This window comes from Microbacterium sp. CBA3102 (genome assembly GCF_007954505.1).
Taxonomy (GTDB): domain Bacteria; phylum Actinomycetota; class Actinomycetes; order Actinomycetales; family Microbacteriaceae; genus Microbacterium; species Microbacterium aurugineum.
In genome coordinates this window covers 500974-557601 of sequence record NZ_CP042412.1, presented here as the reverse complement: position 1 = coordinate 557601, position 56628 = coordinate 500974, and the positions used below count along the sequence as shown (strand labels likewise).

The following is a 56628-nucleotide window of genomic DNA, read 5'->3' as shown; positions in this document are numbered from 1 at the left end:
GTCCGCCGCAGACGACGCATGATCCGCAGGTCGTCGAGAGTGAAGCCCCCGGCCGGGAGCGCCGCGCGGATGCGCTCGTCGTCGAACGCCCGGGCCGGGCGGATGCCGATCGGCGCCTCGGGGGCGAACGGTGCGGCCTCGCTCACGCCCTCCGCGAGCATCCGTGCCTGAGCCTTCGCCACGAGCGGGACGACCATCGTCCACTCGGTCACCTGGGCCAGCGCCCGCACGATCCAGGTCGGCACCGGGAGGAACGCGGGACGGCGTCCGGCGACACGGGCGATGCGACGGATCGCCTCGCCGAGTGTGACCTCATCCGCACCCATGACCGCGATCGTCGGCTCCTCGATGCGGCCTTCGAGAGCGGCGACGAGGACGTCGACCGCGTCCTCCACGGGCACCGGTCGTGCCGTGCGTTCGCGGTAGCCGACGGTCCAGAAGAAGGGCAGTGTCCGCACCGCCTTGGTCACGTGGTCGACCATGTGATCGCCGGGGCCGTAGATCATCCCGGACTTGAGGATGGTGTGCGGTATGCCGGAGGCGCGGACGATCTCCTCCGCCTCCCACTTCGACTCGTGGTATCCGGAGCCGCAGTCGGGGCGTGCTCGGAGGAAGCTGACGAGGACGATGCGCTGCACGCCGGCGCGACGGGCTGCCTCCACCACGGCCCTCGTCCCGCCGACGTGCACGCGACGGAACGTCTGTCCGTCTATCTCGCGGTTGATCCCGGCGCAGTGCGCCACGGCGTCGCACCCCTCGAAGGCTCTACTCAGGGCCTCCACGTCGGTGATCTCGATGCCGTTCCGGCGGGAGATCACGACCGCGTCGTCGAGGCGGTCGGCGAGGTTTCTGCCGACGAATCCGGTGCCGCCCGTGATCGCTACCCGCATGGTGCTTCTCCTTTGCTAATTAGCTATGCGGCTAAAGAGTATCTAGCAAAGGTGCTATATTGCAACCATGGCAGACAGCGCGAGCGACATCTTCGCGGCGCTGGCGCACCCCACCCGGCGCCAGATCCTGCAGGATCTGAAAGAGGGGGAACTCGCGGCCGGCGAGATCGCGTCGCGCTTCTCCGCGAGCGGGCCGACCATCTCCCGTCACCTGAGCGTGCTCCGCCAGGCCGGACTCGTCACCGAGCGCCGCGACGCCAACCGCATCCTCTACTCGCTCGTCGGTGAACGGCTCGCGCTGTCCGTCGGCGACTTCCTCTCGACGGTGTGCCCCGAGCAGATCGTGCTGCGCGAGGTCCGCAAGCGTGGACGCGGCAGTTCTGAGCCCGTCGAGGCCTGATCCGCACCGGTGGGAGAATTGAGGGCATGACGCCTGACCTCTCCGCTGCAGAGCCGTCCGATCTCGCCGCCCGCGCGGCGCAGAAGCACGTGGTCGTGATCGGTGGCGGCATCGGCGGCCTCGTCGCGGCACGGGAGTGCGCCAAGGTCGGCATGCGCGTCACCCTGCTCGAGTCCGCGGACGAACCGGGGGGCGCGATCCGTCGCATCGAGCTGGACGGCGTCGTCGTCGATGCGGGGGCCGAGAGCTATGCCACCAGGGGCGGACACGTGCGCGCCTTCGTCGAGGAGCTCGGCCTCGCAGATCGCATCGTGGCTCCACAGGCGGGCGCCGCCTGGTTGGCCGGCATCCCCGGCGTGGGCGCGGCACCGCTCCCGGTCGGAGGGATCCTGGGGATCCCCGCGAACCCGTTCCAGGACGACGTGCGTCGGATCATCGGATGGTCGGGCGTCTGGCGCGCCTACCTCGATCGTGTCCGGCCGCCCCTCACGATCGGCCACCAGCTCAGTCTCGGCAAGCTGGTCGCCTCGCGTATGGGACCCAAGGTGCGCGACCGTCTCGTCGCGCCCGTCACGACCGGCGTCTACTCCGCGTCTCCCGACGACGTCGACATCGACGTGGCAGCTCCGGGTCTCAACGCAGCGCTCACCCGCGTCGGCTCCCTCTCCGGTGCGGTGCAGTCGCTCCGTGACGAGGCGGCCACGGCGAGGGCGGCGACGGCGAGCGCGGCGGACAAGGCGCCCGGAGCGGCGGTGGAAGGACTCTCCGGAGGCATGAGCGCCCTCGTCGACGCGCTCGCCGCCGATCTGGGACGCCTCGACGCCGACGTGCGGACGGGCGTGAGGGTGCGCAGCGTGCGCCGGGCCGGGGCGGCCTGGACGGTGGAGGTGGAGACTGCGCCCGTCGTCGACCTCCCCGCCGTCACCGACGACGAGGCCGCGGTCGTCACGGAGTTGCGTGCCGCCGCGGTGGAATCCGCTGCTCCGGTGGTCGAAGAGCTCGCCGCCGACGCCGTCATCATCGCGACGCCCGAGTCCACGGCGCGGGAACTCCTCTCCTCGGTGGTGCCCGATCTTCGGAAGACGGAGGCGGCGGCCTCGCCCGAGATCGAGATCGTCACCCTGATCCTCGACGCGCCCGCGTTGGATGCCACCCCGCGTGGCACCGGCGTACTCACGGTGCCGGGCAGCCACACGGCCAAGGCTCTGACGCACTCGACCGCGAAGTGGGGGTGGGTGCGTGAAGCGGCAGGAGGTCGCCATGTCGTCCGCGTGTCGTTCGGCGCGCAGGGCGAACCGGCCGCCACTGCAGAGCTGAGCGATGCCGATGCCGCGGACCTCGCTCGCAGGGAAGCCGCTGCTCTGCTCGGTGTCCCCCTCGCCCCCGCGGCCGTCCTCGCCTTCCATCGCGGCCGTTTCGTGCAGTCGCAGCCGGCGTCGATCATCGGATCCGGGGCCCGGCGTCGGGCCGCGCGGGCTGCGGTTCAGGCGGTTCCCGGCCTCGCTGCGGTCGGTGCCTGGCTCGCCGGAACAGGGCTCGCGCAGGTGATCCCGGATGCGCGGGACGAGGCGGACCGCTTGCGGCGCACCCTGTTGTGGGACTGAGACACCTCTCCGTGTCAACCCTCCGGCGCATAGATGCCGAAATCGGCATACGGGGTTACGCTGGGAACCTGCCGCCGGGCGCGAAGCCTGCGGTCGATCCAAGCCGGGCGAAGCTGGCCGGACAACCGGAACAAGGTGAGGAGACCCCATGAAGGGGAAGATCGGACTCGTCGTCGGACTCGGCGTGGGCTACGTCCTCGGCACCCGTGCCGGACGTGAGCGCTACGAACAGATCAAGACGCAGTGGCTGAAGGTGTGGAACCTCGATCCGGTGCAGGAGCAGGTCACCAAGGTCAAGGGCTTCGTCGGCGACAAGGCCGCTGCCGTGCCGGGAGCGCTCTGGACCGGCGTGGTGAAGGTCGCCAAGTCCGTCAGCGGCAACGGCACCCCGGGTCAGCGACTCGACTCCGCCATCGCCACCGGCCGCGAGGCGGCGGAAGACCTCGCCGAAGCCACCGAGGAAGCGGTCGAGGCCGCGAAGGCGACGGCGAGCACGCCCGCCAAGAAGCCCGCCGCCAAGAAGCCCGCGGCCAAGAAGCCCGCGGCGACCAAGTCCGCCCCCAAGAAGTCCGGCGCCTGACATGCCCCGCGGTTACCGTGATCGTGCCGACGACAGTCTGCTGACCCTGCTCGGGGATCTGCCGGAACTCGTCACGAATCTGGTCAAGGCCGAGATCGACGCCGCGAAGGCGTGGATCTCGCGGACCTCGAAGGACGCCGGTATCGGCTCCGTGTGGTTCCTCGTCGCGCTGTTCTTCCTGTTCTGGGCCGTGCCCGTGATCCTGGTCTTCGCGATCGCCGGACTCTCGTCGTGGTGGCCCGTGTGGCTCTCGGCGATCGCCGTGTTCGGCATCCTGATCCTGGCCGTGCTGCTGTTCGCGCTGCTCGGCATCCTGAAGTTCCGCAAGGTCCTCGCGCGCCAGAACCCGGCGCAGGCCGTCGCGGAAGACATCCGACTCGTGAAGGAGGCCGGCGATGACGAATTCTGAGTCGATGCCGCGCACCGCCGTCCCCGCCGGGATCGTCGACCCCGTCGCCTCCGCGCGCGCTGAGCTGAAGGCCGCGCTCGCCGCCATCGAGGTCAAGGGCAACCTGCCGCGCCGTCTCGAGAAGGCCTCCACGCGCGCCGCCGCCAAGGCCCGGGTGTTCGCCGATCGCAACCCGATCGGTGCGATCGCCGCTGCTGTCGGCGTCGCTGCGGCCGTGGGCGGTGCGGTCTGGGCGATCGCGCGCGTGATCTCCCGCTGACGCGCGGAGTTCCGAGAGGTCGGGACCGCTTCTGGGGTGATTAGCGGCTCCTGCACAAACGAGGCAGACTGGGGAGCATGATGTCCGAAGAGAGCGCTGAGAACCCGTCCGGCTTCACACTCTGGGCCGTCTGGCGACGGAATCCCGATGTTCCCGTGACGGAGAGCGAGTCGACGGAGCTCGAGACGATCGTCGCGTACATCGAGGACTCCGGGGTGACCGTTCGCGGCTTCTACGACGTCTCCGGACTCAAGGCTGACGCCGATCTCATGGTGTGGCTGCACGGCGACACCGCGGAAGAGCTGCAGAAGGCCCTTCGACGCCTGCGTCGCACCGAGCTCCTGCGTCCGCTCCTCCCGGTGTGGAACGTCATGGGCGTCCATCGCGATGCCGAGTTCAACCGCGCACACGTCCCCGGATTCCTGCGCGGTATCGAGCCCAAGGACTGGCTGTGCCTGTACCCCTTCGTGCGCACGCCCGAGTGGTACCTCGCTCCGGAGGAGGAGCGGCGCACGATGCTGGCCGACCACGGACGCCGGGGTGCGGCGTTCACCGGCGTCCTCGCCAACACGGTCGCGTCCTTCGCGCTCGGCGACTACGAGTGGCTGCTGCCGCTCGAGGCCGATGAGCTCACCGACCTGGTCGACCTCATGCGGGACCTGCGCTACACGGACGCGCGGATGTACGTGAAGGAGGAGGTGCCCTTCTACACGGGGCGCAGGCTCCGGTTCGACGAGATCGCGGACGTCCTCCAGTAAGCGCCATGAGCACCCCCATCCGTCTGGGAACCCGTCGCAGCGCGCTCGCGCAGGCGCAGTCGGGCCATGTCGCGACCGCGCTCGAGAAGCTCTCCGGTCGCCCTGTCGAACTCGTCCCGATCACCAGCGAGGGCGACACGAACCGTGCCTCCCTGTCCGAGATCGGTGGCCAGGGCATCTTCGCCACGCGATTGCGCGAGGCGCTGCTCGCGGGGGAGTGCGACTTCCTCGTCCACTCGCTCAAGGACCTGCCGACGGCAGTCCCCGAGGGGCTCGTGATCGCCGCGACGCCGAAACGAGAGGATCCGCGAGACGTGGTCCTCACCCGCGACGGCGTCCCGCTCCACGAGCTGCGTTCCGGCAGCACGGTCGGCACCGGTTCTCCGCGGCGCATCGCCCAGGTCCACCGGCGCGCGCCGCGTGCGGAGGTCGTCGACATCCGGGGGAACGTGGATTCACGTCTCGCGCGGGTCGTCTCGGGCGAGCTGGATGCCGTGATCCTCGCTGCGGCAGGGCTGTCGCGGCTCGATGCGAGGACTCCCCTCCAGCGCGAGGAGCTCGGGCTCGCCGAGTGGCCGACCGCTCCGGGGCAGGGTTCGCTCGCGGTGGAGACCCGTGCGGACGCGCCCCGGGAGCTGCTCGACGCCCTCGCCGGTCTCGATGACAGGGACACCCGGCTGGCCATCACGGTGGAGCGCGCGATCCTGCAAGGACTCGATGCGGGATGCCAGGCGCCGATGGCCGCGCACGCCGTCGTCGACGGCTCGTCGATCCGTGTCAGAACGGTGGTCTACGCGACGGACGGTGGGCGCCGGATCGGCCTCGACGTCACCGAAGACCTGAACGGGGAGTATATTCGTCGGAACGGCAGTGGCAATGGAGCGGATGCTGCCGATGGTGCAGACCCGATGCACGCAGCGCGCGAGCTCGGGTTCACTGTTGCCCGTCGGCTGCTCGATCAAGGGGCGGCCGGCCTCGTATCCCGAGAGCAATCCTCATGACCACTTCCGAAGAAATCAAGCAGGACCGACCGCTGGACGGCTGGCGCATTCTGGTGCCCCGTGGCGGGCCGTGGGGCGACAGCGTCGCCGCGAGCCTTCGGGCGCTGGGCGCCGTCCCCGTCGTGGCGCCGCTGATCAACTTCGCCCCGACCACCGACCAGGCGACGCTCGACACCGCGCTCGCGCAGCTCGCCGCCGGAGAGTTCGACTGGCTCACGATCACCAGTGCGACGACCGTGGACGTCCTCTTCGCCCATCGGGCGATCGTGCCGCGATCGACCAAGATCGCCGCGGTCGGTGAGACGACGGCCGCTGCTCTGCAGGCCGTCGGCTACGAGGTCGCGCTCGTCCCCGAGCAGGACAACTCCGCCGAAGGGATGGCGCGGCAGCTCATCGGACTCGAGAAGGAACCGCGCCGCATCCTCGCCCTGCGCAGCGAGATCGCCAAGCCGGTGCTCAGTCGTCTGCTCTCCGAGGCGGGGCACGATGTCCACGGTGTCGTCGCGTACCGGACGGTCGGCGTCCCGGTGACGGAGCGCATCCGCCGCGATGTCGAGAACGGCCGCATCAACGCGATCCTCGTCACCAGCGGCTCGGTCGCCCAGCAGGTGCGCGAGCAGTTCCCGGAGATCCCGGATGAGACGCTGCTCGCCGCGATCGGCCCACGGACGGCGAGGGATGCCCAGCTCGCAGGACTGCCCGTGTCGGTGGTCGCCGACCGGCAGACGATCGACGCACTGATCGACGCCGTCTCGCACTTCACCCTTCCGCACGCGGCCGACGAGTTCGCACCGTGAGCTACCCCGATGTTCGCCTGAGGCGGTTGCGCCGGTCTCGGGCCGTGCGCGACCTCGTGCGCGAGACCTCGCTGGAGCCGCGGCAGCTCGTGCTCCCGCTGTTCGTCCGCGAAGGACTCACCGAACCGGTGCAGATCGGCTCGATGCCCGGTGTCGCGCAGCACTCGATCGATTCCTTGCGTGCGGCGGCGGTGGAGGCGGCGGAGGCGGGTGTCGGCGGTGTGATGCTCTTCGGCGTCCCGGAGGTCCGCGACGCCCGCGGCTCCGGTGCCGACGACCCGCACGGCATCCTCAACCTCGCCACGGCGGCGCTCGCGGCCGAGGTCGGCGACGCACTCGTGGTCCAGACGGACCTCTGCCTCGACGAGTTCACCGACCACGGTCACTGCGGCGTGCTCGCGGCCGACGGCTCGGTCGACAACGACGCGACGCTGGAGCGGTACACCTCGATGGCGCTCGCACAGGCGCGGGCGGGGTCGCAGCTCCTCGGGCTCTCCGGCATGATGGACGGCCAGGTCGCGGTGATCCGCGCTGCCCTGGATGCCGAGGGCTTCACCGACACGCTTCTCCTCGCCTACGCCGCGAAGTACGCGAGCGCCTTCTACGGACCGTTCCGTGAAGCCGTCGACTCGCAGCTGCAGGGTGACCGGCGCACGTACCAGCTCGACCCCGGCAACCGCCGCGAGGGCGTGCGTGAGGCCGTCGTCGATGAGGCCGAGGGCGCCGACATCGTGATGGTGAAGCCGGCGATGGCGTTCCTCGACGTGCTGCGGGAGGTGCGTGACACCGTGAGCGTTCCGGTTTGGGCGTACCAGGTCTCCGGCGAGTACGCGATGATCGAGGCCGCCGGCGCGAACGGCTGGATCGACCGGCGGGCCGCCGTGCTCGAATCCCTGCTCTCGATCCGACGGGCGGGCGCGGATGCGGTGCTGACCTATTGGGCGACCGAGGCTGCGGGCTGGCTGCGCGACTGACGTCTTCGGAGACCGTGCACGACGGTTAGCCTGGAAGGGATGCCGGGACGGCTCCGTGCATCGCAAGGAGCTTTCATGACCGACCGCAATGACGACCTGTTCTCCGCTGCCAGGGCGGTGATCCCCGGCGGCGTGAACTCGCCGGTGCGCGCCTACGGTTCGGTCGGGGGGACACCGCGTTTCCTGGCGTCGGCCACGGGCGCCACGGTGACGGATGCGGCGGGGCGCGAGTACGTCGACCTGGTGGCCTCGTGGGGGCCCGCGCTCCTCGGACACGCGCACCCGGAAGTCGTCGCGGCGGTGCAGGAGGCCGCGACCCGCGGACTGTCGTTCGGTGCTCCGACCGAGGGCGAGGTGGAACTCGCGGCGTTGATCGCCGACCGGGTCCGCTTCGGTGAGATCCGCCCGATCGAGCGCGTTCGACTGGTGTCCACCGGGACCGAGGCCACGATGACAGCGATCCGTCTCGCGCGCGGAGCCACCGGCCGCGACTTGCTCGTGAAGTTCGCCGGGCACTATCACGGCCACTCGGACGGTCTTCTCGCAGAAGCGGGTTCCGGTGTCGCGACCCTGGCGCTCCCCGGATCGGCAGGGGTACCGGCTCCCATCGCTGCGCAGACGCTCGTGATCGGGTACAACGACCCCGAGGCGCTGGCCGCGGTGTTCGCCGAGCACGGACAGCGGATCGCGGCCGTGATCGTCGAGGCGTCGGCCGCGAACATGGGCGTCGTCCCGCCGTTGCCGGGATTCAACCGTCTGATCGCCGAGACCGCGCACGCGCACGGTGCGCTGATGATCCTCGACGAGGTGCTCACCGGGTTCCGCGTGCACCCCGCAGGCTTCTGGGGACTGCAGGCCTCGGAGGGCGAGGACTACCTGCCCGACATCGTCACCTTCGGCAAGGTCGTCGGCGGGGGGATGCCGCTGGCCGCGCTCGGTGGGCGGGCCGAGGTCATGGACCTGCTGGCTCCCTTGGGGCCGGTGTATCAGGCGGGGACGCTCTCGGGGAATCCGCTGTCGGTCGCGGCGGGCCTCGCGACGTTGCGGCTCGCGACGCCCGAGGTCTATGCAACCATCGATGCCGCCTCCGCTCGGCTCTCCGCGGCGCTGGACGCCGCGCTCACATCTGCCGGGGTCACTCACGCGGTCGCGCGGGCGGGCAACCTGTTCAGCGCCTCGTTCCGCGCTTCCGTGCCGCGGAACTACGCCGAGGCCCAGGCGCAGGAGTCGTTCCGCTATGCGCCGTTCTTCCACACGCTGCGGGAGCAGGGCGTGGCCCTGCCGCCGAGTGTCTTCGAGGCCTGGTTCCTGACCGCCGCGCACGGCGACGAGGAGCTCCGGCTCATCGAAGCGGCGCTGCCGGCTGCCGCGGAGGCCGCGGCGGCGGCTCGCCCGTAGCGCGCCGGGGAATGGTGTGACCCCACAAGGGATCGTTGCGTTCCTGTGAGCAACTTCCAGACAACTGGCAGGGCGGCGCTGGCAGACTAAGTGTCATGGTGACGTTGCTGCTGGACCAGACGCAACTCGAAGTCGTGCTCTCGCCGCTGGAACGAGCCGCGACATTCCACCGCGAGAACCTCCGGATCGTGCGCGACACCATCACCAAGGTCCAGCTGACCGACGACGCGTGGACCTGGCTGCGAGGGGTGCCGAATCCCGGCACGCACATCCCCGGCGTCCTGGCCGCCGGAAGCTGGAAGGCCGCGGGCAGCCTCGACTTCGTGCTCATCCGCCGCCGTCGCCCGAGCGTCGTCATCGACCTCGAGGGCGACGATCAGTACCGCCGCCTGATCCTCACGACCCGGCACGGCCTCGCGCTCACACAGGCGCTCCGACTCGACGTGTCCTCGGAGCCCGCGAACGTCGAGGAGATCGTCGCCACGGCGCCGACCCCCGTGACGAAGGGGAGCCGCCGACCGGTCATCCGCCCCCGGCCCGCCTGAGCACAGGGCGACCGACGCGCGAATCCGCGCCCCACGACAGGGAACGCCCTCCGCAGCCGTCAGGCTGGGAGGGCGTTCTGCTGCATGAGCGGGCGGGTCACCCGTGGTGGGTCTCGCCGTGATGGTTCTGGCCGTCGTGGTTCTCGCCGTCGTGATCCTGGCCGTCGGTGGCCTCGGCGTCGCCGGATTCCTCGAGGCTCGATTCCTCGGACTCGGACTCGGACTCGGCCAGCGGAACGGTGTCGATCACGCCGGTGGAGGCGACGCTCCAGTGGGCACCGTCCTGGACGGGGGCATCGTCGGTGGCCTCGGCGTCCTGCCCCAGCGGGTAGTCCTTCGGCTCGTCCTCGTAGTACGCGCGTGCGGCCGCGGCGAGCATCGAGCTGACGGCTGCCGACCGCGGATCGGCGTCCTCCTCGGTCTCGGCAGTGTCCTCGCCGCCGTCGACGTCCGCGGCGGTGTCGAGGTCGGCGAAGATCTCGACACCGGCGGGGGCATCATCCTCCGCTGCGTCGTCCTCGTGGGCGTCGGCGCCGTCCGTGCTGACGATCTGCTCGTCTCCGGCAGTATCGTCTCCGGCGGTGTCGTCTCCGGCGGTGTCGTCTCCGGCGGTGTCGTCCGCGACGGTGTCGTCTGTGGCGGTGCCGTCGTGCTCAGAGGTCTGTGCGGGAGTGTCCGTCTCGGGGTCGTCACTCGTCGTGAAGACCTCGGCGACGTCGTGCCGCGGCGATTCCCGGTCAGCCGTGGCCGCGGGGGAGGCGACGGGGGCTGCCGCGCCGAACAGGATCTCGTCGAATGACCGCGCCGGGGGCTCCTCGGCCTGGTCGGTCTCGTCGTCCCGGCTCGTGTCGCCGTGGTCCTCGTCGCCGTGACGATCTTCGGGGTCTTCGTGGGGGAGCGGTTCGTCCGCCTCGTATCCGGGTGCAGCGACGGGAGCGGCATCCACCGGCGTCTCGTCGTCCGCCTCGGGGGTGAACAGCTCGGAGACGCCATCGTTCGAATCCTCGTCGGCGGTCGCCGACGCGGAAGCCGCTGCGGCCAGGTCATCACCAACGGCTTCACCGGCGGGTGCGGCGGCGGCCTCGGCGGCCCAGGCCGCGGCGGCGGCTACCGGGATGGCGACCGTGGACTCGGCGTCAGCGGCGTCGGTGGCAGCGGCGTCGGGCGCGGCGGCGAGCACCGGCGCGTCGAGCGGCGGCGTGTTCGTGTCTGCGCGGGGCGCGAGTCGGCCGCCGCGCATGAGGTCGATGAAGACGTCTTCCAGGGTCGGACCGCGCTGCACGAGCGTGCTCAGGGCGATTCCGGCCTCCGCGGCGACAGCTCCGACGGTCCCGGCGTCGCCGCCGCGCACGGTCAGGCCGGAGCGCAGGACCTCGATGTCGAATCCTGCCGCGTCGAGCGCGACACGAAGCGCACCACGATCCGCGGCATCCACGATGACGGAGCCGCCTTGCGGGTCGGCGAGCGTCTCGATACCGCTCGCCAGCACCAACCGGCCCTTCGAGAGGACCAGGACGTTGTCGGCGACCTGCTCCACCTCGCTGAGGACGTGCGAGGACACGAGTACCGTGCGTCCTTCGTCGGCGAGGCGGCGCATCAGCAGTCGCATCCAGCGGATGCCCTCGGGGTCGAGCCCGTTGGCCGGCTCATCGAAGACGAGCGCACCCGGGTCGCCGAGAAGGGCGTGCGCGACGCTCAGCCTCTGACGCATGCCGAGCGAGAAGCCGCCGATCCGGGAGTCGCCTTCGGAGTCCAAGCCGACGAGGGACAGAACCTCTCCGACGCGGGCCAGCGGGATGCCGTTCGCCTTGGCGGCGATCGTCAGCTGACGTTCGGCGGTGCGCCGAGGACGATAGACGGTCTCTTCCAGGACGGCACCGATGGTGCGCAGCGGCTGGCGGAGCTCCGCGTAGGCCGTCCCGCCGATCGTGGCCGTTCCGGAGGTGGCGCGCACCTGACCGAGGAGGATTCGCAGGGTGGTGGTCTTGCCGGCTCCGTTCGGGCCGAGGAAGGCGGTGACGGCGCCGGGCTCGACGCGCGCGGAGAAGTCCGAGACGGCGGTCACCTCATTGAAGCGCTTCGTCACGTGCGTGAACTCCAGCACCTGTCCTTCAGGCATCCGTGACCTCTCGTCGCAGTGAACAGTTCCTCCCTATCCTGCCGGAAAAGCCTGTCGGATCCCGCATTTCGCGCGGATTCTCCGCCCTCGGCGAAGCGGTAACCTGGCACGCGTGACCGAATCCCAGGCTGCATCCCGTGTCCTCATCCGCACCGAAGGAGCACTCGGGCGGCTCACCCTCAATCGTCCGGAGGCGATCAACGCGCTCGACGAGGGGATGATCGAGACGCTCACCGAGGCGCTCGACGCCTGGCGCGACGACACCGACGTGCAGATCGTGCTGATCGACGGGGCGGGGGAACGTGGCATGTGCGCCGGCGGAGACGTGCGTGCGCTGCACGCGCAGATCGTCGCCGGGGAGTCCGAGCGCACCGCCGAGTTCTTCCGCGCGGAGTATGCGTTGAACGCGATGATAGCGGAGTATCCGAAGCCGGTCGTGGCGTTCGCCGACGGCATCACGATGGGCGGGGGGATCGGCCTGGCTGGTCATTCGGCGATCCGCATCGTCACGGAGCGGTCGAAGCTGGCGATGCCCGAGACCCGGATCGGGTTCACGCCCGATGTCGGCGGCACCTGGCTGCTCGGACGAGCGCCCGGCCGATTCGGGGAGTATTTCGGACTGACCGGCGCGACGATGAGCGGAGCGGATGCCGTCTACCTGGGGTTCGCCGACCACTTCGTGCCGTCCGATCGTCTGGACGCGCTGCGGGAGGCCCTGGCGTTCCGTGCGGATCCGACCGGCCCGAGCGAGATCGTCCTGCTCTTCGACGAGACGCCGGAGCCCACGCAGCTGCCCGCATCGAAGGCGTGGGTCGACGAAGCGTTCTCGGCCGCGACCGTGAGCGAGATCATCGACCGCTTGGAGGCGCAGGGCACCACGGAGGCCGCCGCCACGGCTGAGCTCTTGGCGGGCCTCGCCCCCACCGGCCTCACCGTCACGCTCGATGCCGTGCGCGAAGCGCGCGAGCTCCCGGGGTTGCGGGCTGCCCTCGAGGGCGAGTACCGGCGGGTGCTGTGGTTCGTCAACGAGCACCCGGACCTCGTCGAGGGTATCCGCGCGCAGCTCGTCGACAAGGACCGCAACCCGAAGTGGGACCCGCCGACGCTGGCCGAGCTCGCCCCGGATGCGGGTGCCCCGGCGCGGGGGTACGTGCCCCGGCCGCCGCTGTTCTGACGCTCCGGGGTGTGCGGGGCCGCCGGGAGTGTGCCCGCGTGCGGTGCACACCCGTCGGGAGCGTGCCCGCTTGTCGGACGGTTTCGGCCGTTTCCAGTCGGTTCGGCCCGGAACTCCCGACAGGCGGGCAGGGAGTCCCCGACAGGTGGGCCGGGCCGGAGCGGGATCGGGCTACTCCGGGGCGTCCTCTGGCGTCGTCCGCGACTGCCAGATCGTCCGCAGCACATCGACGATGTCGTCGAGCTCGGCGCCGAGGGGGTCGGCCTCGTCGACCAGGTCGCGGAGGCGGCGGATCACCGAGGCCGGGAGGACCCCGGCCGACTCGGAGACACGCGTGCCGGCGGCGGTGCGCGAAATCACCAGTCCGTCCGCCTCGAGCATCTTGTATGCGCGTGCGGCGGTGCCGGGAGCGACGCCCAGATCGCTCGCCGTCTGGCGGACGGTCGGCAGTCGTTCGCCGGCACCGAGCTGGCCCGAGACGATGAGGCCGCGCAACTGCCGGTAGATGTCGAGCGCAGGATTGGTCTCATCTGCCGCCGAGAGCTTCGGATTCGGGCTCATCACACGGCCTCGCTGTCGGCGGGGCTCTCGGCCTCGGTGCCCGTACGCGCGCCGTGATCGCGCGGGTACAGCTGCGCGATCACCAGGAAGAGGAGCACGAAGGCGGCGATCTCCAGCAACGGTGCCAGACCGCCTCCGACACCTGCGATCTCGCCGTATCGCCAGAATGCCGTGTAGGAGTCCGAGCCGCCGTCGCGCTGGACGGTCAGACCGACGACCGATCCGGCATCGGCGATGAACCGCCACGCCCCCGCAAGGGAGAGGAGGAGTGCCGACGTCGCCGTCCGGGTGATCGCCGTCGCGACATCGCGGCGTTCCCGCTGCTCTGCGGCCACCGTCTCCGGGCGCAGGAACGGGCGGACGGCGCTCGCGTGGAGCGCGGCCACAATGACTGCCAGGAGGACCGCGGTGCAGATCAGCACGGGGATGCCGTACGCCCAGCCGTAGAACCAGGGTCGGAGCGGGTCGATCGGCTCGTTGTTGATCTCGATCTCGAGGAAGACATAGGGACCCCCGTTGATGTTCGACGAAGCGAGACCGGCCAGGACCGTGGTCGCCGTGAGAGCAAGCACTGCGAGGGCGGCTCCCGCCGTTCCTGCGCGCGGACTGAAGGTCAGCCACGTGCGGCGGGGAACGGCGACCGGTCGTTCCGGGGGTGTGCTCCCGAGGGTCGCGACGATCGCGAGCAGGAGTCCGATGCCGACGGACGCCGTGAACACCGGCATCGCGTACCGCCACCAGGAGATGACGCCGTTGAGATCGAGCACGTATCCGGAGATCAGATTGTCGGCGAGGAAGACGACGACCACTCCGATCGCCGTCAGACCGATCGTGCGGTGCTCTCGCGAGTAGCGGGCGACGACGCCGCCGGCTGTGGCCGCCCCGAGCCGCATCCGGCTCTCCCTCTGCGCGCGCCTTCCGGGGAACACGCAGATGCCGCACGCGATGACCGCCGCGACGACCAGAGAGACCCACGGCATCGTGAAGAGCGCGCCGAGCATCTGCCAGCCATCCAGGCGCCACAGAGCGGAGGCGAGCGGGGAGGTGAAAAGGTCAGGCATGCGCAGTCCGTTCTCTTTGTACTGCATGTCTATCACAAGTTGTATCAGTGCGTAAATACAAGCTCGGACCGAACCGCTGATCGTACGGGAAACCGGTTCGCTGTCAGCGAAGGTCCGTCCAAAGGGGGATACGAATGTCCGCGGATCGTGGCACTCTGTCTTGTGGCCGGTTGTCGGTCGGCATCCGTCTGCCGAGAAACCCGCCGCTTCATCCTTCCTAGAAAGTCCGCCTGTGCTGGGAAAAATCCTCTTTCGCTATCTCTCTCGATACCGGTGGCTGTTGCTCGCGGTGCTGGTCTTCCAGCTCGCCAGCGTGGCAGCGACCCTCTACCTCCCGCGCCTGAACGCCGACATCATCGACAAGGGCGTCGCCCGCGGTGACACCGCCTACATCTGGGGCACCGGCCTGTTCATGCTCACGGTCTCGTTGGGGCAGATCATCGCCTCGGTCACCGCGACCTACTTCGCCGCGCGCGCCGCGATGGGTGCCGGACGCGACATCCGTTCCGACGTGTTCGGCAAGGTCAGCGGTTTCTCCGAGCGCGAGGTCTCCCAGTTCGGTGCCGGCTCGCTCATCACCCGCAACACGAACGACGTGCAGCAGGTGCAGATGCTCGCCATGATGGGCGCGACCATGCTCGTCACGGCGCCGCTGCTCGCGATCGGCGGCATCATCTTCGCCGTGCAGACCAATGTCGGCCTCAGCTGGCTCATCGCGGTCTCCGTGCCGCTGCTGCTGATCCTCGCCGCACTCGTGATCGGTCGCATGGTCCCGCTGTTCCGCAGCTACCAGGGCAAGCTCGACAACGTGAACCGCATCATGCGGGAGCAGCTCACCGGTGTCCGCGTCGTCCGTGCGTTCGTGCGCGAGGGCATCGAAGAGGAGCGCTTCCGCGGGGCCAACACCGACATCATGGTCGTCGGTCGCAAGGTCGGCTCGTTGTTCGTGCTGCTCTTCCCCCTGTTCATGCTCATCCTCAACGTCACCGTCGTCTCGGTCATCTGGTTCGGCGGCATCGAGGTGAACAACGGCACGGTGCAGGTCGGCACGCTGTTCGCCTTCATGCAGTACATCGGCCAGATCATGGGCGGCGTGATCATGGCGAGCTTCATGGCGATGATGATCCCTCGCGCGGCGGTCTCGGCCGAGCGCATCGGCGAGGTGCTCGACTCCGAATCCACGCTGATCCGTCCCGAGAACGGCGTCACCGAGTTCCCGGTACCGGGATCCCTGGCGTTCGACGACGTCGAGTTCACCTACCCCGGAGCCGATTCGCCGGTCCTCACCAGCATCAGTTTCGCGGCGCAGCCGGGCGAGACCGTTGCGATCGTCGGTTCGACCGGATCGGGCAAGACGACGCTCGTGTCGCTCATCCCGCGCCTCTTCGACGTCTCGGGCGGCGCGGTGCATGTCGGCGGCACAGACGTGCGCGAGGCCGACGTCGAGGCGCTGTGGGATAGCATCGGCCTGGTGCCGCAGCGTCCTTTCCTCTTCACCGGAACCGTCGCATCGAACCTGCGCTACGGGCGTGAAGATGCGACCGACGAAGAACTCTGGCATGCGCTCGACATCGCGCAGGGTCGCGACTTCGTCGAGGAGATGCCGGACGGACTCGATTCGCGGATCGCGCAGGGTGGTACGAACGTCTCGGGCGGTCAGCGCCAGCGTCTCGCGATCGCGCGTGCGATCGTGCACCAGCCGCAGATCCTCGTCTTCGACGACTCGTTCTCGGCGCTCGATCTGACCACCGATGCCCGGCTCCGCCAGGCGTTGTGGAGGGAGCTCCCGCATGTGACGAAGATCGTGGTCGCCCAGCGCATCTCCACCATCACGGACGCCGACCGCATCGTCGTCCTCGACGGCGGCACGATGGTGGGCGTCGGCACGCACGAGGAACTGCTCGAGACGAGCGAGACCTACCGCGAGATCGTCGAGTCGCAGCTGGGGGTGGACGCATGAGCGAGCAGAACAAGGAACAGGGCAAGCCCACGCGTAGCCGCCGTAAGGCCACGGCTCCCGTGGCCGAGGTCGAACTGACGGCGGAGGAGAAGTACGAGGCCGAGCTCGCGGAGCAGGCCCGACAGAACTCCGGCGACTGGGACAGCGTCGCGCCGGGCAAGGCCGACAACTTCGGGCCGAGCTTCGCGCGCATGATCGGGTTGCTGAAGCCCTCGGCACTCTGGTTCGTCTTCGTGTCGATCCTGGGTGCGCTGGGCGTCGTGCTGACGGTCGCCGCGCCCAAGGTGCTCGCCGAGGCGACGAACCTCGTCTACAAGGGGTTCATCTCCATCCAACTCGGGCAGCCGAACGGCGACTCCCCGGGGTTCCCGGCAGGAACATCGCAGGACGTCGTGGTCGAGGCGCTGCGAGGCGCGGGTCAGGACGACTTCGCGAATCAGGTCGGTGCGCTGGGTGACTTCACCGTCGGTCAGGGTGTCGACTTCGGCGCGCTGCGCCTGGTCATCGCCGCTGTCCTCGCCATCTATGTCGCCGCGGCGTTCCTCACCTGGATCCAGGGGTACGTCATCAACGTGATCATGGTGCGCACCATGTGGCGTCTGCGCGAGGCGGTCGAGGCGAAGATCAACCGTCTGCCCCTGTCGTACTTCGACAAGGTGCAGCGCGGTGAGCTGATCTCGCGCGTCACGAACGACATCGACAACATCACCCAGACGATGCAGCAATCGCTGTCCGGTGCGCTCACCTCCGTGCTCACCGTGATCGGCGTGCTCGTGATGATGTTCTCGATCTCCTGGCAGCTCGCGCTCGTCGCCCTCATCACGCTGCCGCTGATGGGTGTGATCTTCGGCATCATCGGTCCGCGCTCGCAGAAGGCCTTCGGCACGCAGTGGCGCAAGGTCGGACGGCTCAACGCCCGCGTCGAGGAGGCGTTCTCCGGCCACGCGCTGGTGAAGGTCTTCGGACGTGAGAAAGACGCGCTCGACAAGTTCCAGGCCGAGAACGAAGAGCTGTTCCAGGCCAGCTTCAAGGCGCAGTTCCTGTCCGGCATCATCATGCCGGCGATGATGTTCGTCGGAAACCTCAGCTACGTGGGCATCGCGGTGCTCGGTGGTCTGATGGTCGCGAACGGACAGCTCCGTCTCGGCGATGTGCAGGCGTTCATCCAGTACTCGCAGCAGTTCACGCAGCCGCTCTCCGAGCTCGGCGGCATGGCTGCGGTGGTCCAGTCGGGTACGGCGTCGGCGGAGCGCGTGTTCCAGCTCCTCGATGCGGACGAGCAGGAGGCGGACGATGCCGATGCTCCGGAGCTCGTCGAGGGCAAGGGCGTCATCGAGTTCGAGAACGTCGCATTCTCGTACACGCCGGATCGTCCGCTGATCAAAGACCTGTCGTTCCGGGTGGAGCCGGGGCAGACCGTCGCGATCGTGGGGCCGACCGGAGCGGGGAAGACGACTCTGGTCAACCTGATCATGCGCTTCTACGAGCTCAGCGGCGGACGCATCATGCTCGACGGTCAGGACATCGCCGAGGTGACCCGGGATGAGCTGCGGTCGCGCACCGGCATGGTGCTGCAGGATCCGTGGCTGTTCGCGGGGAGCATCCGCGAGAACATCCGCTACGGCCGCTCCGCCGCGACCGACGACGAGGTCCTCGCCGCGGCGAAGGCGACCTACGTCGACCGCTTCGTCCACGCCCTCCCCGAGGGCTACGACACGGTGCTCGACGAGGATGCCGCGAACGTCTCCGCGGGCGAGCGTCAGCTCATCACCATCGCGCGCGCGTTCGTCGCACAGCCGTCGATCCTCATCCTCGATGAGGCCACGTCGGCCGTCGACACCCGCACCGAGTTGTTGCTGCAGCACGCGATGGCCGCCCTTCGCAAGGGACGTACGTCCTTCGTGATCGCGCACCGTCTGTCGACCATTCGCGATGCCGACCTCATCCTCGTGATGGAGCACGGCGACATCGTGGAGAAGGGCACGCACGACGAGCTGATCGCCGCGCAGGGAGCCTACTGGCGCCTGTACCAGTCGCAGTTCGAGCAGGCGGCCACAGACATCGACGCCGAAGAGGCCCTCACCGGCTCGACGCCCGTCGTGGTCACCGGTGACGCGGACGAGGAGAGCGTGCACGCGGCTGCGGCCGTCGCCGGCGCGTCGGTGGGGGCGCAGGTTCCTGCCGCCGAGACGGCTGCTGCCCAGGCGCTTCTCGAGGAAGGGGCCGACGGCTCCGCCTCTCGCGACTGAGCGGCATCACGCAGACGCCCCATCGTGCTCACGCGGGATGGGGCGTCGTGCTGTACTCGGCCGAGCGAAGTGTCAGGACCCGTCGTCTGTGATCCCGAGCAGTTCCAGGGGGTGGGTCAGGCGCCACCACGGGCTCGGCCCTTCGACGTCATCGGCCAGGACCAGGGGAACCGTCACGGTGTTGAGCGGTCCGGCCGCGGTCAAGGTGCCCACGGTGGCGTCCTCGTCCCGCTTTTCGCCGAGATCGAAGGCCGTGGTCGCAGTGGCGACAGCACCGTTCCACAGCACGACATCGGCATCGGATTCGGTGACCACGTCGACCTTCTCGCCCCAGTCCGTCGTGACCTGTCCGACGACCGTGCCCTTCGCGACCGCTGCCTCCTGTGCGTCCAGGGCGGCCTCCGCCTCGGCGAACAGCGAACGGGTGAGAGCGAGGCGCTCGTCGTCGCCCGCCTGATTCAGCGCCGCCGCGAACAGGTGCACCGTGGTGTCCCCGATCGTCAGGTCTTTCGCCGTCAGCAGGTTCCAGCCGACCAGCGTGCCGGTCTTGATGCCGACGACGCCCGGATCGGCGAGCATCCCGTTGGTGTTGACGACCGTGCCCGCACCCGGGAGGTCCACTGACCGGGTGCCGACGATCTCCGCGAACACGGGGTTCTGCATGGCCAGCTCGCCGAGCTTGATCAGCGCCGCGGGGGTCGCCACATTGCGCTCGTCGAACCCGGAGGGGGTGACCACCGTGATGTCGGTGAGCGCACGATCGCGCAGCCACACCTCGGCGGCGGCCGCGAACTCCTGGTCCGAGCCCCAGATCTCGGAGGCCAGCCGGTCGATGTAGTTGTTCGCCGACCCGAGGAGTGTGCCCTGGAGCATCTGGTACTCGGTGAGGACGCCGTCGACGGGGACATCCAGTGCGGACTGATCGCTGCGCCGGTAGTTCCAGTAGTCCACGCTGTCGCGGTAGCTGAAGCCGAACTCCGGCCCCTGCTCGCCGAGGGCGAGGGGCATGCGGTCGAGCACCATCAAGCTGCTCACGACCTTGGTGATGCTCGCGATGCTCACCGGATCGGTGATCGACGCCGCGGTGGTGAGCCCGGCGATGCCGACGGACGCGCTGCCCTCACTCGGCCAGGTGATCGTCGCGGCGGGAGCGGGAACCGTGTCGAACTCGACGGACTGCGCCGTCGGCGGAACCTCGTGCAGCGGCCAGAGCAACGTCGTGCCCGCATAGCCGGCGACCAGCGCGGTGAGCGCGACGAGCGGCACCAGGATTCCCGGGCGAGCGATGGCCGGCCGCAGGCGAGCCCCACGGAGGAGCCCGCCGTCCTGTTCGGTTTCCGGGGTCTGCTCGAACGTCGCCGTGGCCGTGTGCGCACCGACGGCGGCGGCATCGACCCAGGTCAGTGCGGTCGCGCCTGTCGTGCCGTCGGCCCACTGCACGGCCGCGCCGTCGACGAGCGCCTCGGCCTCATCGGGCTCCTGTGCCTCCTCACCCTCGCCGCGTCGGCGGGGGTGGAAGGGCGGCTTCGTGAGTGGCGGAGTCGCAGGACCGTCCGCCGGCTCCGGGTCGAGCACGGGCTCTGGATCGGACGCCGGCGCGGGGTCGTCTGACGAAGCCGTGCCGCGACGTCGTGCGGGCGTCCGGTCGACCGTGAACAGCGCGCCGATCGCGGCGGCGTCGACCGGGACAGCGGAGACGACGGAGGGATCCGACGGGGGCGTGTCGCCGGCGAAGAGTCGATCGGCGGCGAAGGGTGCGGCGCTCTCCGATGCGGGGGCGGCGGGGTCCGACGCGATCGCCAGGTCGTCCACCGGCCCGGAGGGGGCGGCCGTACGCGAGCCGTCGTCGCTGACGACGCCCGTCGCCTCGTCGGCGGGATCTGAAGCGGTCACTCGTTTACGGTACCCAATCCCCGGCGTGTTCCGCGGCGCGAAGCCCTGTCGCCACGCCGGTGTCGCCACCGGGTAAGATCATCAGCACAACCACGGGAGTCCGGCGAGCCGGGCTGAGAGGGAGCGAATCGCGCTTCGACCGTCGAACCTGATCTGGGTCATGCCAGCGCAGGGAGGAGTTCAGATGAGTACGTCCACGTCCGCATCCGCGAAGCAGGCATCCGCCGCGAACGGTCTGCGACCCACGTCGATCTGGCGCTGGCGCGTCGTCGACATCGTCGTCGCCGCCGTCCTCGGCGTCGCGATCGGCCTCGTCTTCTGGGGCTGGAACACCATCGGGTACGCCTGGTTCGGCGCCGCTGACGCCCTGACGCCGGGTCTCGGCGGCATCGCCGTCGGCATCTGGCTGCTCGGCGGCGTCGTCGGCGGCCTCGTGATCCGCAAGCCGGGCGCCGCGCTGGTGGTCGAGCTGGTCGCGGCGATCGTGTCGATGCTGATCGGCAACGTGTGGGGCGTCTCGACCGTACTGTCCGGCATCGTGCAGGGCCTCGGTGCGGAGATCATCTTCGCGCTCTTCTTCTATCGTCGTTTCGGCATCGTGGTCGCCGCGCTCGCGGGTGTCGGCGCAGCGGTCGCCGCCTGGGTGTTCGAGCTGTTCTACGGCAGCTCGCCGAACATCCTGAAGTCGCTCGAGTTCAACACCATCTATCTGGTCAGCGTCGTCATCTCGGGCGCGATCCTCGCGGGCGTGGTCGGGTGGCTGCTCGTGCGCGCCCTCGCCGTCACCGGCGCACTCAACCGCTTCGCCGTCGGGCGAGAGCACGTGCGCGAGGTCTGAGCGTGAGCTTCGCCGCCCCGGCCCGCGTGCAGGCTGCGGGCTGGGGCTGGCGGTATGCCGGTCGAAAGCGCCCCGCCGTCGCCGACGTCTCGTTCACGATCGAACCGGGCGAGCGGGTGCTGCTTCTCGGCGCATCGGGCGCGGGCAAGTCGACTCTGCTCGCCGGTCTCGCCGGCGTCCTGGGCGGCGATGACGAGGGGGAGCGCACCGGTGCCCTGCGCATCGACGGCGCGTCCCCGGAATCGCGGCACGGTCGTGTGGGGCTCGTCCTCCAGGACCCCGATGCCGGAATCGTGCTGTCGAAAGTCGGCGATGATGTGGCGTTCGGCTGCGAGAATCTCGGTGTCGCGGCATCCGAGATCCCGGACCGAGTCGCGGAGGCTCTCGACGCCGTGGGCCTCGACGTCTCGCCGCAGCGTCCCACGAAGGCGCTCTCGGGCGGCCAGAAGCAGCGACTGGTGCTGGCCGGCGTGCTCGCGATGCGTCCGGGCCTGCTGCTGCTCGACGAGCCGACCGCGAACCTCGACCCCGAGGGCGTGCGCGAGGTGCGGGCGAGCGTCGAGCGGGCCGTGGTCTCCTCGGGTGCGACACTGATCGTCGTCGAGCATCGCACGCCGGTCTGGGTCGATCTGATGACGCGTGTGATCGTGCTGGCGGCCGACGGCGGGCTGCTCGCGGACGGACCGCCCGAGCACGTGTTCGCGGTCCACGGCGATGTGCTCGCCGATGCGGGGGTGTGGGTGCCCGAGCGGGGCATCGACCTGCCCGTGCTGGAGCGGGTGACGGCAGCCGATGCGCTCTCCGCCTCCGGGCTCGCGATTGCGAGGGAAGCGGGCGTCGTCGTGCAGGCGGGACTCGACCTGCACGTACCGCGGGCGAACGCGACCGTGATCACCGGGCCCAACGGGGCGGGCAAATCGACCCTTGCGCTCACGCTCGCCGGACTCATCCCCGAAGAGGCAGGAGAGGTGCGGTCGGCACCCGAGTTGGCGGGGCGCAAAGGCACCCGCCCGATCCGGTGGACGTCGCGCGAGTTGCTCACGCGCATCGGCATGGTCTTCCAGGAGCCGGAGCACCAGTTCCTCACCCAGACGCTGCGTGACGAGCTCGCTGTCGGGCCGCGCGCGCTCGGCTGGGACCGTGCGAGGACGGACGCCGTGGTCGACGATCTCCTCGAGCGACTCGGCCTCGCGCCACTCGCGCTGGCCAACCCGTTCACGCTCTCCGGCGGCCAGAAGCGGCGGCTGTCCGTCGCGACAGCGTTGGCGGGTGCACCGGAAGTGATCGTGCTCGACGAGCCGACGTTCGGTCAGGACCGGCGTGGATGGATCTCCCTCGTCGCGCTCCTGCAGGAGGAGATCACGCGTGGACGGTCGATCATCGCGGTGACGCACGACGATGCCGTGGTCCGACATCTGGGTGGTCATCGCATCGAGTTGGGGGCGGCAGCGTGACGGCGATCGAGACCGCACGGCCGGTATGGCTCGACGGGGTGAACCCGGTGACGAAGCTGGTGCTCGCCGTGTTGCTGTCGGTGCCGTTGTTCGCGTCCATCGACATCACGAGCGCGCTGGCCGCGATCGTCCTGCAGCTGCTGTGCCTGCCGCTGACCGGACTGCGTCCCTCGACGGTCCTGAGGAGGCTGCTCCCGATCATGATCTTCGCGCCGATCGCCGGCGTGAGCATGCTGCTGTACGCCGAACCGGCCGGACGGATCTACTGGACCTTCGGGTTCGCGACGATCAGCGAGGACTCCATCACCCTCGCGATCGCGGTGAGCCTGCGCGTGGTCGCGCTCGGGCTGCCCACGATCCTGCTCTTCGGCGGCACCGACCCGACCGAACTCGCCGATGCGCTGGCCCAGGTCGCCAAGCTCCCGAGTCGCTTCGTGCTGGGCATCCTGGCCGGTACGCGGATGCTGGGCCTGTTCCTGGATGACTGGCGCACCATGAGCCTGGCTCGTCGTGCGCGCGGTGTGGGGGACCGGGGCGTGCTCCGACGGTTCTTTTCCATGGCCTTCGTGCTGCTCGTGTTCGCCGTGAGGCGCGGCTCCAAACTGGCGCTCGCGATGGAAGCGCGCGGATTCGGCTCGGACATCCCCCGCACCTGGTCGCGTCCGTCGCGGCTGCACCCGAGAGATGCGGTGGCGCTGGTCGGCGGCATCGCGATCATGGCGCTCGCGCTCGCCGCTGCTGTCGTCGTGGGGACGTTCCGCTTCGTGTGGAGCTAGGGTCTGTCGCGAACCGGTCGATACGTCGGCGCGATCTCGCTACGGTGGGCGGCAAGGCCGCAAGGACGCCTCCACCGAAAGGTTCTCGCATGAGCAGTTCGCCCTCCTCCGACTACGAGCCGATGTTCACGCGCCCGGGGGAGGCGTCGGTCGCCCCGCGCCATCTGATCCCGCCCCAGGGTTCGCTCCCTGCCACGGCGAGGCAGATCGTCGAGGACGAGACGATCCTCGACGGCAACGCGCGCCTCAACCTGGCGACGTTCGTCAGCACGTGGATGGATGACGACGCCAAGCAGGTGTACACCTCGTCTTTCGACAAGAACATGATCGACAAGGACGAGTACCCGCAGACGGCGGCGATCGAGGACAACTGCTGGCACATGCTGGCGAACCTCTGGAACGCGCCGGACGCCTCGGGTGCCATCGGTACCTCGACGGTCGGTTCGTCCGAGGCGTGCATGCTGGGCGGCCTCGCCTTCAAGCGTCGCTGGCAGCAGGCGCGACGTGCCGCGGGAAAGGACACGTCGACGCCGAACCTGGTGATGTCGTCCGCCGTGCAGGTGTGCTGGGAGAAGTTCTGCAACTACTTCGACGTCGAGCCGCGCTACGTCCCCATCTCCGAGGAGCACAAGACGCTCGACGGTCACGACCTGGCGACGTACGTCGATGAGAACACGATCGGCGTCGTCGCGATCATGGGCGTCACCTATACCGGGATGTACGAGCCGGTGGCGGCGATCGCTGCGGCGCTCGACGAGATCCAGAGGGACACCGGGCTCGACATCCCCATCCACGTCGACGGTGCCTCCGGGGCGATGATCGCGCCGTTCCTGCAACCCGATCTCGTGTGGGATTTCCGTCTCGAGCGCGTGCACTCGATCAGTACGTCCGGCCACAAGTACGGTCTCGTGTACCCGGGTCTCGGATGGGTGGTCTGGCGCGAGGAGAAGTGGCTGCCGGAGGATCTCGTGTTCAAGGTCAGCTACCTCGGCGGCGAGATGCCCACATTCGCGCTGAACTTCTCGCGTCCGGGGGCGCAGGTGCTGTTGCAGTACTACCTGTTCCTCCGGCTGGGGTTCGAGGGCTACCGTGCCGTGCAGCAGGAGTCGCAGGACGTCGCGAAGTACCTGTCGGCCGGGATCGCGGGGCTCGACGCCTTCGAGCTCTGGAACGACGGCAGCGACATCCCGGTGTTCGCCTGGCGCCTCAAGGACGGCCATACGAAGAACTGGACGCTGTACCACCTGCAGGACCGGCTCCGGATGCGCGGATGGCTCGTGCCGGCGTACCCGATGCCCGCGGATCTCGAGCAGATCACGGTGCAGCGGATCGTCGTGCGCAACGGGCTGAGCATGGACCTGGCCGCCGACCTGCTGGATGCGATCACGGCGGAAGTCGCCCACCTCGACGCCCTCACCGCGCCGATGCCGTCCGATCACCCCGACTCGGCGTTCCACCACTAGGGGTGCTCAGGTCGCATTCCAGAGGTCGCGGTAGAAGGCGAGACGCTCGCGGTCGGGTTCGACTCCGTAGGCCTCGATCAGAGCGTCCTCCCACCCGGGGCCGAAGTTCCACTCGGTGCTCATGGAGGCGACGGCGATGTCGGCCCAGCGGTCGGCCACGCCCAGCAGAGCCAGGTCGACGTGCGCGAGCCAGCGGCCGTCGTCTCCCATCAGGGTGTTGGGGCAGCAGGCATCGCCGTGACTGACGACGAGGCGGTCGACAGCGGGCGCGGTCCGGAGGCTTTCCGGCACGACGATCCCGCGTCGTTCCGCGTTCGCGATGCGCGAAGGCACGCTCCACTCCCAGGGGCACTCCTGCACGGGGAGGGCTTCATGCATCGCCCGGAGCCCTTCGCCGACTGCCCGCACGGCGGTCGCGGGCTCTGCGACCCATCGCGGGTCCACGGCGCTGAGGCCGTCGAGGGCGGCAGTGATCATCCACTCGTGCGTGTCGTCCGCCCCGCTGTCGAGCACGGTCGGCACAGTGATCCAGCCCGACGCCCACCTCATCCGTTCGGCCTCGTCGCTCAACGTGAACTCGAGGTTCCGAGGCCCCCACTTGATGTAGAACGGCTCTGCGGTGCCGGTGGCGCGGAAGGTGAGTCCGCCGTAGTCGTTGCGCCAGACGCATTCGAGGTCGGCTCCCCGGGCGAGCAGGCGGACGTGTTCGGGGACGACGACGTCTTCGGCGGGGATCGACATCCATCCATCCTGCCCGACGGCGCGTGAGGAGTGATGTCGTAGGCTCGCTTTCGACGCCGTACCTCCGTTCGTGATGACACCAAGAACCACGTAGGCTGGGACCGCGTTCCATCACAGCAGTCGCACGACGACGTTCGAAGGAGAACATCAGATGCAGATCAGCGGACAGGGTGCACTCATCACCGGCGGAGCCTCGGGGCTCGGCCTGGCGACCGCACGTCGCCTCGTCGCCGCGGGCGCCCACGTCACGATCATCGACCTCGCTTCGTCGAAGGGCGCGGAGGTGGCCGACGAGATCGGCGGACTGTTCGTCGCCGCCGACGTCACGAGCGCCGAGGAGGTACAGGCGGCCGTCGCGGCCGCGCAGTCCGCCGCGCCGCTGCGTGTGGTGGTGAACTGTGCGGGCATCGCGCCGCCGGCCAAGGTGCTCGACCGCGAAGGCAACCCGGCCGTGCTCGCCGACTTCGAACGGGTGATCCGCATCAACCTCGTCGGCACGTTCAACGTCGTCTCGCAGGCATCCGCCGTGATCGCCAAGAACGAGCTCCACGACGACGAACGCGGCGTCATCGTCAACACCGCGAGCGTGGCCGCCTTCGACGGACAGATCGGCCAGCCCGCGTACTCGGCGTCGAAGGGCGGCGTGCACGCGATGACCCTTCCGATCGCGCGCGAGCTCGCGCGTCACGGCATCCGGGTCTGCACGATCGCGCCCGGCATCATGGAGACGCCGATGCTGATGGGGCTGCCGCAGGAGGCACAGGACTCCCTCGGCCAGCAGGTGCCGTTCCCCGCCCGCCTCGGCCGACCCGACGAATACGCCGCTCTCGTGGATCAGATCGTCGAGAACGGCTACCTCAACGGCGAGACCATCCGCCTCGACGGCGCGATCCGCATGGCCCCGCGCTGATCCCGCCCTCTGAACCGCGATCGAGAACCCAGGAGAATCCATGACACTGGCAGGCAAGACCATCCTGATGTCGGGCGGCAGCCGTGGCATCGGCCTCGCGATCGCGCTGCGGGCCGCCGCTGACGGCGCGAACATCGCGATGCTCGCGAAGACCGACACCCCGCATCCCAAGCTCGAGGGCACGATCCACACCGCCGCGGAGCAGATCCGTGCGGCCGGGGGCAATGCCCTGCCGATCGTGGGCGATGTCCGCGATGACGACGACATCACCGAGGTGGTCCTGAAGACGCAGGGCGAGTTCGGTGGCATCGACATCGTCATCAACAACGCCAGCGTCATCGACCTCTCGCGCTCGCTCGACCTGAACGCCAAGAAGTACGACCTGATGCAGGACGTCAACGTGCGCGGCACGTTCATGCTGTCCCGCGCGGCGGTGCCGATCCTGAAGGATGCCGAGAACCCGCACATCCTCTCGCTGTCGCCGCCCCTGAACCCCACGCCGAAGTGGCTCGGTGCGCACACCGGCTACACGCTCGCGAAGTTCGGCATGACGCTGGCCACGCTCGGCCTCGCGGCGGAGTTCGCGCGCGACGGGATCGCCGCCAACACGCTGTGGCCCCGCACCACCATCGCCACGGCCGCCGTGCAGAACCTCCTCGGCGGCGACAAGGTGATGGCCGCGAGCCGTACGCCCGCCATCTACGCCGACGCCGCCTACGCCGTGCTGCTCAAGCCCGCGGGCTCTTACACCGGGCAGTCGCTCATCGTCGAGGATGTGCTCGAAGGTGAGGGCGTGACCGATTTCTCCGGGTACGCCGCGATCCCCGGCACTCCCGACAGCGCGCTCTTCCCGGACATCTTCCTCGACTGACCCCCGCCTTCCCACCTCATTCGGGCAGGGCGCTTTGGCCTCGCCGATAGGGAGACCCGGGTCAGATCAGGAGGTAGGCCGCGCCGAGGATCGTGAGGATGATCACGAGGCGGTCGAACACGCGCTGGTTCAGGCGTCGCGCGACGCGCAGGCCGAGGAGCGCGCCGATCACCACGAGCGGCGCGAGGACGGCATCCATCAGCAGCACCGGAGTGGGGAACAAGCCGAGACCGGCGAGGAACGGCACCTTGAGCACGTTGATGATCGCGAAGAACCAGGCGGAGGTGCCGAGGAAGACCTGCACCGGAGTCCGGGTGGCCAGGAAGTACATCGACATCACGGGGCCGCCGGCGTTGGCGACCATCGTGGTGAAGCCACCGAGCGTGCCGTAGGCACCGGCGAGCACGATGCCGCCGGAGGAGGGCGGGACCGCTGCGTGCGCACGGTCTTGCCGCCATCGCCGCCAGAGGGTCACGCCGATCATCAGCAGCAGGATCACGCCGATCGCCCGGCGGACGATGCCGTCGCCGGCGAGCGCGAGGAACGCGAATCCGGCAAGGAGCCCGAGGACGACGGCCGGTGCGAGGCGCAGCAGCGTCGGCCAATGGGCGTGGCGGCGGTAGGCGATCAACGCGAACACGTCGCCGACCATCAGCAGGAGCAGCATCGCGGCCGTGGACGTGCGTGCGGGCAGGACGGCCGCGAACAGCGCGATCGCCAGGATGCTGCCGCCCGGGAGAGCCGTCTTGGAGATGCCGATCGTCACCGCGGCCACGGCGAGTGCGGCCCACGCCCAGGGGTCGAGCGCGATCACCGTTGCCGCCCGATCACCGTTCGAGCTCGGTACCCGCATCGCCGGCCGCGGCGGAGGCGAGTAGATCAGTGGTGGCGTCGGTCATCGTGTGTGGTGGGATCAGCCCCGCGCGGCGGAGAGTGCGGTGGTGAAGCGTGCGGCGCGCTGCTCGATGTCGGACCAGTCGGCTGCGGCGATCGATGCGCCGTTCGCGAGGTCTCCGCCCGCACCGACTGCGACAGCGCCGGCCGCGAACCACGCAGCGAGGTTGTCCGGATTCACGCCGCCGGTCGGCATCAGGGGGGCGGTGGGGAACGGGCCCCGCAACGCGCCGAGGTACGACGGGCCGCCCAGCGACGCCGGGAAGATCTTGACGACGTCGACGCCCAGCTCCAGCGCGCCCATGACCTCGGTGGGGGTCATCGCTCCGGTCATCACGACGCGGCCGGTGTCGAGCATCGACCGGGTGAGATGGGGGAGGGTGCCGGGGCTGACGAGGAACTCTGCGCCCGCATCAGCGGCCTGAGTGGCCTGAGCCGCGGTGGTCACCGTGCCGGCACCGATGTACGCGGCGTCGCCGTGACGCGCGACCAGTTCGCGGATCACCGCCGGCGCATCGGGTGTCGAGAAGGTGACTTCGATGCCGGTCACGCCACCGCGGATGATCGCCTCGGACGCCTCCAGGGCCAGCTCAGGGGAGGGGGCGCGGAGGACGGCGAGGATGCCGGTGCTGCGGGCGCGGTCGAGGCGGTCGGACATGAGGCTCCTTGCGGTGGGGGATCCTTCCATTCTCCCGGGCGTCCCCTGTAATGACAACTCGGCCAGAAGACGGACGTATGCGCCGGACTACTTCGCGACGAGCGTGGTCTCGAAGCGATACAGGTCTGGGCGGTAGCAGTGGTGGCCGAGCTCGATCGCAGCGCCTGACTGGTCGAACGAGATGCGCTCCATGGTCAGCAGCGGACCGCCCGCCTCGATCTCCAGCAGTTCTGGTTCATCGGCCTCTGCGCGGCGTGCGCCGATCTTCTGCTTGGCGACCCGGATGGCGATGCCTCGGGCGCGGAGGGCCTGATAGAGACCTCGGGACTCGAGTTGTTCGGCGGAGATGTCCGCGAACTCGCGAGGGAGGTAGTTCTCGAGAACGGCGACGGGAACGCCGTCGGTGCTCCGTCGGCGTCTCAGGTGGAGGACCTCCGCACCGGGGGGCAGGGCGAGTGCCGTCGCCACTTCCTCCGAAGCCGGGATCACCTCGTGCGTCAGCACCTGCGTGCCCGGTTCGTGGTGGGCGCTCTGCAGGTCTTCGAAGAGACTGGTGAGTTCGACCTGGCGGGTGACGGAACCCTGCACGACCTGGGTGCCGATGCCCCGTCGGCGCACGAGGAGTCCCTTGTCGACGAGTTCCTGGATCGCTCGTCGGATGGTGGGTCGGGAGAGGCCCAGCTGCTCGGCGATCGACACCTCGTTCTCGAGGCGGGCGCCGGCGGGGATCGCTCCGGATTGGATCGCGCTCTGCAGGCGCGTGGAGACCTGGAAGTAGAGCGGGACCGGACCCGTGCGGTCGATGTCCGCGAAGAGATCGTTCGGCCACGGGGTGACGAGATCGGCCATGGTCCTCCGCTTTCTGTGGGGAGTCATATTGTAGCGACAATCATACGATCCACCCCAGACCCGATTTTCCGGGAACTTCGAGCGGCGATGCGTGGCGAGGGGCGGCGCTGAGCAGCGAAAAGTCCTGAGGATGCTTAAAGTGCTATTGTGCTGACATGAAGGAGTCGGCGTGAGCTACGTGTGGGATCCGCACCTGTTCGTGGAGCTCGGTCTCCTCGCCTTGGCCTTCGTGCTCTCGGTGGCGGTCGGTGTCGAGCGCTCCCGGAAGCTCAAGAGCGCGGGGCTGCGCACCCACGTCCTCGTCGGGATCGGTTCCGCCATCTTCACCCTGATCTCGGCGTACGGATTCGAGGGGGTCCTCGGGCCTGACGTGGCCGTCGACCCCTCCCGCATCGCGGCGCAGGTCGTGTCCGGGATCGGGTTCCTCGGGGCCGGCGTGATCTTCGTGCGCAACAATGCCGTGTCGGGGCTGACGTCGGCGGCGACCATCTGGGTCGTGGCGGCGATCGGCATGGCCTGCGGTGCCAACATGCCTCTCCTGGCGATCGCCGGCACCGGGCTGCATCTGCTCACCGTCGGTCCGCTCTCCCGTGTGCGCGATCGTCTGCGCCCGGAGCCCGAGAGGCTACGTGTCACCGTCCAGTACGAGGCCGATCGGGGTGCTCTCCGTGAGGCGCTCGCGGCCGCCGAGCGACGCGGTCTGCCGGGCACCCTTCTCGGAGCGGCCCGGATCCACGGCGATTCCGACATGCGCGCGACTCTCGAGTTCGTCGAGGCCTCCCCCGACAAGCGCTCGGACCTGATCGACGCGATCGCGCGGCTCGATGGCGTGCGTTCGGTCGCCGTCCAGGGAGCCTCCGATGATGATTGATGCATATGTAATTACCTGCTAACATTTTTACTGGGCTTCGGTCCGACCGTTCAATGGAGAAAGGAAATCGAGTGATCCGTATCGCGAATGCGCCGGTGAGCTACGGGGTCTTCGAGCTCGCACGCCCGGACCTCGTCGCACTTCCCGAAGGCGAGGAACTTGCGCGCTGGATCAGCGAGGCCGGCTACCAGGGCATCGATCTCGGACCGGTCGGACTTCTCGGACGAGGCGCGGAGCTGACGGATCGCCTGCGGCGCCACGGCCTCGAACTCGCGGGCGGATGGGTGGACCTTCCGTTCGCCGGTGCCGACGACGACTTCGCCCGCGCGATGGCGAACCTCGATGACATCCTCGACGTGTTCGTCGCTGCGGCGGAGACCGGGCCGCCCCTTGCTCCTCTGCCCACGCTCGCCGACTCGGGCAGCGCGGCACGCAAGGCGCGTCCTGGTGGCGCTCCCGAACTCACGCTCCGTGGGGACGACTGGGCGCGGTTCGCCGATCGCGTCAACATCGCGACGGCGCGTGTCCGCGATCGCGGGCTCGAGCCGACCTTCCACCACCACGCGTGCACGTATGTCGAGACGCCCGAAGAGGTCGACGCGCTGCTGGCATCGACCGACGTCGGTCTCACCTTCGACTCCGGTCACCTCCTCATCGGGGGCGGCGACCCGCTGCCCGACTTCCGCCGGTGGCGTGACCGCATCAATCACCTGCACCTCAAGGACGCGCGCACGCGGATCCTGCACGAGGCGTTGCAGGCCGATGACCCGATGCGCTCGGTCTGGGAGAAGCGCGTCTTCGTCCCGCTGGGGCAGGGGGATCTCGCCGTCACCGAACTCGTGGACGAGATCATCGGCAGCGGATACAGCGGCTGGCTCATCGTCGAGCAGGACGTCGTGCCGCGCTCGACCGCTGAGGTCGAGCGGGCCAAGGCCGAGCAGGTCGCCAACCGTGACGCCTTGCGGGCGTGGTTCGCGTGAGCGTCACCCGCGTCGCCGTCATCGGGTTGGGGGCGATCAGCCAGAGCGTGCACCTGCCGATGCTGCGCAGGAACGCGGAGGACTTCGAGATCGCCGCACTCGTCGATCTCTCCGCCGAGCGCACCGCCGACATGGGAGCCCGCTACGGCGTCGCCGCGGACCGCCGGTTCTCGTCGGTCGATGCCCTCGTCGCTGCGAAGGACGACGGTGTGCTCGCGATCGACGCCGCCATCCTCGCCACCACCGGCTCCCACGCCGGCGACACGCTGCGGCTCGTGAAGGCCGGCATCCGTGTGCTCGCCGAGAAGCCCCTCGCCTACTCGATCGCCGAGCTCGACGCCCTTGCCGCCTACGCCGTGGACGCCGGGATCGACCTGCGTGACTGGGTGCGCGTCGGCTACATGAAGGAGTACGACCTCGCGTCGCAGCACGCGAAGCGCCTCCTCGCCGACGTCGACCTGCGTGCGATCAGCGTGCAGGTGATGCACCCGCTGGACGGCTCGCAACTGGAGTACGCCCGCCTCGCGGCGCGCACCCACGACGTCTCCGCGGAAGTCCTCGCCCCGCTGATCGCAGCGACGGGGACGATCGTGGACTCGGCCGTCGGCGCCGACCTCCCGACCGACCTGCGCACGCTCTACACGAACGTCGTGCTGGGTTCCATCGTCCACGACGTCGGACTGCTCCGTATGCTCGTCGGCGGTCTGGGCGATGTCGACTTCGCCCAGCACTGGGGTCCGAAGATGCCGGGATCGGTGCACCTGCGGGGCACGCTCGCTCGTGACGATACCCCGTGGACCCTCGATTGGCACTACATCGACGGTTACCCCGACTACCAGGAGACCGTCACCTTCCATCACGAGACCGGAACCGTCGAACTGCTCTTCGGTGTTCCGTACGTGACCAATCTCCCCACCGTCCTCCGCGTGACGGAGAGTCACCCGGAGCTCGGCATCCGCGTGAGCGAGTCGCGGTGGATGCAGCAAGAGGCTTTCGAGAACGAACTGTTCGCGCTGGCGGCACTGGTCCGCGGCGAGCGTCCCGACGGGGCGAGCGTCGAGGAATCGATGGCCGACGTGCGGGTCGGGCAGCGGATGATCCGCGCGCTCGCGCTCTCGAAGGGCGTCACGCTCGACCTGGGCGTCGAAGCCGCGCAGTAGTTCACCCACATCCGCGACCGAGCGCATCCGCTCGGCGTTCAGCGATACAGAAAGGTCAGAAATGGTCACGTACGGAAAGCGCCGCCTGCTTGCGGCGTTCGCCCTCACCACTGTCGGTGCGGTCGTCCTGGCTGGCTGCTCCGGTGGATCGGAGCCGGAGACCGAGGACGAATCCGGGCCGGTCACCCTCACCCTCACCACCAACTCCATCACCGGCGGCAAGAACAGTGCCGAAGCGGACTGGATCGCGGACTGGGTCATCCCCGAGTTCGAGAAGGCCATGGACGCGGAAGGCAAGGACGTCACCGTCGAGTTCCAGCCGCAGGGCGTCGACGATGAGGACTACAAGACCAAGATCGCCCTCGATCTGCAGTCCGGCAAGGGCGCCGACATCATCGGGATGGACGGCATCTGGGTCGGCGAGTTCGCCGAGGCCGGATACATCAAGCCGCTCTCCGACGTCGGCGGCAAGGCGGTCGACGACTGGGACGGCTGGGCGCAGATCCCCGACGCCGTGCAGAACGCCCTCTCGTTCGACGGCGACCGCTATGGCGTCCCGCAGGGCGCCGACGGTCGCGTGCTGTACTACAACAAGGACCTCTTCGCCCAGGCGGGGCTCGATGAGGACTGGGCTCCGGAGAGCTGGGACGACATCCTCGACGCGGCGCGCGACCTCAAGGACCTCGACGGCGTCACCCCGATCCAGCTGAACGCCGGTACGGCGATGGGCGAGGCGACGACGATGCAGGGTCTGCTTCCGATGCTGGTCGGCACCGGAGAGCAGGTGTACGAGGACGGCAAGTGGATCGGTGCCACCGACGGCATGGAGAAGACGCTCGACCTGTACGAGACGATCTACGTCGACGAGGGGCTCGGTGACCCGGTCCTCCAGCAGGAGGCGTCGGGACGCGACACCTCGTTCCAGCTCTTCGCCGAGGGCAAGATCGGCATCCTGCTCGAGGGCGACTACTTCTGGCGCTCCGTGATCAACCCCGCGGAGGGTGTGGGCACGGCGCCGATGGCCGATCGCGACACCACCGTCGGGTACGCCAAGATCCCGGCGATCGAGCCGGGCGACGGCATCAACGATCAGGACTACGTCTCGATGTCCGGGGGTACCGGGCGTGTGCTCAACCCCAACTCGAAGCACGCAGCGCTCGCCTGGGAGCTGCTCGCCTTCATGAACTCGCCGGAAGCCTACGAGGCGCGTGCCGCCGGCACGCTCTCGATCTCCCCGCGCAACGACGTGAACGAGAAGCTCCTGTCGTCCGACCCCATGCTGACGTTCGTCAGCGAAGAGGTCCTGCCGATCACCGCCTACCGTCCCGGCCTGGCCGCCTACCCGCAGGTGTCCGTGCTGCTCCAGCAGGCCACGCTCGACGTCGCCACCGGGACGTCGGTCGATGACGCCCTGAAGACCTACGTCCGTGGTCTCGAAGGCGTCGTGGGCCCGGACGCGATCTCCGAGTGACCATGACGCAAGCAACGATGCCGGCGGGGAGCGTCACCGCTCCCCGCCGGCGCCGCGCGGAGGATGTCGCCGGTCTCGGCCGGGCGAGGGCGACCCTGTTCGCGGCGCCCGGTCTGCTCCTGATCGGCCTGTTCCTCCTCTTCCCGGCGCTCTGGACCGTCTACCTCGGGATGACCAACTACCGGCTCACCGGCTTCGCCGCCGCCAACCCGGAGTTCGTCGGACTCGAGAACTTCTCCACGGCGCTCAACGACCCGCGGTTCTGGAACTCGCTGTGGCTGACGCTGGTGTTCGTGCTGGTGTCGGGGATCATCGGGCAGACCGTCCTCGGCTTCGCGCTCGCCTGGATGCTGCGCAACGTGCGGGCCGGCGTCAAGACCTTCGTCGAGACGCTCGTCCTCGCGGCCTGGGTGATCCCCGCATCGGTCGCCTCGTTCCTCTGGCTCGCGCTCCTCGACCGGCGCACGGGCACTCTGAACTCCCTTCTCGGGACAGAGGGGGCGGCCTGGCTCATCGAGCATCCGATGGAGTGCATCATCATCTTCAACATCTGGGTCGGGACGGCGTTCTCGATGCAGTTGTTCTCCTCGGCGATCAGCGCTGTCCCGCCGTCGCAGCTCGAGAGCGCCCGCATGGTCGGGGCCAACACGTGGCAGCAGCTGCGTGATGTGATCCTCCCCAACATCAAGGGGCACCTGCTGACCAATACGTTGCTGATCACGCTGTGGACCTTCAACACCTTCACCCCCTACCTGCTCACCGCGGGCGGGCCGAACGGTCAGACCGACATCCTGTCGGTGTACATCTACCAGACCGCCATCCCCGGCGGGCAGCTGGGACTCGGAGCGGCGATCTCGTTGATCATGCTCCTCATCAACCTCGTGATCGCGCTGATGTACACGCGCGTCTCGCGAGGGAAGAGCTCGAAGAAGAAGGTGCGCTCATGATGACCACCATCAAGACCGTCGTGCGCGACCGGTCGGTGACCCATTTCGTGTCGCGGATCCTCTTCACGATCGTGATCGTGCTCGTGTCCCTGTTCTTCGCGCTGCCGATGGTGTGGCTGGTCCTGGCTCCGTTCGACGCGACGCCGTCGCTGACGGTGTCGTGGCCGGACTGGACGCTCGACAACTTCGCCCGCCTGGCGGAGAACCCGTACGCCCTGAAGTCGATCCTCAACTCCTTGATCCTCGGCATCGGGACCATGGCGCTCGTGATCGTGCTCGGAGCCCTGGCCTCGTACGCGATGAGCCGGATCAGCATCCCGGGGCGCGACGGCATCCTCTACGGGCTGCTGCTCCTGTCGTCCATCGTGACGGGGACGGCCGCGATGGTCCCGACCTTCCAGCTCATCAATCAGCTGCAGCTGATCAACACCCACGTCGGCGTCATCCTCGTGCTGGCCGGCGGGATCCTCCCGACGGTCATCTTCATCCTCAAGGACTTCATGGATTCCATCCCGAAGTCGTACGAGGAGTCGGCACGGCTCTACGGTGCGGGTCCCTTCCGCATCCTCAAGGACGTCGTGGTGCCGATCGCCCGTCCGGGCCTCGCGTTCATCGCGATCTGGACGATCGTGCAGGTGTGGGGCAACTTCCTCGTGCCGTTCCTGCTTCTGCGCACGCCCGACATGCAGCCGGCCGCCGTGCTCATGTACACCTTCTACACCGAGAGCGGCCAGGCCGATCTCCGACTGATCTCGGCGTTCTCGCTGGTGTTCTCGGTGCCCGTCCTTCTCATCTACTTCTTTGTGAACCGTCGCTACGGTTTCCGCTTCCACGGAGGGATCAAGTCCTGATGGCCGCCATCATTGCAACCGAACTCGTCAAGGAGTACCCCGGCGGGGTGCGCGGCGTCGACAGCGTCGACGTCGAGATCGCGGACGGCGAGTTCTTCGCGCTGCTCGGTCCTTCCGGGTGTGGGAAGACCACGCTGCTGAGGTCGATCGCGGGCCTGGAGAGCATCACCTCCGGAAAGCTCACGATCGGTGAGAAGGACGTCACCAACGCCGAGCCGGGTGAGCGCGGCGTGGCGATGGTGTTCCAGGACTACGCGCTGTTCCCGCACATGGACGTCGGCGACAACATCGCCTACCCGCTCCGGATCCGCCGAGTGGGCAAGGGAGAGCGTCGCACCACCGCGGAATCCGTCGCGAACGGTCTGTCGCTCAACGGCCTGATCGAGCGCCGACCCGGTCAGCTCTCCGGTGGCCAGCAGCAGCGCGTGGCCCTCGCTCGCGCCGTCGCGACCAGGCCTGATGTACTGCTGTTGGACGAGCCGCTGTCGAACCTCGATGCGCGGCTGCGGCTCGAGGCGCGGACCTTCCTGAAGGAGTTGCAGCGCGACCTCGGTGTCACCACCGTGTTCGTGACGCACGACCAGGCGGAGGCTCTCGCTCTCGCGGATCGGATCGCCGTCATGAAGGCGGGGAAGCTCCAGCAGATCGGCTCGCCGCGGGAGATCTTCCACCGTCCGAACAACACCTTCGTCGCCGGGTTCATCGGCTCGGTGCCGATGAACCTCCTCGAGACGACGGTCGCGGCTGGTCATGTCCGCATCGGCGACGCGGATGTCCCGGTCCCGCCGGAAGCCGCCGCGGCGGTGCGGGATGGGCAGACCGTGAGCTGGGGCATCCGTCCCGAGTACCTGCGCTGGTCGGCCGAACCCGTCGCGGACGGAATCGCGGCGGAGGTCGTCGTGACCGAAACCCTCGGTGCGACGAGCCTCGTGCTCGTGAGCGCGGGGGAGCACAAGCTCCAGGTCGTCGTTCCCGAGGAACACGAGCCCGCCGCGGGCGACCGCGGCTGGATCGCCCCGCAGCTCAACCGCGCGCTGCTGTTCGACGCCGAGAGCACCGAGCGGATCGGCTGATGGGCACCGTCCGCACCACCCTCCATCTCACGCACGACATCCAGAACGCCGATCGCTACGTGCGGGTGCCGTTCGACGTGCCCTCGGGCACGGATTCGCTCGAGGTGCGCATCTCCTACGACACCGAGGCGGCCGTGATCGACCTCGGCTGCGAGGGCGCGGCAGGGTGGCGCGGATGGTCCGGCGGCGCGCGGACCACGTACGTGATCCGCACGGACGACGCCACCCCGGGGTACCTTCCCGGGCGCCCGGAAGAGGGCGAGTGGAACGTGATCCTCGGGGTGCACCGACTGAGCGCCGGTGGCGCCGACGTCATGGTCGAGATCCTCCTGCCCGCGGAATCGACGATCGACCACGGCCCGGTCGTCGCCCCCGTGGCGGGGGTGCCCCGCGGAAGCTCGAGGAACCTCCCCGCCTCCGCAGGTCTGCGGTGGTTCGCCGGCGACTTCCACGCGCACACCCTCCATTCGGACGGCCGCGAGAGCATCTCCGGCCTGGCGGCACTCGGGGTGAGCGCCGGACTCGACTTCCTGGCCGTCACCGACCACAACACCACGAGCCACCACGCGCATCTCCCCGGGATCGGGGAGCAGCATGCGATCACGCTGCTGCCCGGCCAGGAGGTGACCACGCACCGTGGTCATGCGAACGCCTTCGGGGACATCGGCTGGATCGACTTCCGCCGTCCCGCGCAGGAATGGGTCGACGAGGTCGAGCGCCGTGGCGGCGTCCTGAGCGTGAACCACCCGATCTCGGGGGACTGCTCGTGGCTGCACCCGCTCTCGCGCCTGCCGCGTGCCATCGAGCTCTGGCATTCGACGTGGTACCGCGAGCTCATCGCCACCTCGCCGCTCGCGTTCCACGAGCGCTGGGGCAAGGACGCCGTCCTCCTCGGCGGTGCCGACTTCCACATGCAGAGCCAGGGCATCGGGCCCGGTACGCCGACCACCTGGGTTGCCGCGGAAGACGCCTCGCCCGAGGCGATCCTCGCCGGAGTCGCTGCGGGGAGGACCGCGATCATGGGCGGGGTCACCGTGCGGGACGGACTCAGCGCACCCGACCTCTTCACCGCCCCGGTCCTCCTGCGCGTCGATGACGAACTGCTCGCCGTCGACGCCGACGGTCTGATCCTCGTCGACGGTGCCGGTGAGCGTCGCTCGGTGCACGGAGACCTCGCCTCTTTCACCGCCGATCGGGCCGCCGGCCCCTACTACCTGCTGCATCCCGACCGCAGCATCGCCGCCCTGTGCGCCTGACCGGCCGCACGCATCTTCCGCAGAGAATCAGGAGTCCCCGCCCGTGACCAGTGAGATCGTCGTCGTCCCCCACACCCACTGGGACCGCGAATGGTATGAGCCGCACGATGTCTTCCGCCTGCGCCTGGTGCACATGCTCGACCGGCTGATCGGGATCCTGGAGGCCGAGCCGGAGTACCGGTTCACGCTCGACGGACAGGCCGCGGCGATCGAGGACTACCTCGAGATGCGTCCGGAGATGCGGGACCGGGTCATGGCTCTGGTGCAGCGGGAGCAGCTGAGTGTGGGCCCGTTCCTCATCCTGCTCGACGAGTTCGGCTGCGACGGCGAGACCATCATCCGCAACCTCGAGCTCGGTCGCGCCGCGAGCGCGCGTCTGGGCCGCACCATGCCGGTCGGCTACCTCCCGGACATGTTCGGCCATGCGGCGCAGATGCCGCAGATCCTGGCCGGGTTCGGCATCCGTCACAGCGCGCTCTGGCGGGGTGTGCCCGCTGACGTCGCTGAGCACGCGTTCGCATGGGTCGCCCCGAACGGCGATGCCGTGCGCTGCGAGTACCTCTTCGACGGCTACGGCAACGGGCTCGACATGTTCGCTCTGCCGGGTCAGCTCCCCGCGCTCGCCCCCGACTACGCCGCCCGCACCGCGTCCTGGTACGGCGACGACCCGGTGCTCGCGATGCTGGGCACCGATCACTCCGCACCTCCCGAAGACCTCGCCGAGGTCATCCGGGACTACGACGCGACGGGCCGCGAACCGCACCTGTCGATCGCGACCCTCGACGGGCACCTCTCGCGCTATGCGACGGATGCCGCGGCGCTGGCCGTTCTTCCGCAGGTGCACGGCGAGATGCGCTCGCACGCCCGCGGCAACCTGCTGCCCGGGGTGTTCTCGATCCGCACGAACCTCAAGCGCGAGATGGCCCGTTCGGAGCAGGCGCTCACGGCCGCCGAACGACTCGACCTGATGTTCGGATCCCGCGACCACCGCTCCTTCTTCGACACCGCCTGGTACCGCCTGGTGGAGAGCACGGCGCACGACTCCGTGACCGGCTGTGGCGTCGACGCGACGGCTGAGCAGGTCGGGACCCGCATCCACACCGCGGGGCACATCGCCCGTGGGGTCATCGACACCGTCCTCCGTGACGTGTCGGCGGCAGTGTCGCCTGCGCAGCACCTCGTGTTCAACCCCTCGGGCTTCGCTCGGCGTGCGCAGGTGGAGGTCACTCTGCACGGGGTGGATGCGGCGGCGCTCCCGGCGGGCGTGCAACTGTTGGACCCGCTGCCCACCGTGCTCGGCGACGAGCGGATGCGCAGCGCCGATCTGCCCAAGATCCTCCGCCGCATCCACGGGCGTGAGCTCTTCGGGCAGCAGATCAACGGGTACGAGTGGGGCGAGCAGTCGCTCCGCTTCCAGGTGGCGGAGAGCCCTGAGGGTGTCTGGGACCTGGCGGCTTTCACCGTGGAACTGGAGGAGCGCGTGGCGGCGGATGCCGGCGGCGACGACCTCTGGCATGTCGAGACCATCGCCGATGCGCGCCACCGTGCGCTGCTGGCGGTGGACGTCGACGGTCTCGCGCTCGCCGCGGTGGCCGAGGCGACGGCGGCGGTTTCCGATGACCCGGTCACGGTGACCACCGGATCGCTCTCGAACGCCGCGCTCACCGTGACCGTGAACGCCGATGGCACCGTGCGCATCGACGGGGCGGACGGCTCCTCGATCGACGGCGCCCTCGCCCTCGTCGATGACGGCGACTGCGGCGACTCCTACAACTACGGCCCGGTCGATCCGGCCTCCGCGGTGAGGAGTGCGTCCTTGGTCGACGTCGCCGTGATCGAGGAGGGGCCGCTGCGCGGACGCCTCCGCATCCGTCGGGTCTACGACCTGCCGGTGGGGCTGACCGAAGACCGGACACGTTCGAGTGAAACCGTGCCGCTGGTGACCGAGACCACGATCGAACTGCGCGAGGGGGAGGGCTTCCTGCGTGTCGGCATCGACTACGTGAACACGGCCTCCGACCACCGGCTCCGGGTGCTCGTTCCCGTCGGGGGTGCGGAGCTCGACGCCTCTCGGAGCGCCGGACAGTACGCGACGACCGTCCGTGGTCGCGAGGCGGAGGGTGGCTGGGGCGAGTTCCCGTTGCCGACCTACCCGGCGTATCGCTTCGCCGCGGCGGGTTCGACCGCGGTTCTCGTGCAGAAGCTGTCGGAGTACGAACTCGTGTCGACTCCGGGCGCATCCGATGCCCTCGCGGTCACCCTGTCCCGCTCCGTCGGCATGATGAGCGTCAACGTGCATCCGCTGCGTGACGAGCCCGCCGGTTCCGAGATCCCCGTTCCCGGTGCGCAGTACCTCGGAGTGGCCGTGCACACGGACCTGGCGATCCTGGTCGGCGCGGATGATGCGACGGCCGTGCGCGCCGCCGACCTCTTCCGGCACGACCCGCTCGTGGTCCGCGGTTCGGGCGAGACCGACGGTCCGGTGCCCGAGGCAGCCTTCCCGGTCGAGCTCTCGGGCGACGTCGTGCTGGAGTCGGCGCGACGGGTCGGTGATGCCGCTGAGCTCCGATTCGTGAACTACCTGTCCGACGCACGCGACGTGGCGTTCTCGGCGCCGGGGTCCTGGACGCGGGTCGACCTGGCCGGTGAGGTTCAGGAGGCCGCGTTCGACGCGTCCTCCGCGCGCACGGACGCGGGCGCGATGCTCAGCATCCGACGATCGCTCTGAGCAGATCACCGCATTAGTGCTAATGTTAAGACAAATGCGCGAAGGAGTGGAGGGGTGATGTCGGAGGAACGATCGGTCGCGGAGATCCTGGCCATCGGGCGCCTGGGCGTCGACCTGTACCCGCTGCAGGACGGCGTCGGTCTCGGTGACGTCACCAGTTTCGGAAAGTACCTCGGTGGAAGTGCGGCCAACGTGGCCGTCGCCGCTGCTCGCTACGGGCACGACACCGCTCTGCTCTCCCGGGTGGGAGACGACCCCTTCGGGCGGTACCTTCGCGAGGAGCTGGAGCGTCTCGGGGTGCGGAGCGACTTCGTCGCGACCGATCCGAGCTACAAGACGCCGATCACGTTCTGCGAGATCTTCCCGCCGGACGACTTCCCCCTGTACTTCTATCGCGAGCCCACTGCTCCCGACCTGCAGATCCGCCCCGGCGACGTCGATGCGCAGACCGTGCGGGAAGCGACGCTCCTCTGGTTCACGGCGACAGGCCTGAGCGAGGAGCCGAGTAGACAGACCCACCTCGACCTCCTCGCGTCGCGGGGACGACGTGCGCACACCGTGTTCGACCTGGACTACCGACCGATGTTCTGGGAGGCGCCGGAGGCCGCGCGCACGCAGATCCAGCGTGCGCTCGAGTTCGCCACCGTCGCCGTCGGCAACCGCGAGGAGTGTGAGGTCGCGGTCGGCGAGACCGAACCGCAGCGTGCCGCGGACGCGCTCCTGGAGCGCGGCGTGGAACTGGCGATCGTCAAGCAGGGGCCGCGCGGTGTGCTCGCCAAGACGCGGTCGACGCAGGTGGAGATTCCGGCCACCCCGGTCGAGGTCGTCAACGGGCTCGGGGCCGGCGATGCGTTCGGTGGCGCGCTCTGCCACGGCCTGCTGGCGGGATGGGAACTGGAGAAGACGTTGATCTATGCGAACGCGGCGGGCGGCATCGTGGCCGGCCGCCGGGAATGTTCGACGGCGATGCCGACGGAGCGCGAGGTCGCCGAGGTCGTGAACGGAGATGCATGAGATGACAGCACTGACCGAGGACGACTTCCACCGGCTCCGGACGGTGCGTGCGGAGTCGCCGCGCGCGATCCGCGAGACGCTGGCCGGGCGACGTCGTCGCGAGATCATCCGCGGCGACGGGCGGCTGTTCATCATCGCGGCCGACCATCCTGCGCGCGGTGCGCTCGCCGTCGGCGGCTCGCCGTTCGCGATGGCCGACCGCTACGAGCTGCTCGACCGCCTTGCGATCGCCCTGCGGCACCCGGGCGTCGACGGCGTGCTGGGAACCCCCGACATCATCGACGACCTCGCCGTGCTCGGTCTGCTCGACGACAAGATCGTGGTCGGCTCGATGAACCGCGGTGGCCTGCGGGGGGCGAGCTTCGAGATGGACGACCGCTACACGGGGTACGACGTGCCGGCGATGGTGGACTCGGGAATCGACTTCGCCAAAGCGCTCCTGCGGGTGAACCTCGACGACGACGGGACGGCACCCACGCTGGCCTCGACGGCGGAAGCGGTCACGGCGGCCGCACGCGCGGATCTGCCGATCATGCTGGAGCCGTTCCTGAGTCGACGCGTGGACGGCCGGGTCGTCAACGATCTGAGTCCGGATGCCGTGATGCTGTCGATCGCCATCGCCAGCGGTCTGGGCGCGAGCAGCGCCAGCTCCTGGCTGAAGCTGCCGGTGGTCGAAGACATGGAGCGCGTGCTGGCGGCGACGACGTTGCCGGTGCTGCTCCTCGGCGGAGACGCGGGCGCCGACCCCGACGACACGTTCTCGTCCTGGGAGGATGCTCTCTCGCTGCCCGGAGTGCGCGGACTGACGGTCGGACGCACGCTCCTGTACTCCTCCGACATCGACGTCGCGTCCGCCATCGACGTCGCCGCCTCTCTGGTCCACCCCGGGCTCACCGCCTGAACGCCTCTTCCCGCCTGAACGCCACTTCGCCGAAGGATACGTATGACCCCCGCCTCCACCATCCCCACCATCGGACACTGGATCGACGGTGCCGCCCGTGCGTCGACCAGCGGCCGGACGGCTCCGGTGCACAACCCCGCGACCGGGACCGTGACCGGACACGTGGCTCTGGCCGACGACGCCGAGATCGCGGAAGCGATCGCATCCGCGCGGCGAGGGTTCGAGGTGTGGAGCGGCTACTCGATCGCGCGGCGTCAGGCGGTGATGTTCGCGTTCCGTGAGCTGCTGCACTCGCGCAAGGGTGAGCTGGCGGAGATCATCACGGCCGAGCACGGCAAGGTGCGTTCGGATGCGATGGGGGAGATCCTGCGCGGACAGGAGGTGGTGGAGCTGGCCACCGGGTTCCCGCACCTGATCAAGGGCGCATACTCGGAGAACGTCTCGACCGGCATCGATGTGTACTCGCTGAAGCAGCCGCTCGGGGTCGTCGGCATCATCTCCCCGTTCAACTTCCCGGCGATGGTGCCGATGTGGTTCTTCCCGATCGCGATCGCCGCGGGCAACGCGGTCGTCCTCAAGCCCAGTGAGAAGGATCCGTCGGCGGCCCTGTGGCTCGCTGCGCTCTGGGCCGAGGCGGGGCTTCCCGACGGCGTGTTCACGGTGTTGCAGGGCGACAAGCAGGCCGTCGACGGACTGCTGGAGAACCCGGATGTCGCGTCCATCTCGTTCGTGGGCTCGACGCCGATCGCCCAGTACATCTACGAGACCGCATCGCGCAACGGCAAGCGGGTCCAGGCGCTCGGCGGGGCGAAGAACCACATGCTGGTGCTGCCGGACGCCGATCTCGACCTCGTCGCCGACCAGGCGGTGAACGCCGGGTTCGGAGCGGCCGGCGAGCGGTGCATGGCGGTCTCCGTCGTGCTCGCGGTCGATCCGGTGGCGGATGAGCTGATCGAGCGGATCCGGGAGCGCATCGCCGCTCTCCGCATCGGCGACGGAGCGGGTGGGGTCGACGGCGAGCCCGACATGGGGCCGCTGATCACTGCCGAGCACCGGGCGAAGGTGTCCGGGTATGTCGACATCGCCGAGGCCGACGGAGCGCGGATCGTGGTCGACGGCCGGGGTCTGACGGTCGACGGGCGCGAGGACGGCTTCTGGTTCGGACCGACGCTCATCGACGAGATCCCGACCTCCTCGCGCGCCTACCAAGAGGAGATCTTCGGGCCGGTGCTGTCCGTGGTGCGGGTGCAGACCTTCCAGGAGGGAGTGGACCTGATCAATTCCGGTCGCTTCGGAAACGGGACGGCGATCTTCACGAACGACGGCGGTGCCGCACGTCGGTTCCAGCACGAGGTGCAGGTCGGGATGATCGGCATCAACGTGCCCATCCCCGTCCCCGTGGCTTACCACTCCTTCGGCGGGTGGAAGGCGTCGCTCTTCGGCGATGCGAAGGCGTACGGTGTCCATGGCTTCGACTTCTTCACCCGGGAGAAGGCGATCACCAGCCGCTGGCTCGACCCCGCGCTGCACGGCGGCATCGACCTCGGCTTCCCCCAGAACAACTGAGCTTCGGATCGGGCAGGAGGCGTCATGACCGAGCAGGGGCAATGGTTCCACCGCCGAGGGACGATCGGCCGCGACGGGTGGGAGAGCGTCGTCGACGCTGCGATCCCGGGATGGACGCACACCGGCATCCGCATCGGAGCGCTCGCCGCGGGGGAGAGCCTCGCCCTCGCCGAGGACGGGGTCGAGCGGATCATCGTGCCGCTCGCGGGTTCCTTCACGGTGCAGCACACCGAGCAGGGCGCGACCTCGGAGACGACGCTCGCCGGCCGCCGGTCGGTCTTCGACGGGCCCAGCGACGTGCTCTACCTGTCGTCCGCAGCCTCCGCGGTCATCACGGGAGTCGGTCGGGTGGCGGTGGCCTCCGCGCCCGCATCGGCCGTGCATCCGACCCGGCACATCCGCGCCGCCGAGATCCCGATCGAGCTCCGCGGAGCCGGCACCTCCAGCCGGCAGGTGCACAACTTCGGCACGCCGGAAGCGCTCGACGCCGAGCGCCTCATCGTCTGCGAGGTCATCACGCCCGCGGGGAACTGGTCGTCGTATCCGCCGCACAAGCACGATGAGCACGTGTCGGGACGGGAATCCCGGCTCGAGGAGATCTACTATTTCGAGGCGGCCCCCACGCGTGTCGGCGGCGATGCCGGTGCCGCCGAGGCCGCGTTCGGGATGTTCGCGACCTATTCCTCGGACGCGGGCGCCATCGACATCGCCGAGCGGGTGGGCACGGGTGATATCGCGCTGGTCCCGTTCGGATTCCACGGACCCGCTGTCGCCGCACCGGGCTACGACCTCTACTACCTGAACGTCATGGCCGGCCCCGATCCGGAGCGGGTGTGGCTGATCACCGACGACCCGGCGCACGCGTGGGTGCGCGACAACTGGAGCGGGCAGGACATCGATTCCCGGCTTCCCTACGGACATGGAGATCACTGATGCAGACGAAGCGGATGACGGTCGGCCAGGCCCTGGTCGAGTTCCTCTCGCGGCAATGGACCGTCGACGGCACCATCCGCGAGCGCACCGTGCCCGGTATGTTCGGGATCTTCGGCCACGGGAACGTCGCGGGTCTCGGTCAGGCGCTGCAGCAGTACAACCTCGAGCAGCCCGATCTGATGCCCTACCGCCAGGCCCGCAACGAACAGGCGATGGTGCACCAGGCGGTGGGCTTCGCACGGATGCACCGGCGCAGGGCCACGTTCGCGAGCGCGGCCTCCGTGGGGCCGGGCGCGACGAACATGCTCACCGGTGCGGCCCTCGCGACGACCAACCGGCTCCCGGCGCTGCTGTTGCCGAGTGACACCTTCGCCACCCGGGTCGCCGATCCCGTCCTGCAGCAGCTGGAGCGCCCCCACGACATCGGGCTCACGGTGAACGATGCGTTCCGCCCGCTCTCGGTGTTCTTCGACCGGGTGCAGCGCCCCGAGCAGCTCTTCTCGATCGCGCTCGCGGCGATGCGCGTGCTCACCGATCCGGCGGAGACGGGGGCGGTGACGATCGCCCTCCCCGAGGACGTGCAGGCCGAGGCTGTGGACGTCCCGCTCGAATTCCTCCAGGAGCGTGAGTGGCACATCCGCCGGCCGCTGCCCGAACGCGGACCGCTCGAGCGTGCCGTGGCCGCGATCCGCGGCGCGAAGCAGCCGCTCATCGTCGCCGGTGGGGGTGTGATCTATTCGGAAGCGGAGCAGGCACTCCGTGCGTTCGCCGAGGCCACCGGCATCCCGGTCGGCACCACGCAGGCGGGCGGTGGCGCATTGCCCTGGGACCACCCGCAGAATCTCGGCGGGATCGGTGCGACGGGAACCACCGCCGCGAACCGGATCGCCGCCGACGCCGATGTGATCATCGGTATCGGCACGCGCTACAGCGACTTCACCACCGCGTCGCGCACCGCCTTCCAGAACCCGGATGCGGTGTTCGTGAACGTCAACGTCGCCGCCCTCGACGCCTACAAGCACGGCTCGCAGCTCCCGCTCATCGCCGATGCCAGGGAAGCGCTGGTCGCGCTCACGGGCATGCTCGGGGACTTCCGGATCGCGACCGATCTGAGCGCGCGGATCGCCGACGAGAAGCGGCGATGGGATGCGGTGGTCGACCACGCTCTCGCGCCCACGGGCGGCGAACTGCCGGGGCAGCCCGAGATCATCGGCGCCGTGCGCGGGTCGGTGGCCGATGCGGACGTCATCGTGCAGGCGGCCGGCTCGCTCCCCGGAGATCTGCACAAGCTGTGGCGGGTGAGCGACCCGCTCGGCTACCACGTCGAGTACGCCTACTCCTGCATGGGGTATGAGATCGCGGGAGGCCTCGGCGTCAAACGGGGACTCCTCGCATCCGGTGACGAGCGGGACGTGATCGTCATGGTCGGCGACGGCTCGTACCTGATGTTGAGCTCCGAACTCGCGACGGCCGTGGCCGAGGGCATCAAGATCATCGTCGTGCTCGTCCAGAACCAGGGATACGCCTCGATCGGGCATCTCTCGGAGACGGTGGGCACGGAGCGCTTCGGCACGAAGTACCGGAGCTACGACGAGGAGACGCGGAGCTTCCAGCACGGTGACGTGCTCCCGGTCGACCTCGCGATGAACGCTCGCAGCTACGGCGTCGACGTCATCGAGATCGCACGGGGGTCTGCGGCGATCGATGATCTGCGCGCTGCGGTCGCCACGGCGAAGGCCTCGGAGCGGTCGACGCTCATCCACATCGACAGTGACCCGACGGTCTACGGTCCGGACGGGGAGGGATGGTGGGACGTGCCGGTGGCGGCGGTCTCGACCACGGACACCGCACAGCGGGCCCTCGACGAGTACGTGCAGCAGCGTGCTGCACAGCGTCCCCTGCTGGGCTGACGTCACGGAAGCACCGCACCCCAGGGCCTTCCCATCCGTCACCGCGTACCCTGGAGGTATGACGGAGAATCCCCGCACGCGCGAGACGCGCCCCCAGGCAGCGCCCGCGTCGTCCCGTTCGGGGGCGGTCCGCGAGACGCGCACGGCACAGGTGCGCCCCCGGACCGAGGGGTGGACGCAGCAGAAGGGTGCCGAGGGGCGCCCGCTGCTGCAGTTCGCGAGCCCCAAGCGCGGCAAGCCGCCGGTGCATCTGGCCGACCTCACGCCGGCCGAGCGCACCGAGAAGGTCAAGGAGCTCGGGCTCCCCGGCTTCCGCGCGAAGCAGCTGTCGACGCACTACTTCCGCCACTACACGTCCGACCCCGAGCAGATGACGGACCTCCCGGCGGATACCCGGGAGCAGCTCGTCGCCGGGATGCTGCCGTCGCTGCTCACCGAGGTGCGACGCCTCGAGACCGACCGCGGCGACACGATCAAGTTCCTGTGGCGTCTGCACGATGGCGCGCTGGTCGAGTCGGTGCTCATGCGCTACCCCGGCCGCATCACGCTGTGCGTGTCGAGCCAGGCCGGCTGCGGCATGAACTGCCCGTTCTGTGCGACCGGCCAGGCGGGGTTGACCCGCAACATGTCGACCGCCGAGATCATCGAGCAGATCGTTCGTGCCAACCGGCTGATCGCCGACGGCGGCCTCGGCGGCAAGAAGGCCGACGACCACAGCATGGAGCGCGTCTCGAACATCGTGTTCATGGGCATGGGTGAGCCGCTCGCGAACTACAAGCGCGTGATGGATGCGGTCCGCTCGATGGTGGCTCCGCAGCCCGACGGTCTGGGCATGAGCGCGCGCGGCATCACCGTGTCCACCGTGGGTCTCGTGCCGGCGATCAAGAAGCTCGCCGACGAGAACATCCCCGTGACCTTCGCGCTGTCGCTGCACGCCCCGGACGATCACCTCCGCGATGAGCTCATCCCGGTGAACTCCCGCTGGAAGGTCGATGAGGCCCTCGACGCCGCGTACGAGTACTACGCCAAGACCGGTCGTCGCGTCTCGATCGAGTACGCGCTCATCAAGGACATGAACGACCACGCGTGGCGCGCCGACCTGCTGGCGGAGAAGCTCAACCAGCGCGGACGCGGCTGGGTCCATGTGAACCCGATCCCGCTCAACCCGACGCCCGGCTCGGTCTGGACCTCGTCGGAGATCCCGGTGCAGAACGAGTTCGTCCGGCGACTCAATGACGCCGGCATCCCGACGACCCTCCGCGACACCCGCGGCAAGGAGATCGACGGCGCCTGCGGTCAGCTGGTCGCCACGACCGAGGATGAGGCCGCCTCCGCAGCGATGAGCTGAGGCGTCACGCCCGCTCGGCGACCGTCGAGCGTGCCGAGGTGTTCGGCGCGGTCGAGCCACCGTGCGATCGTCGCGGTGTCGGCGTCCTTGACGCCGAGCATGCGGTGGACGCGTACGGACCTCACGCCGCACAGGCGCAGGGTGTTGCGGGCCACCTGGGTCTGCGCGGGCAGCCCGGTGAACGGCACCGCGAACCACGGGGTGTCCGCGAGCAGGAGCAGTCGGCCGCGGCGTGCGGGCAGCAGCCCCTCGGGGAGGCCGAGCTTCGTGTAGCGGTACTCCTGCTGCGGAAGCAGGGCGCGGTCGAAGAAGCCCTTGAGCACCGCGGGGACCGAACCCCACCAGAGCGGCGTGGCGACGACGATCGTGTCGGCGTCGTGCAGTGCCTGTTTCGCGTCGACGAGGTCGGGCTCGAGGGTCATGCGCTCCCGGTAGCCGAAGCGCAGGTGGGGATCGAAGTCCAGGTCACGCAGTGCGAGCACCCGGGCGTCTCCGTGTCCGTCGGCGTACCGCTGGGCCAGGGAAGCGGTCAGGGAGCGGGCGTCGGGGTGGCCGTCGATCACGAGAGCAGGCATGTCAGGTTGCTATCTGGACAGTGTCAAGGTGGTGGACACTGTCAAGATAGGAGATGATGTTGCTCATGTCAAGTTCGAAGGACGGCTACCACCACGGCGATCTCGCCCGGGCGCTGGAGGATGCCGCCATGCAGCTGCTGGAGCGGATGCCTGCGGCGGAGATCAGCCTCCGCGAGGTCGCCCGGGCCGCGAACGTCAGCCACAACGCGCCGTATCACCACTTCTCCGACCGGCTCGGGCTGCTCAAGGTGCTCGCCGAGCGGAGCATGGCCGACCTCCTGACGCAGGTCCGCACCGACGCGGAGAGGGCGTCGACCCCGCGCGCGGCGCTCGCGGACGCCGGTTCCGCCTATATCCGCTTCGCTGTGGAACATCCGCACGCGTTCGATGCGGTGTACGACCCGACGGTCTGCGTCCCCGGATCCCCGACCGCGACCATGGCGCCGCTGATCGACGGGCTTGAGACAGTGCTCGCAGAGGGAGTCGCCGCGGCAGGCCTGGACCGGCCGACCGATGCCGTCGTGGTGTGGGGGCTGATCCATGGACTCGGCACGCTCGCCGCTGCGGGGCACTTCACCCTCGACGATGCCCTCGTGGCCTACGCGGCGGCGCTCGATCGGCTGCTCCCGTCCCCCTGACCCTGCTCCGGCCCCCTGACCCTGCTCCGGTCCCCCTGACCCCTGACTCTGCTCCGGTCGCGATATGGCAGGCAATCGCGGCTCGGAAGCTGACATATCGCGACGGGAACGTGGGATTCCGGAGGTTCCGAGGAATCTTCCACGCTATCCACAGGCGAGGTTTCGTAGATTATCGGGATGCCCTATTCCGCCCATCGACCGGGTCGCTACGACTCGCAGGGTCGGATCATCCTCGACAGCGAACCCGACGCCGTCACGGATGACCTCGACTTCCTGCGCGAGTTCGAGCCCACCGGCACCGAAGACGCCGCAGGCGACGCGTCGGTCGCAGCTTCCGCCGAGCAGACCCCGATCGCCGATGCGGTCGCTGCGGACGAGCCCGCCCCGGTGAAGACTCCGCGTGCGCCCCGTGTCCCGAAGGAGCGGAAGAAGCGCGTGCCGCGTGCTCCCGGTTCGCGCGCGCGGACCCTGGCGATCCTCGGCGGCGCGGAGGGCGAGATCCTCGACCGCGTCCCGGGCGAGACCCCCCGCTTCGTCCAGATGTTCTTCGTGCTCGCCGGCACCGCGCTCGTCTCGGCGATCTCGATGCTCTTCGCCCTCACCACCGGTGTGCAGGCGGCGCTGTGGCTGGCTGTACCCCTGGCTCTCGTGTGGGCGCTCATCATCTTCAACCTCGATCGGTTCCTGACCTCGACCATGAGCTCGACGAGGAGCGTCTGGCGGCTCATCGGCCTGGCGATCCCGCGAGTGATCATGGCGGCGATCATCGGTTTCGTGGTGGCGGAGCCGCTCGTGCTCCAGATCTTCCACAACGACATCGCCCGTGAGGTCGCGTCGACCAACATCACGCAGTCGCAGTCCGATCAGGAGGCCCTTGAGTCGGGGCCGGAGAAGATCGCGCTGGACGCGGCCTCCGCCAAGGTCGCCGAGCTCGAGAACCAGGCGGCGACCGGGATCGTGGCGGGAACGGACTCGTCGTCTGCGACGGAGTCGGCCGCACAGGCCACCGTCGACGACGTCACCGCGAAGATGACCGCGCAGCAGGAGGTCATCGACCAGGCGCGCGTGCTGTACCAGTGCGAGCTGACCGGCGAAGGCGCAGGCACGGTCCCCGGGTGCACCGGGGTCAACGGAGAGGGTGCGAGCTCGGATGCCGCGAAGGCACAGCTCGCCGAGGCCCAGCAGACGTACGACGCGCTCGCCGCCCAGCTGCGCACCGCCAACGAGGAGCTCGCTGCGGCCGGCACCGCCGCCAAGGAGAACACCTCCACGTCCGAGGCGCAGAACCGGGAGCAGGCCAAGTCGCAGCTGCCGACCGCCCGCGACACCTACGACCAGGCGCTCGCCGCGTACAACGCCCGGGCGGATGCCGTGGCGCAGGGCAATGCTGGAGCCGTCGGGCTGCTCAGCCAGATCAGCGGTCTGAACCGGTTGAGCGAGAAGGAGCCCACGATCCTGTGGGCGCACATCCTGATCGCGGCCCTGTTCTTCATGATCGAGCTGCTGCCGGTGCTGGTCAAGGTGCTCACGAGCTACGGTGACCCGAGCCTGTACGAGAAGGCGGCCGCGATCCGCAAACAGGTCGCTCTCGACAAGGTGACGGCGGAGGGCTTCCGCGACCGTGCCGACATCGTGACGGCTCAATCCCAGGAGGTGCAGGCGGAGGTCGGCTCCGGTGAGTCGCAGACGCGCGCGGAACGCCGCGAGGCGGCCGAGGCGCAGGAGCGGGAGAGGGCGGAGAAGCGCGCGCAGGCGCAGACGCTCGAGGAGCAGGAGCAGCTGGTTCGACCGACGATCGGCTGAGAGGTGCATCGCGGTTCGGCGAGACGGCATGAGCCTCCGGTCAGGCGAGTTGGGGAATCCGCTCCGGCACCCCTGGCTCCTGCTGTGGGGAGAGTTCGCCGATCCGGAGGCTTCCCCGTGTCGGGTCGTCGTGGACAGCGGCGGCGATCGAGCGGATCAACGCAACCGTGGACGGGGTGCGCGCCCAGCGCGCCCCGGTCATCAGCGCCTCGATGCGGGCGAGCGGATGCTGCAGTGCCACATCGTGCTGACGGGCATCGTCGCTGAGCCACTCCAGGAGCTGTGTGATGGTCCAATCGGGGTTGATTGGACCATTGCTTGAAGGACTGGTGGCGAGATTCCTGTTCATTGGTCCAGAATCGGATCTCATGAGCGCAGATGGCAGTGCCAATGGCCGGCCAATGGATCAGGTTTCGGCCCTTGCCGCAGAGCGAGCGGCATCTCTCGTGCATGCAGGTGACGTGTCGTCGGAAGCACTCTCGGCACGGCTCGGCCGTTGGACACAGGGAGACGGCACTCTCGCCGCCCGGCTCGCACGGGGCATCGAGGGCCTGATCGCGAGCGGCGAGCTGCGCCCCGGGGACCGGCTGCCCGCGGAGCGCGCGCTGGCAGCCGCAGGGTCCGTCTCGCGGGGCACGGTCGTCGCGGCATACACGGACCTCGCGGAACAGGGCCTGGTCGACCGGCGGCAGGGGAGCGGCACCCGTATCGCCGGGACAGTCGCAACCGCCGTGCCCGCCCAGCGGCCCGGGCGCGGGGAGGCGCTCTTCTCGGCGCTCCCCAATGCGATCGACCTGCTGCGCACCGTGCCGCAGATCTCCGATCTCGGAGTGCAGCTCATCCGCGACCACAAGCCGCGACTCGACCTCGCCCTGCTGCCCGAGACCGACCCTGCGGGCCTGCCCGCCCTGCGCGACCTCATCGCCGCGATGTACGCCGCGGAGGGCACGCCGACCACGCCGGAGCAGATCCTCGTCACGCACGGGGCGCAGCAGGCCATCAGCCTCGTCGTGAACGCGCTCGTGGGTCCCGGCGACATCGTGCTCGCAGAGGAGATCACCTGGCCTGGAGTCACGGATTCGGTCGGCCTCCGCGGCGGCACCGTGCATGGCATCGCGATGGGCGAGGACGGACTCGACGTCGACGCGCTCGAACAGGCGCTCGCCCGCCTGCGGCCCGTGCTCGTCGCGGTGAACCCGCACCATCAGAACCCCACCGGATCGCGTCTGCCGCCCGCCGCTCGGCATCGCGTCGCCGAGCTCGCCGCCCAGTACGGCGTACCCGTCATCGAAGACCGCGTGCTCGCCGGCATCTCCTTCGACGGGGTCGTGCCGCCGACGCTCGCGGCAGAACGCGCCGATGCCCCCATCATCGTGGTCGAGTCGGTGTCGAAGTGGGTATGGGCGGGGCTGCGGATCGGCTGGCTGCGCGCGGACCCGGTGCTCGTCCGTCGGCTCCGCGGCGCGCGCCAGCTCGCCGACCAGTCCACCAGCGTGCCGGGACAGCTGCTCGCACTCGATCTGATCGCGCGCGCCGATGACCTGCGTCGAGCCAACAGCCGCATCCACCAGGAGCGTCTGCGTCTGCTGCAGGCGCTGATGGCCGAGCACCTGCCGGAGTGGACGCCCGAGCCGCCGCGTGGTGGGCTGTCGCTGTGGGTGCGCCTGCCCGCAGGCTCGGCGGCGGCCCTCGTCCGCACCGCCGCCACCCACGGCGTCTCGATCGCCGGGAGCGCGGCCTTCGCGGTCGCGGCCTCGCCCGACGACCACATCCGCATCCCGTTCACTGCGCCCGACGACGTGCTCGCCGAGGGCGTCCGGCGTCTCGGAGCCGCCTGGCGCGAGTATCGGCAGACTCTCGGGATGTCCTCTTAGGCTGACCCGCATGACTCGGATTCAGCGCCGAACCCTGTGGATCTCGATCGTCGGCGTGCTCGCCGTCCTGGCCTACGCGGTGCTCGCTGCACTGCAGATCCTCGTGCTGAATCCGCTCGCCGCGGCTCCGGGGCTCACGATGAATGAGATCCGTTTCGCGATGGCGGAGGCGCGGGAGAACCTCGGCCAGGGTGCCGTGTTCTCCGTTCTCGGCATCGGCGTGGCGCTGGCCGTCGCGGTGGCCGTCGTCTCGGTCGTCCGGCGTGCGGATCCCGTGGTTCCTGCGATGACGTTCCTGGCGCTGCTCATGCTCGGCGCGGTCGGGTACTTCGTCGCGTCGTTCGGCGCGGGCATGGCCCTGGCCGACACGTTCGGGATCAGCGGAGCGGACTACTCGCCCTGGGCCCGACCGCTGTACGTCGTGAGCGCCCTCGCCGCCGTCGCGATCGTGGTCGGCGGCGCGATGGCGGTAATGAGATCCCGGCATCCGGCCCAGCCATAGTGGGCAGCCAGTAGCGTTGATCCATGGTCAACTATCGCTATCTCGGCAACAGCGGTCTCAAGGTCTCGGAGATCACCTACGGCAACTGGGTCACCCACGCCTCACAGGTCGGCGACGATGCCGCCGTCAAGACCGTGCATGCCGCCCTGGACGCGGGAATCACGACTTTCGACACCGCCGACACCTACGCCAACACGGCAGCGGAGGTCGTTCTCGGCAAGGCACTCGAGGGGCAGCGCCGCGAGGGGCTCGAGATCTTCACGAAGGTCTACTTCCCGACCGGTCCGAAGGGCCCGAACGACACCGGGTTGAGCCGCAAGCACATCTTCGAGTCGATCAACGGCTCGCTGCAGCGCCTCGGCACCGACTATGTCGACCTGTACCAGGCGCACCGCTTCGACCACGAGACTCCGCTGGAGGAGACGTTCCAGGCGTTCGCCGACGTCGTCCGTCAGGGCAAGGCCCTCTACATCGGCGTCTCGGAGTGGACGGCCGAGCAGTTGCGTGAAGGGCACGCACTCGCGAAGCAGCTGGGGATCCAGCTCATCTCCAATCAGCCGCAGTACTCGATGCTGTGGCGCGTCATCGAGGGCAAGGTCGTTCCGGCGTCCGAAGAGCTCGGGATGTCCCAGATCGTGTGGTCGCCGATGGCACAGGGCGTGCTCAGCGGCAAGTACCTGCCGGGGCAGCCGGTGCCCGAGGGCTCACGCGCGACCGACCCGCACAGCGGCGCCGACTTCATCAAGAGCTTCCTGCAGGACGACATCCTCACCGCGGTGCAGCGTCTGAAGCCGATCGCCGAGGAAGCCGGCCTGTCGATGCCGCAGCTCGCGATCGCGTGGGTGCTGCAGAACCCGAACGTCGCGGCTGCGCTGGTCGGAGCTTCCCGTCCGGAGCAGTTGGCGGAGACCGTCAAGGCCTCGGGTGTGAAGCTCGACGCCGACACGCTCGCCGCGATCGACACCGCGCTGGGCGACACGGTCAACCGCGACGCCGAGCACACCTACTCGGTGTCTCCGAAGTCCCGCCTGGTCTGACCACCCGCCCGCCTCGTCCGGTTGTCGCGTCCGGTCGTCGCGAAGGTCGACGCCCCCTCTGCCCGCCGAGGCCCCCTCTGAATCCTGCGAATCAGAGGGGGCCTCGGCGGTGGAAGGGGGTCTCGGCGAACGCGACGGGCGCGGCGAACGCGACGAACGCGACGGACGCGACGGGCGCGACGGGCGCGACGGGGCGCGACGGGGCGCGACGGGCGGGGGGGGGGGGGGGTTACTCCTTCACGGCGCCGGCGGTCAGGCCCTGCACGATCCAGCGGCTCGCGAGCGCGAACATCGCCATGGTCGGCAGGATCGTCAGCACCGCTGCGGCACTCATCGACCCCCAGTCGATGTTGAACGTCGAGATGAAGCCGTTCAACGCGGAGGGCACGGTGCGGTTCTCATCGGTGTTCATGAGCACGACCGACAGGAACAGCTCGTTCCAGCAGTTCACGAAGTTGAAGATGAACGCCGCGATGATGCCGGGGGTCATCACCGGGACGAGCACCCGGAACAGGGCTCCGAGGCGGGAGCATCCGTCGATCATGGCGGCCTCTTCGAGGGCATCGGGCACGTTCTCGAAGAAGCCCCTCAGCATGACCGTCGAGAACGGGATGCAGATCGCGATGTAGACGAGGATGAGTCCGGGCTTGGTGTCGACCAGCCCGAGGTCCGTCATCATCGAGTACAGCGGTCCCAGCGCGATGAAGGCCGGGATCATCTGCGTCAGCAGGAACGCGATCAGGATCGCGCCCTTGCCCCGGAACTCGAAACGGGCGAGCACATAGGCGCTGAGCAGGGCGATGAGTGTCGCCACCGCGCCGCCGACGACCGCGACCAGGGCCGAGTTGCCGAGGAACACCCCGAACGAGCTCTTCTCGAACAGGCTCGTGAAGTTGTCGAGCGAAGGCTCGCTCGGCCAGTACTCGATCGGGAACCTGTTGATCGTCCCGGGCGACTTGAACGCGGTCAGCGCGATCCAGTACAGCGGGAACAGCGTGATCACGAGCCAGAGCGCGAGACCCACGACGCGGATGACGCCGCCGACCGTGACGCGCGGCTTCGGACGCGGGGCGGATGCCGGGTCGGGCACGGTGATGCGGCGGG

The 56628-nt window shown here is 69.2% G+C and carries 52 protein-coding genes and 1 riboswitch (2 of these 53 cut by a window edge); of the genes, 40 read left to right on the top strand and 12 right to left on the bottom strand.

All coding sequences use genetic code 11. The features are described from left to right. On the bottom strand, window positions 1-890 hold the 5' portion of the coding sequence (locus tag FGL91_RS02795; protein WP_153243007.1) for an NAD(P)H-binding protein. The gene continues 22 nt to the left of window position 1, outside the view; the window shows 890 of its 912 coding nt (coding positions 1-890); the start codon lies at window positions 888-890; its stop codon lies off the left edge, out of view. Between the two features lie 67 nt (window positions 891-957). On the opposite strand from FGL91_RS02795, the gene FGL91_RS02790 reads away from it, so the two are divergent. From FGL91_RS02790 to FGL91_RS02740, 11 genes are all read left to right on the top strand, one after another. After that, entirely contained in the window at window positions 958-1290 is a 333-nt protein-coding gene (locus FGL91_RS02790) for a metalloregulator ArsR/SmtB family transcription factor (RefSeq protein WP_153243006.1), read from the top strand. Between the two features lie 26 nt (window positions 1291-1316). Then, window positions 1317-2894 carry a protoporphyrinogen/coproporphyrinogen oxidase gene (locus tag FGL91_RS02785; protein ID WP_153243005.1) on the top strand — a complete coding sequence of 526 codons (1578 nt, stop codon included), beginning with the start codon at window positions 1317-1319 and terminating at the stop codon, window positions 2892-2894. Window positions 2895-3042: 148 nt separating this feature from the next. Then, window positions 3043-3474, top strand: coding sequence for a hypothetical protein (locus FGL91_RS02780; RefSeq protein ID WP_047521004.1), 432 nt, complete (start codon window positions 3043-3045; stop codon window positions 3472-3474). Between the two features lies 1 nt (window position 3475). After that, complete coding sequence (locus FGL91_RS02775; protein ID WP_021198266.1) at window positions 3476-3883, top strand: phage holin family protein; 408 nt, start codon at window positions 3476-3478, stop codon at window positions 3881-3883. Continuing rightward, window positions 3870-4142, top strand: a complete 273-nt coding sequence (locus FGL91_RS02770) for a hypothetical protein (protein ID WP_047521001.1) — start codon at window positions 3870-3872, stop codon at window positions 4140-4142. The genes FGL91_RS02775 and FGL91_RS02770 overlap by 14 nt, the downstream gene beginning before the upstream one ends. Before the next feature lie 77 nt (window positions 4143-4219). After that, entirely contained in the window at window positions 4220-4900 is a 681-nt protein-coding gene (hemQ, locus tag FGL91_RS02765; RefSeq protein WP_047520999.1) for a hydrogen peroxide-dependent heme synthase, read from the top strand. A gap of 5 nt (window positions 4901-4905) precedes the next feature. Next, the gene (gene hemC / locus FGL91_RS02760) at window positions 4906-5901 is read left to right on the top strand and encodes a hydroxymethylbilane synthase (protein ID WP_153243004.1); all 996 of its coding nucleotides are present in this window, start codon (window positions 4906-4908) and stop codon (window positions 5899-5901) included. Next, window positions 5898-6698: a uroporphyrinogen-III synthase gene (locus FGL91_RS02755; RefSeq protein ID WP_047520995.1), complete on the top strand. Its 801-nt coding sequence runs from the start codon at window positions 5898-5900 to the stop codon at window positions 6696-6698. The genes hemC and FGL91_RS02755 overlap by 4 nt, the downstream gene beginning before the upstream one ends. Next, window positions 6695-7672, top strand: a complete 978-nt coding sequence (gene hemB / locus FGL91_RS02750) for a porphobilinogen synthase (protein WP_153243003.1) — start codon at window positions 6695-6697, stop codon at window positions 7670-7672. Before FGL91_RS02755 ends, hemB begins: the two co-directional genes overlap by 4 nt. Before the next feature lie 75 nt (window positions 7673-7747). After that, entirely contained in the window at window positions 7748-9070 is a 1323-nt protein-coding gene (gene hemL, locus FGL91_RS02745; protein WP_153243002.1) for a glutamate-1-semialdehyde 2,1-aminomutase, read from the top strand. Window positions 9071-9165: 95 nt separating this feature from the next. After that, the gene (locus FGL91_RS02740; protein ID WP_131493338.1) at window positions 9166-9615 is read left to right on the top strand and encodes a hypothetical protein; all 450 of its coding nucleotides are present in this window, start codon (window positions 9166-9168) and stop codon (window positions 9613-9615) included. 97 nt (window positions 9616-9712) lie between these two features. Here the strand turns inward: FGL91_RS02740 and FGL91_RS19000 are convergent, their stop codons facing one another. Further along, window positions 9713-11734 (bottom strand): ATP-binding cassette domain-containing protein, encoded by a 2022-nt coding sequence (locus FGL91_RS19000; protein WP_227991826.1) that lies wholly within the window; start codon window positions 11732-11734, stop codon window positions 9713-9715. A 112-nt stretch (window positions 11735-11846) separates the two neighbouring features. On the opposite strand from FGL91_RS19000, the gene FGL91_RS02730 reads away from it, so the two are divergent. After that, the gene (locus FGL91_RS02730; RefSeq protein ID WP_153243001.1) at window positions 11847-12908 is read left to right on the top strand and encodes an enoyl-CoA hydratase/isomerase family protein; all 1062 of its coding nucleotides are present in this window, start codon (window positions 11847-11849) and stop codon (window positions 12906-12908) included. A gap of 171 nt (window positions 12909-13079) precedes the next feature. Here the strand turns inward: FGL91_RS02730 and FGL91_RS02725 are convergent, their stop codons facing one another. Continuing rightward, on the bottom strand, window positions 13080-13469 hold the full coding sequence (locus FGL91_RS02725) for a GntR family transcriptional regulator (RefSeq protein ID WP_153243000.1): 390 nt from the start codon (window positions 13467-13469) through the stop codon (window positions 13080-13082). Next, entirely contained in the window at window positions 13469-14530 is a 1062-nt protein-coding gene (locus FGL91_RS02720; protein WP_153242999.1) for a hypothetical protein, read from the bottom strand. Before FGL91_RS02720 ends, FGL91_RS02725 begins: the two co-directional genes overlap by 1 nt. 232 nt (window positions 14531-14762) lie before the next feature. Between FGL91_RS02720 and FGL91_RS02715 the strand changes: the two genes are divergently transcribed. Further along, on the top strand, window positions 14763-16490 hold the full coding sequence (locus tag FGL91_RS02715) for an ABC transporter ATP-binding protein (RefSeq protein ID WP_153242998.1): 1728 nt from the start codon (window positions 14763-14765) through the stop codon (window positions 16488-16490). Continuing rightward, entirely contained in the window at window positions 16487-18739 is a 2253-nt protein-coding gene (locus FGL91_RS02710; protein WP_153242997.1) for an ABC transporter ATP-binding protein, read from the top strand. The genes FGL91_RS02715 and FGL91_RS02710 overlap by 4 nt, the downstream gene beginning before the upstream one ends. A gap of 72 nt (window positions 18740-18811) precedes the next feature. On the opposite strand, the gene FGL91_RS02705 is transcribed toward FGL91_RS02710, so the two are convergent. After that, the gene (locus tag FGL91_RS02705; protein WP_153242996.1) at window positions 18812-20632 is read right to left on the bottom strand and encodes a D-alanyl-D-alanine carboxypeptidase; all 1821 of its coding nucleotides are present in this window, start codon (window positions 20630-20632) and stop codon (window positions 18812-18814) included. A gap of 82 nt (window positions 20633-20714) precedes the next feature. Then, window positions 20715-20826, top strand: a riboswitch (TPP riboswitch). Here FGL91_RS02705 and FGL91_RS02700 point away from each other — a divergent pair. From FGL91_RS02700 to FGL91_RS02685, 4 genes are all read left to right on the top strand, one after another. Beyond that, entirely contained in the window at window positions 20817-21470 is a 654-nt protein-coding gene (locus FGL91_RS02700; protein WP_227991824.1) for an ECF transporter S component, read from the top strand. (Overlaps the previous riboswitch by 10 nt.) Further along, window positions 21467-22924 (top strand): ABC transporter ATP-binding protein, encoded by a 1458-nt coding sequence (locus FGL91_RS02695; RefSeq protein WP_372492661.1) that lies wholly within the window; start codon window positions 21467-21469, stop codon window positions 22922-22924. Before FGL91_RS02700 ends, FGL91_RS02695 begins: the two co-directional genes overlap by 4 nt. Further along, entirely contained in the window at window positions 22921-23700 is a 780-nt protein-coding gene (locus FGL91_RS02690; RefSeq protein ID WP_131493351.1) for an energy-coupling factor transporter transmembrane component T family protein, read from the top strand. The genes FGL91_RS02695 and FGL91_RS02690 overlap by 4 nt, the downstream gene beginning before the upstream one ends. Window positions 23701-23789: 89 nt before the next feature. Continuing rightward, window positions 23790-25163: a glutamate decarboxylase gene (locus tag FGL91_RS02685; protein ID WP_153242994.1), complete on the top strand. Its 1374-nt coding sequence runs from the start codon at window positions 23790-23792 to the stop codon at window positions 25161-25163. Window positions 25164-25169: 6 nt separating this feature from the next. Here FGL91_RS02685 and FGL91_RS02680 read toward each other — a convergent pair whose 3' ends face one another. Further along, window positions 25170-25904, bottom strand: a complete 735-nt coding sequence (locus FGL91_RS02680) for an aminoglycoside 3'-phosphotransferase (protein WP_153242993.1) — start codon at window positions 25902-25904, stop codon at window positions 25170-25172. A 151-nt stretch (window positions 25905-26055) separates the two neighbouring features. Between FGL91_RS02680 and FGL91_RS02675 the strand changes: the two genes are divergently transcribed. Next, window positions 26056-26814 carry an SDR family NAD(P)-dependent oxidoreductase gene (locus FGL91_RS02675; protein WP_153242992.1) on the top strand — a complete coding sequence of 253 codons (759 nt, stop codon included), beginning with the start codon at window positions 26056-26058 and terminating at the stop codon, window positions 26812-26814. A gap of 40 nt (window positions 26815-26854) precedes the next feature. Continuing rightward, the gene (locus tag FGL91_RS02670; protein ID WP_153242991.1) at window positions 26855-27685 is read left to right on the top strand and encodes an SDR family oxidoreductase; all 831 of its coding nucleotides are present in this window, start codon (window positions 26855-26857) and stop codon (window positions 27683-27685) included. Between the two features lie 61 nt (window positions 27686-27746). Here FGL91_RS02670 and FGL91_RS02665 read toward each other — a convergent pair whose 3' ends face one another. The 3 genes from FGL91_RS02665 to FGL91_RS02655 all read right to left on the bottom strand — a co-directional run bounded on the left by FGL91_RS02665 (window position 27747) and on the right by FGL91_RS02655 (window position 30086). Then, window positions 27747-28499, bottom strand: a complete 753-nt coding sequence (locus FGL91_RS02665) for a sulfite exporter TauE/SafE family protein (RefSeq protein WP_047521131.1) — start codon at window positions 28497-28499, stop codon at window positions 27747-27749. A gap of 99 nt (window positions 28500-28598) precedes the next feature. Further along, window positions 28599-29237 (bottom strand): bifunctional 4-hydroxy-2-oxoglutarate aldolase/2-dehydro-3-deoxy-phosphogluconate aldolase, encoded by a 639-nt coding sequence (locus tag FGL91_RS02660; RefSeq protein ID WP_134352349.1) that lies wholly within the window; start codon window positions 29235-29237, stop codon window positions 28599-28601. 87 nt (window positions 29238-29324) lie between these two features. After that, entirely contained in the window at window positions 29325-30086 is a 762-nt protein-coding gene (locus FGL91_RS02655) for a GntR family transcriptional regulator (RefSeq protein WP_131493363.1), read from the bottom strand. 169 nt (window positions 30087-30255) lie between these two features. Here FGL91_RS02655 and FGL91_RS02650 point away from each other — a divergent pair, with 169 nt between their 5' ends. From FGL91_RS02650 to rlmN, 15 genes are all read left to right on the top strand, one after another. Continuing rightward, window positions 30256-30957, top strand: coding sequence for an MgtC/SapB family protein (locus FGL91_RS02650; RefSeq protein ID WP_131493365.1), 702 nt, complete (start codon window positions 30256-30258; stop codon window positions 30955-30957). A 71-nt stretch (window positions 30958-31028) separates the two neighbouring features. Beyond that, window positions 31029-31937 carry a sugar phosphate isomerase/epimerase family protein gene (locus FGL91_RS02645; protein ID WP_227991822.1) on the top strand — a complete coding sequence of 303 codons (909 nt, stop codon included), beginning with the start codon at window positions 31029-31031 and terminating at the stop codon, window positions 31935-31937. Continuing rightward, complete coding sequence (locus FGL91_RS02640) at window positions 31934-33097, top strand: Gfo/Idh/MocA family protein (protein ID WP_194239296.1); 1164 nt, start codon at window positions 31934-31936, stop codon at window positions 33095-33097. The genes FGL91_RS02645 and FGL91_RS02640 overlap by 4 nt, the downstream gene beginning before the upstream one ends. Before the next feature lie 61 nt (window positions 33098-33158). Continuing rightward, window positions 33159-34568 carry a sugar ABC transporter substrate-binding protein gene (locus tag FGL91_RS02635; RefSeq protein WP_134352345.1) on the top strand — a complete coding sequence of 470 codons (1410 nt, stop codon included), beginning with the start codon at window positions 33159-33161 and terminating at the stop codon, window positions 34566-34568. A gap of 2 nt (window positions 34569-34570) precedes the next feature. Then, a complete protein-coding gene (locus FGL91_RS02630) occupies window positions 34571-35515 on the top strand; it encodes a carbohydrate ABC transporter permease (RefSeq protein ID WP_131493373.1) in 945 nt (314 codons plus the stop codon). Continuing rightward, window positions 35512-36366, top strand: a complete 855-nt coding sequence (locus FGL91_RS02625; RefSeq protein WP_205802363.1) for a carbohydrate ABC transporter permease — start codon at window positions 35512-35514, stop codon at window positions 36364-36366. The genes FGL91_RS02630 and FGL91_RS02625 overlap by 4 nt, the downstream gene beginning before the upstream one ends. Then, window positions 36366-37439 carry an ABC transporter ATP-binding protein gene (locus FGL91_RS02620; protein WP_153242988.1) on the top strand — a complete coding sequence of 358 codons (1074 nt, stop codon included), beginning with the start codon at window positions 36366-36368 and terminating at the stop codon, window positions 37437-37439. Before FGL91_RS02625 ends, FGL91_RS02620 begins: the two co-directional genes overlap by 1 nt. After that, a complete protein-coding gene (locus FGL91_RS02615; protein WP_153242987.1) occupies window positions 37439-38695 on the top strand; it encodes a CehA/McbA family metallohydrolase in 1257 nt (418 codons plus the stop codon). The genes FGL91_RS02620 and FGL91_RS02615 overlap by 1 nt, the downstream gene beginning before the upstream one ends. Before the next feature lie 43 nt (window positions 38696-38738). After that, window positions 38739-41423, top strand: coding sequence for an alpha-mannosidase (locus FGL91_RS02610; protein ID WP_194239295.1), 2685 nt, complete (start codon window positions 38739-38741; stop codon window positions 41421-41423). Between the two features lie 57 nt (window positions 41424-41480). Next, entirely contained in the window at window positions 41481-42437 is a 957-nt protein-coding gene (gene iolC, locus FGL91_RS02605) for a 5-dehydro-2-deoxygluconokinase (protein WP_153242985.1), read from the top strand. Between the two features lies 1 nt (window position 42438). Further along, complete coding sequence (locus FGL91_RS02600; protein ID WP_131493381.1) at window positions 42439-43338, top strand: deoxyribose-phosphate aldolase; 900 nt, start codon at window positions 42439-42441, stop codon at window positions 43336-43338. Between the two features lie 42 nt (window positions 43339-43380). Further along, window positions 43381-44904 carry a CoA-acylating methylmalonate-semialdehyde dehydrogenase gene (locus FGL91_RS02595; RefSeq protein ID WP_153242984.1) on the top strand — a complete coding sequence of 508 codons (1524 nt, stop codon included), beginning with the start codon at window positions 43381-43383 and terminating at the stop codon, window positions 44902-44904. A gap of 24 nt (window positions 44905-44928) precedes the next feature. Next, a complete protein-coding gene (gene iolB / locus FGL91_RS02590) occupies window positions 44929-45837 on the top strand; it encodes a 5-deoxy-glucuronate isomerase (protein WP_153242983.1) in 909 nt (302 codons plus the stop codon). Next, window positions 45837-47747, top strand: a complete 1911-nt coding sequence (gene iolD, locus FGL91_RS02585; RefSeq protein WP_227991815.1) for a 3D-(3,5/4)-trihydroxycyclohexane-1,2-dione acylhydrolase (decyclizing) — start codon at window positions 45837-45839, stop codon at window positions 47745-47747. Before iolB ends, iolD begins: the two co-directional genes overlap by 1 nt. Window positions 47748-47805: 58 nt before the next feature. Next, window positions 47806-49095 (top strand): 23S rRNA (adenine(2503)-C(2))-methyltransferase RlmN, encoded by a 1290-nt coding sequence (gene rlmN / locus FGL91_RS02580; RefSeq protein WP_194239294.1) that lies wholly within the window; start codon window positions 47806-47808, stop codon window positions 49093-49095. Here rlmN and FGL91_RS02575 read toward each other — a convergent pair. Further along, window positions 49044-49670, bottom strand: a complete 627-nt coding sequence (locus FGL91_RS02575) for an NAD(P)H-dependent oxidoreductase (protein WP_153242982.1) — start codon at window positions 49668-49670, stop codon at window positions 49044-49046. The genes rlmN and FGL91_RS02575 overlap by 52 nt on opposite strands. A 65-nt stretch (window positions 49671-49735) precedes the next feature. Between FGL91_RS02575 and FGL91_RS02570 the strand changes: the two genes are divergently transcribed. Both FGL91_RS02570 and FGL91_RS02565 read left to right on the top strand, forming a co-directional pair. Next, a complete protein-coding gene (locus FGL91_RS02570) occupies window positions 49736-50308 on the top strand; it encodes a TetR/AcrR family transcriptional regulator (RefSeq protein ID WP_153242981.1) in 573 nt (190 codons plus the stop codon). Between the two features lie 177 nt (window positions 50309-50485). Then, window positions 50486-52111 carry a DUF4407 domain-containing protein gene (locus tag FGL91_RS02565; protein ID WP_153242980.1) on the top strand — a complete coding sequence of 542 codons (1626 nt, stop codon included), beginning with the start codon at window positions 50486-50488 and terminating at the stop codon, window positions 52109-52111. Window positions 52112-52151: 40 nt separating this feature from the next. On the opposite strand, the gene FGL91_RS02560 is transcribed toward FGL91_RS02565, so the two are convergent. Continuing rightward, on the bottom strand, window positions 52152-52460 hold the full coding sequence (locus FGL91_RS02560; protein ID WP_153242979.1) for a hypothetical protein: 309 nt from the start codon (window positions 52458-52460) through the stop codon (window positions 52152-52154). 112 nt (window positions 52461-52572) lie between these two features. Here FGL91_RS02560 and FGL91_RS02555 point away from each other — a divergent pair, with 112 nt between their 5' ends. From FGL91_RS02555 to FGL91_RS02545, 3 genes are read left to right on the top strand one after another with little or no spacing between them, the layout of a single operon-like run. Beyond that, complete coding sequence (locus tag FGL91_RS02555) at window positions 52573-53985, top strand: PLP-dependent aminotransferase family protein (protein WP_227991814.1); 1413 nt, start codon at window positions 52573-52575, stop codon at window positions 53983-53985. Between the two features lie 10 nt (window positions 53986-53995). Next, window positions 53996-54487, top strand: coding sequence for a hypothetical protein (locus FGL91_RS02550; protein ID WP_153242978.1), 492 nt, complete (start codon window positions 53996-53998; stop codon window positions 54485-54487). 23 nt (window positions 54488-54510) lie between these two features. Then, window positions 54511-55524, top strand: a complete 1014-nt coding sequence (locus FGL91_RS02545; protein ID WP_153242977.1) for an aldo/keto reductase family protein — start codon at window positions 54511-54513, stop codon at window positions 55522-55524. Between the two features lie 229 nt (window positions 55525-55753). On the opposite strand, the gene FGL91_RS02540 is transcribed toward FGL91_RS02545, so the two are convergent. Beyond that, window positions 55754-56628: the 3' portion of a carbohydrate ABC transporter permease gene (locus FGL91_RS02540; protein ID WP_197055632.1), read on the bottom strand. It continues 46 nt past the right edge of the window; 875 of the gene's 921 nt are visible here — the last part of the coding sequence; its start codon lies beyond the right edge, outside the window; its stop codon occupies window positions 55754-55756.

Excerpts from the sequence above, each read along its gene's own strand:
- rlmN (WP_194239294.1), top strand. The coding sequence starts at position 47,806 with ATGACGGAGAATCCCCGCACGCGCGAGACGCGCCCCCAGGCAGCGCCC.
- hemQ (WP_047520999.1), top strand. The coding sequence starts at position 4,220 with ATGATGTCCGAAGAGAGCGCTGAGAACCCGTCCGGCTTCACACTCTGG.
- FGL91_RS02600 (WP_131493381.1), top strand. The coding sequence starts at position 42,439 with ATGACAGCACTGACCGAGGACGACTTCCACCGGCTCCGGACGGTGCGT.
- FGL91_RS02545 (WP_153242977.1), top strand. The coding sequence starts at position 54,511 with ATGGTCAACTATCGCTATCTCGGCAACAGCGGTCTCAAGGTCTCGGAG.
- FGL91_RS02550 (WP_153242978.1), top strand. The coding sequence starts at position 53,996 with ATGACTCGGATTCAGCGCCGAACCCTGTGGATCTCGATCGTCGGCGTG.
- FGL91_RS02725 (WP_153243000.1), bottom strand. The coding sequence starts at position 13,469 with ATGAGCCCGAATCCGAAGCTCTCGGCGGCAGATGAGACCAATCCTGCG.
- FGL91_RS02720 (WP_153242999.1), bottom strand. The coding sequence starts at position 14,530 with ATGCCTGACCTTTTCACCTCCCCGCTCGCCTCCGCTCTGTGGCGCCTG.
- iolB (WP_153242983.1), top strand. The coding sequence starts at position 44,929 with ATGACCGAGCAGGGGCAATGGTTCCACCGCCGAGGGACGATCGGCCGC.
- FGL91_RS19000 (WP_227991826.1), bottom strand. The coding sequence starts at position 11,734 with ATGCCTGAAGGACAGGTGCTGGAGTTCACGCACGTGACGAAGCGCTTC.
- FGL91_RS02670 (WP_153242991.1), top strand. The coding sequence starts at position 26,855 with ATGACACTGGCAGGCAAGACCATCCTGATGTCGGGCGGCAGCCGTGGC.
- FGL91_RS02575 (WP_153242982.1), bottom strand. The coding sequence starts at position 49,670 with ATGCCTGCTCTCGTGATCGACGGCCACCCCGACGCCCGCTCCCTGACC.
- iolC (WP_153242985.1), top strand. The coding sequence starts at position 41,481 with ATGTCGGAGGAACGATCGGTCGCGGAGATCCTGGCCATCGGGCGCCTG.
- FGL91_RS02615 (WP_153242987.1), top strand. The coding sequence starts at position 37,439 with ATGGGCACCGTCCGCACCACCCTCCATCTCACGCACGACATCCAGAAC.
- FGL91_RS02685 (WP_153242994.1), top strand. The coding sequence starts at position 23,790 with ATGAGCAGTTCGCCCTCCTCCGACTACGAGCCGATGTTCACGCGCCCG.
- FGL91_RS02785 (WP_153243005.1), top strand. The coding sequence starts at position 1,317 with ATGACGCCTGACCTCTCCGCTGCAGAGCCGTCCGATCTCGCCGCCCGC.
- FGL91_RS02710 (WP_153242997.1), top strand. The coding sequence starts at position 16,487 with ATGAGCGAGCAGAACAAGGAACAGGGCAAGCCCACGCGTAGCCGCCGT.
- FGL91_RS02770 (WP_047521001.1), top strand. The coding sequence starts at position 3,870 with ATGACGAATTCTGAGTCGATGCCGCGCACCGCCGTCCCCGCCGGGATC.
- FGL91_RS02775 (WP_021198266.1), top strand. The coding sequence starts at position 3,476 with ATGCCCCGCGGTTACCGTGATCGTGCCGACGACAGTCTGCTGACCCTG.
- FGL91_RS02565 (WP_153242980.1), top strand. The coding sequence starts at position 50,486 with ATGCCCTATTCCGCCCATCGACCGGGTCGCTACGACTCGCAGGGTCGG.
- FGL91_RS02740 (WP_131493338.1), top strand. The coding sequence starts at position 9,166 with ATGGTGACGTTGCTGCTGGACCAGACGCAACTCGAAGTCGTGCTCTCG.
- FGL91_RS02630 (WP_131493373.1), top strand. The coding sequence starts at position 34,571 with ATGACGCAAGCAACGATGCCGGCGGGGAGCGTCACCGCTCCCCGCCGG.
- FGL91_RS02780 (WP_047521004.1), top strand. The coding sequence starts at position 3,043 with ATGAAGGGGAAGATCGGACTCGTCGTCGGACTCGGCGTGGGCTACGTC.
- FGL91_RS02620 (WP_153242988.1), top strand. The coding sequence starts at position 36,366 with ATGGCCGCCATCATTGCAACCGAACTCGTCAAGGAGTACCCCGGCGGG.
- hemC (WP_153243004.1), top strand. The coding sequence starts at position 4,906 with ATGAGCACCCCCATCCGTCTGGGAACCCGTCGCAGCGCGCTCGCGCAG.
- FGL91_RS02660 (WP_134352349.1), bottom strand. The coding sequence starts at position 29,237 with ATGTCCGACCGCCTCGACCGCGCCCGCAGCACCGGCATCCTCGCCGTC.
- FGL91_RS02560 (WP_153242979.1), bottom strand. The coding sequence starts at position 52,460 with ATGAACAGGAATCTCGCCACCAGTCCTTCAAGCAATGGTCCAATCAAC.
- FGL91_RS02595 (WP_153242984.1), top strand. The coding sequence starts at position 43,381 with ATGACCCCCGCCTCCACCATCCCCACCATCGGACACTGGATCGACGGT.
- hemL (WP_153243002.1), top strand. The coding sequence starts at position 7,748 with ATGACCGACCGCAATGACGACCTGTTCTCCGCTGCCAGGGCGGTGATC.
- FGL91_RS02655 (WP_131493363.1), bottom strand. The coding sequence starts at position 30,086 with ATGGCCGATCTCGTCACCCCGTGGCCGAACGATCTCTTCGCGGACATC.
- iolD (WP_227991815.1), top strand. The coding sequence starts at position 45,837 with ATGCAGACGAAGCGGATGACGGTCGGCCAGGCCCTGGTCGAGTTCCTC.
- FGL91_RS02700 (WP_227991824.1), top strand. The coding sequence starts at position 20,817 with ATGAGTACGTCCACGTCCGCATCCGCGAAGCAGGCATCCGCCGCGAAC.
- FGL91_RS02625 (WP_205802363.1), top strand. The coding sequence starts at position 35,512 with ATGATGACCACCATCAAGACCGTCGTGCGCGACCGGTCGGTGACCCAT.
- FGL91_RS02755 (WP_047520995.1), top strand. The coding sequence starts at position 5,898 with ATGACCACTTCCGAAGAAATCAAGCAGGACCGACCGCTGGACGGCTGG.
- FGL91_RS02635 (WP_134352345.1), top strand. The coding sequence starts at position 33,159 with ATGGTCACGTACGGAAAGCGCCGCCTGCTTGCGGCGTTCGCCCTCACC.
- FGL91_RS02570 (WP_153242981.1), top strand. The coding sequence starts at position 49,736 with ATGTCAAGTTCGAAGGACGGCTACCACCACGGCGATCTCGCCCGGGCG.
- FGL91_RS02675 (WP_153242992.1), top strand. The coding sequence starts at position 26,056 with ATGCAGATCAGCGGACAGGGTGCACTCATCACCGGCGGAGCCTCGGGG.
- FGL91_RS02790 (WP_153243006.1), top strand. The coding sequence starts at position 958 with ATGGCAGACAGCGCGAGCGACATCTTCGCGGCGCTGGCGCACCCCACC.
- FGL91_RS02680 (WP_153242993.1), bottom strand. The coding sequence starts at position 25,904 with ATGTCGATCCCCGCCGAAGACGTCGTCGTCCCCGAACACGTCCGCCTG.